Source organism: Streptococcus sp. k-628, assembly GCF_013277475.1.
In the GTDB taxonomy this organism is placed as follows: domain Bacteria; phylum Bacillota; class Bacilli; order Lactobacillales; family Streptococcaceae; genus Streptococcus.
On record NZ_VMMZ01000013.1, the window covers coordinates 1 to 57,671 of the forward strand.

General features: G+C 39.5%; 49 protein-coding genes, 3 tRNA genes, 1 other RNA gene and 1 pseudogene (1 of these 54 running past the window's edge). 4 read left to right on the forward strand and 50 right to left on the reverse strand.

What is annotated here, in order from left to right:
- Positions 1-281: 281 nt before the first annotated feature.
- From HT730_RS02005 to HT730_RS02065, 13 genes and pseudogenes are all read right to left on the reverse strand, one after another.
- Positions 282-3,632 carry a DEAD/DEAH box helicase family protein gene (locus HT730_RS02005; RefSeq protein ID WP_173306655.1) on the reverse strand — a complete coding sequence of 1,117 codons (3,351 nt, stop codon included), beginning with the start codon at positions 3,630-3,632 and terminating at the stop codon, positions 282-284.
- Between the two features lie 29 nt (positions 3,633-3,661).
- Positions 3,662-4,822, reverse strand: a complete 1,161-nt coding sequence (locus tag HT730_RS02010) for a restriction endonuclease subunit S (RefSeq protein ID WP_173306656.1) — start codon at positions 4,820-4,822, stop codon at positions 3,662-3,664.
- 11 nt (positions 4,823-4,833) lie between these two features.
- Positions 4,834-5,358: pseudogene (locus HT730_RS02015) on the reverse strand (restriction endonuclease subunit S); the annotation flags it as partial.
- 33 nt (positions 5,359-5,391) lie between these two features.
- Complete coding sequence (gene xerA / locus HT730_RS02020; protein WP_173306692.1) at positions 5,392-6,357, reverse strand: site-specific tyrosine recombinase/integron integrase; 966 nt, start codon at positions 6,355-6,357, stop codon at positions 5,392-5,394.
- Between the two features lie 117 nt (positions 6,358-6,474).
- Positions 6,475-6,888: a type II toxin-antitoxin system death-on-curing family toxin gene (locus HT730_RS02025; protein ID WP_023941843.1), complete on the reverse strand. Its 414-nt coding sequence runs from the start codon at positions 6,886-6,888 to the stop codon at positions 6,475-6,477.
- Positions 6,885-7,121 carry an AbrB family transcriptional regulator gene (locus HT730_RS02030; RefSeq protein ID WP_000260603.1) on the reverse strand — a complete coding sequence of 79 codons (237 nt, stop codon included), beginning with the start codon at positions 7,119-7,121 and terminating at the stop codon, positions 6,885-6,887. The genes HT730_RS02025 and HT730_RS02030 overlap by 4 nt, the downstream gene beginning before the upstream one ends.
- A gap of 59 nt (positions 7,122-7,180) precedes the next feature.
- Positions 7,181-8,245 carry a restriction endonuclease subunit S gene (locus HT730_RS02035; protein WP_173306657.1) on the reverse strand — a complete coding sequence of 355 codons (1,065 nt, stop codon included), beginning with the start codon at positions 8,243-8,245 and terminating at the stop codon, positions 7,181-7,183.
- Positions 8,246-8,257: 12 nt separating this feature from the next.
- Positions 8,258-9,751 carry a class I SAM-dependent DNA methyltransferase gene (locus HT730_RS02040; RefSeq protein WP_166731812.1) on the reverse strand — a complete coding sequence of 498 codons (1,494 nt, stop codon included), beginning with the start codon at positions 9,749-9,751 and terminating at the stop codon, positions 8,258-8,260.
- Positions 9,752-10,106: 355 nt separating this feature from the next.
- Positions 10,107-11,273 (reverse strand): ATP-grasp domain-containing protein, encoded by a 1,167-nt coding sequence (locus tag HT730_RS02045; protein WP_173306658.1) that lies wholly within the window; start codon positions 11,271-11,273, stop codon positions 10,107-10,109.
- A gap of 12 nt (positions 11,274-11,285) precedes the next feature.
- Positions 11,286-12,026 carry an esterase family protein gene (locus HT730_RS02050; protein ID WP_173306659.1) on the reverse strand — a complete coding sequence of 247 codons (741 nt, stop codon included), beginning with the start codon at positions 12,024-12,026 and terminating at the stop codon, positions 11,286-11,288.
- Between the two features lie 21 nt (positions 12,027-12,047).
- The gene (locus HT730_RS02055; protein ID WP_031233572.1) at positions 12,048-12,872 is read right to left on the reverse strand and encodes an alpha/beta hydrolase; all 825 of its coding nucleotides are present in this window, start codon (positions 12,870-12,872) and stop codon (positions 12,048-12,050) included.
- A gap of 136 nt (positions 12,873-13,008) precedes the next feature.
- The gene (thiI, locus tag HT730_RS02060; RefSeq protein ID WP_173306660.1) at positions 13,009-14,223 is read right to left on the reverse strand and encodes a tRNA uracil 4-sulfurtransferase ThiI; all 1,215 of its coding nucleotides are present in this window, start codon (positions 14,221-14,223) and stop codon (positions 13,009-13,011) included.
- 8 nt (positions 14,224-14,231) lie between these two features.
- Entirely contained in the window at positions 14,232-15,374 is a 1,143-nt protein-coding gene (locus HT730_RS02065) for a cysteine desulfurase family protein (protein ID WP_173306661.1), read from the reverse strand.
- Between the two features lie 137 nt (positions 15,375-15,511).
- Between HT730_RS02065 and HT730_RS02070 the strand changes: the two genes are divergently transcribed.
- The gene (locus HT730_RS02070) at positions 15,512-15,943 is read left to right on the forward strand and encodes a DUF6556 family protein (protein ID WP_173306662.1); all 432 of its coding nucleotides are present in this window, start codon (positions 15,512-15,514) and stop codon (positions 15,941-15,943) included.
- A 42-nt stretch (positions 15,944-15,985) separates the two neighbouring features.
- Here HT730_RS02070 and HT730_RS02075 read toward each other — a convergent pair whose 3' ends face one another.
- The 5 genes from HT730_RS02075 to HT730_RS02095 form a co-directional block, all read right to left on the reverse strand.
- Entirely contained in the window at positions 15,986-18,289 is a 2,304-nt protein-coding gene (locus HT730_RS02075; protein WP_345890420.1) for a DNA translocase FtsK, read from the reverse strand.
- 138 nt (positions 18,290-18,427) lie between these two features.
- Complete coding sequence (locus HT730_RS02080) at positions 18,428-19,207, reverse strand: hypothetical protein (RefSeq protein ID WP_112443554.1); 780 nt, start codon at positions 19,205-19,207, stop codon at positions 18,428-18,430.
- Between the two features lie 131 nt (positions 19,208-19,338).
- Complete coding sequence (locus tag HT730_RS02085; RefSeq protein ID WP_173306663.1) at positions 19,339-21,291, reverse strand: fructose-specific PTS transporter subunit EIIC; 1,953 nt, start codon at positions 21,289-21,291, stop codon at positions 19,339-19,341.
- Complete coding sequence (pfkB, locus tag HT730_RS02090) at positions 21,288-22,199, reverse strand: 1-phosphofructokinase (protein WP_173306664.1); 912 nt, start codon at positions 22,197-22,199, stop codon at positions 21,288-21,290. The genes HT730_RS02085 and pfkB overlap by 4 nt, the downstream gene beginning before the upstream one ends.
- Positions 22,196-22,936: a DeoR/GlpR family DNA-binding transcription regulator gene (locus HT730_RS02095; RefSeq protein WP_004258386.1), complete on the reverse strand. Its 741-nt coding sequence runs from the start codon at positions 22,934-22,936 to the stop codon at positions 22,196-22,198. Before HT730_RS02095 ends, pfkB begins: the two co-directional genes overlap by 4 nt.
- Before the next feature lie 161 nt (positions 22,937-23,097).
- On the opposite strand from HT730_RS02095, the gene HT730_RS02100 reads away from it, so the two are divergent.
- Positions 23,098-23,185: transfer RNA gene (locus tag HT730_RS02100), tRNA-Ser, on the forward strand.
- A 78-nt stretch (positions 23,186-23,263) separates the two neighbouring features.
- On the opposite strand, the gene HT730_RS02105 is transcribed toward HT730_RS02100, so the two are convergent.
- The 3 genes from HT730_RS02105 to cozE all read right to left on the reverse strand — a co-directional run bounded on the left by HT730_RS02105 (position 23,264) and on the right by cozE (position 27,003).
- Positions 23,264-24,598 (reverse strand): Nramp family divalent metal transporter, encoded by a 1,335-nt coding sequence (locus HT730_RS02105; RefSeq protein ID WP_173306665.1) that lies wholly within the window; start codon positions 24,596-24,598, stop codon positions 23,264-23,266.
- A 407-nt stretch (positions 24,599-25,005) separates the two neighbouring features.
- Positions 25,006-25,353, reverse strand: a transfer-messenger RNA (tmRNA) gene (gene ssrA / locus HT730_RS02110).
- A gap of 540 nt (positions 25,354-25,893) precedes the next feature.
- Positions 25,894-27,003, reverse strand: a complete 1,110-nt coding sequence (gene cozE, locus HT730_RS02115; protein WP_050219086.1) for a cell elongation protein CozE — start codon at positions 27,001-27,003, stop codon at positions 25,894-25,896.
- A gap of 102 nt (positions 27,004-27,105) precedes the next feature.
- Here cozE and pbp3 point away from each other — a divergent pair, with 102 nt between their 5' ends.
- Complete coding sequence (gene pbp3, locus HT730_RS02120) at positions 27,106-28,347, forward strand: D-alanyl-D-alanine carboxypeptidase PBP3 (protein ID WP_173306666.1); 1,242 nt, start codon at positions 27,106-27,108, stop codon at positions 28,345-28,347.
- A gap of 83 nt (positions 28,348-28,430) precedes the next feature.
- On the opposite strand, the gene sufB is transcribed toward pbp3, so the two are convergent.
- The 22 genes from sufB to parE form a co-directional block, all read right to left on the reverse strand.
- Positions 28,431-29,843: a Fe-S cluster assembly protein SufB gene (gene sufB, locus HT730_RS02125; RefSeq protein WP_000797046.1), complete on the reverse strand. Its 1,413-nt coding sequence runs from the start codon at positions 29,841-29,843 to the stop codon at positions 28,431-28,433.
- A 57-nt stretch (positions 29,844-29,900) separates the two neighbouring features.
- On the reverse strand, positions 29,901-30,341 hold the full coding sequence (sufU, locus tag HT730_RS02130; RefSeq protein WP_112443549.1) for a Fe-S cluster assembly sulfur transfer protein SufU: 441 nt from the start codon (positions 30,339-30,341) through the stop codon (positions 29,901-29,903).
- A complete protein-coding gene (locus HT730_RS02135) occupies positions 30,328-31,554 on the reverse strand; it encodes a cysteine desulfurase (protein ID WP_173306667.1) in 1,227 nt (408 codons plus the stop codon). The genes sufU and HT730_RS02135 overlap by 14 nt, the downstream gene beginning before the upstream one ends.
- Before the next feature lie 10 nt (positions 31,555-31,564).
- Complete coding sequence (sufD, locus tag HT730_RS02140; protein ID WP_173306668.1) at positions 31,565-32,827, reverse strand: Fe-S cluster assembly protein SufD; 1,263 nt, start codon at positions 32,825-32,827, stop codon at positions 31,565-31,567.
- A gap of 27 nt (positions 32,828-32,854) precedes the next feature.
- Positions 32,855-33,625, reverse strand: a complete 771-nt coding sequence (gene sufC, locus HT730_RS02145; RefSeq protein ID WP_049509813.1) for a Fe-S cluster assembly ATPase SufC — start codon at positions 33,623-33,625, stop codon at positions 32,855-32,857.
- Between the two features lie 149 nt (positions 33,626-33,774).
- Complete coding sequence (locus tag HT730_RS02150; protein WP_001041547.1) at positions 33,775-33,969, reverse strand: DUF3272 domain-containing protein; 195 nt, start codon at positions 33,967-33,969, stop codon at positions 33,775-33,777.
- Between the two features lie 27 nt (positions 33,970-33,996).
- Entirely contained in the window at positions 33,997-35,652 is a 1,656-nt protein-coding gene (gene dnaX, locus HT730_RS02155; RefSeq protein WP_173277422.1) for a DNA polymerase III subunit gamma/tau, read from the reverse strand.
- Positions 35,652-36,149: a GAF domain-containing protein gene (locus HT730_RS02160; protein WP_173277424.1), complete on the reverse strand. Its 498-nt coding sequence runs from the start codon at positions 36,147-36,149 to the stop codon at positions 35,652-35,654. The genes dnaX and HT730_RS02160 overlap by 1 nt, the downstream gene beginning before the upstream one ends.
- An 85-nt stretch (positions 36,150-36,234) precedes the next feature.
- Positions 36,235-37,437: a 30S ribosomal protein S1 gene (rpsA, locus tag HT730_RS02165; protein ID WP_112443543.1), complete on the reverse strand. Its 1,203-nt coding sequence runs from the start codon at positions 37,435-37,437 to the stop codon at positions 36,235-36,237.
- Between the two features lie 161 nt (positions 37,438-37,598).
- A tRNA-Gln gene (locus HT730_RS02170) sits at positions 37,599-37,670 on the reverse strand.
- A 9-nt stretch (positions 37,671-37,679) separates the two neighbouring features.
- Positions 37,680-37,760, reverse strand: a tRNA-Tyr gene (locus tag HT730_RS02175).
- 49 nt (positions 37,761-37,809) lie between these two features.
- Positions 37,810-38,040: a DUF2969 domain-containing protein gene (locus HT730_RS02180; RefSeq protein WP_000037113.1), complete on the reverse strand. Its 231-nt coding sequence runs from the start codon at positions 38,038-38,040 to the stop codon at positions 37,810-37,812.
- A gap of 97 nt (positions 38,041-38,137) precedes the next feature.
- A complete protein-coding gene (locus tag HT730_RS02185) occupies positions 38,138-40,105 on the reverse strand; it encodes a peptide ABC transporter substrate-binding protein (protein ID WP_173306669.1) in 1,968 nt (655 codons plus the stop codon).
- A 22-nt stretch (positions 40,106-40,127) separates the two neighbouring features.
- Complete coding sequence (locus tag HT730_RS02190; protein WP_000218998.1) at positions 40,128-41,150, reverse strand: branched-chain amino acid aminotransferase; 1,023 nt, start codon at positions 41,148-41,150, stop codon at positions 40,128-40,130.
- A gap of 134 nt (positions 41,151-41,284) precedes the next feature.
- Entirely contained in the window at positions 41,285-43,756 is a 2,472-nt protein-coding gene (gene parC, locus HT730_RS02195; RefSeq protein WP_173306670.1) for a DNA topoisomerase IV subunit A, read from the reverse strand.
- Between the two features lie 482 nt (positions 43,757-44,238).
- The gene (locus HT730_RS02200) at positions 44,239-44,799 is read right to left on the reverse strand and encodes a GTP pyrophosphokinase (protein WP_173306671.1); all 561 of its coding nucleotides are present in this window, start codon (positions 44,797-44,799) and stop codon (positions 44,239-44,241) included.
- A 29-nt stretch (positions 44,800-44,828) separates the two neighbouring features.
- A complete protein-coding gene (locus HT730_RS02205; RefSeq protein WP_173306672.1) occupies positions 44,829-45,656 on the reverse strand; it encodes an aminoglycoside 6-adenylyltransferase in 828 nt (275 codons plus the stop codon).
- Positions 45,657-45,803: 147 nt separating this feature from the next.
- Positions 45,804-46,142 (reverse strand): hypothetical protein, encoded by a 339-nt coding sequence (locus HT730_RS02210; RefSeq protein ID WP_173306673.1) that lies wholly within the window; start codon positions 46,140-46,142, stop codon positions 45,804-45,806.
- A gap of 1 nt (position 46,143) precedes the next feature.
- Complete coding sequence (locus HT730_RS02215) at positions 46,144-46,689, reverse strand: hypothetical protein (protein WP_173306674.1); 546 nt, start codon at positions 46,687-46,689, stop codon at positions 46,144-46,146.
- 62 nt (positions 46,690-46,751) lie between these two features.
- Positions 46,752-47,411 (reverse strand): DUF6261 family protein, encoded by a 660-nt coding sequence (locus tag HT730_RS02220; protein ID WP_240151446.1) that lies wholly within the window; start codon positions 47,409-47,411, stop codon positions 46,752-46,754.
- 212 nt (positions 47,412-47,623) lie between these two features.
- The gene (locus tag HT730_RS02225) at positions 47,624-48,823 is read right to left on the reverse strand and encodes an AbiH family protein (RefSeq protein WP_173306675.1); all 1,200 of its coding nucleotides are present in this window, start codon (positions 48,821-48,823) and stop codon (positions 47,624-47,626) included.
- Between the two features lie 18 nt (positions 48,824-48,841).
- Positions 48,842-50,785, reverse strand: coding sequence for a DNA topoisomerase IV subunit B (parE, locus tag HT730_RS02230; RefSeq protein ID WP_173306676.1), 1,944 nt, complete (start codon positions 50,783-50,785; stop codon positions 48,842-48,844).
- 135 nt (positions 50,786-50,920) lie between these two features.
- Here parE and plsY point away from each other — a divergent pair, with 135 nt between their 5' ends.
- Positions 50,921-51,562, forward strand: a complete 642-nt coding sequence (gene plsY, locus HT730_RS02235) for a glycerol-3-phosphate 1-O-acyltransferase PlsY (protein ID WP_173306677.1) — start codon at positions 50,921-50,923, stop codon at positions 51,560-51,562.
- Positions 51,563-51,599: 37 nt separating this feature from the next.
- On the opposite strand, the gene HT730_RS02240 is transcribed toward plsY, so the two are convergent.
- The 7 genes from HT730_RS02240 to HT730_RS02270 form a co-directional block, all read right to left on the reverse strand.
- Complete coding sequence (locus tag HT730_RS02240) at positions 51,600-52,556, reverse strand: ABC transporter permease (RefSeq protein WP_120007870.1); 957 nt, start codon at positions 52,554-52,556, stop codon at positions 51,600-51,602.
- Between the two features lie 2 nt (positions 52,557-52,558).
- Entirely contained in the window at positions 52,559-53,617 is a 1,059-nt protein-coding gene (locus HT730_RS02245; RefSeq protein ID WP_000038657.1) for an ABC transporter permease, read from the reverse strand.
- A complete protein-coding gene (locus HT730_RS02250) occupies positions 53,610-55,145 on the reverse strand; it encodes an ABC transporter ATP-binding protein (RefSeq protein ID WP_173306678.1) in 1,536 nt (511 codons plus the stop codon). Before HT730_RS02250 ends, HT730_RS02245 begins: the two co-directional genes overlap by 8 nt.
- Positions 55,146-55,287: 142 nt before the next feature.
- Positions 55,288-56,340 (reverse strand): BMP family protein, encoded by a 1,053-nt coding sequence (locus HT730_RS02255; RefSeq protein ID WP_049524889.1) that lies wholly within the window; start codon positions 56,338-56,340, stop codon positions 55,288-55,290.
- Between the two features lie 89 nt (positions 56,341-56,429).
- Positions 56,430-56,819 (reverse strand): cytidine deaminase, encoded by a 390-nt coding sequence (locus tag HT730_RS02260; protein WP_000246088.1) that lies wholly within the window; start codon positions 56,817-56,819, stop codon positions 56,430-56,432.
- A complete protein-coding gene (gene deoC, locus HT730_RS02265) occupies positions 56,806-57,468 on the reverse strand; it encodes a deoxyribose-phosphate aldolase (protein ID WP_173306679.1) in 663 nt (220 codons plus the stop codon). Before deoC ends, HT730_RS02260 begins: the two co-directional genes overlap by 14 nt.
- Positions 57,469-57,487: 19 nt before the next feature.
- Positions 57,488-57,671, reverse strand: the 3' end of a protein-coding gene (locus HT730_RS02270) for a pyrimidine-nucleoside phosphorylase (RefSeq protein WP_173306680.1). Its footprint extends 1,094 nt past the window's final position; 184 of the gene's 1,278 nt are visible here — the last part of the coding sequence; the start codon falls outside the window, past its right edge; its stop codon occupies positions 57,488-57,490.

The following is a 57,671-nucleotide window of genomic DNA, read 5'->3' on the forward strand; positions in this document are numbered from 1 at the left end:
TTGATTTTCATTGAGTATTCCTTCATTTTCTCCTGCAATTGAATTCTTGCTCAGCTTTTTGTTTTCTATTTCTTTAAAATCAAAGTAGCTCTTTTGTTAATAACTCGATCAACAAACATCGTGGTACAAGTATCTACTTTGAAATTTATCAGCCACTTAAAAACTGATACTGTATTCTAGGAAAACGATGACATTCTTCCTAATAAAACTTCTCATATATAAGATAAATTTCTACTCTTTTTAATTTTAAATGAGTCTCAGCATGGCAATCACTTTAGAATTTAAGCCACTTCTCCAGCTCGATCATTGATGAGCTCAATGGTTTGAACAATATTACGAAGTACTGGTAGTTGGTATTGAAAGAGTAGTTGAACAGATCCATGAGATTTAAACGGCTCTTGCGTTAACACTTTCATCTCTAAAAAACCATTTTCTACAATGTAGTCTACAATCAATTTTACAAATGAAATCTGCCTGGCATTAAGATTCTCATCCGACAAAAATTTAGAAAAAATACGATTAGCAGACTTTCTATCTAAGCCAATAATCTCACGCACCAATCTCGGAATTGCCTTATTTTCATAATGATGTTGGTAGTCTGCTTTACTACCTAATTTTTCCCAGAGCAATTTTTCAAGTGCAAGCATATCATCAGATGTCAACTTTTTATTATGGTATAGCTTAGAAATGGACTCTTCATCCAGATGAGTTTTCAAATAATGCTCAACTTTTTCATTGTAAGACCGAAGATCGTTGACCTGCAAAAATGCTGTGGTCTCGTGAACAGTGGAGAGTATACGATCTTCAAAGTTAACATAGTAGGGTTTACGGTCTGTCTTATCCAAAAACTGTAATAAATCTCGAATAGCAAGACGAATTTTTTCCAAATCAGACAAGCTAACTTCTTTCCAAAATTCAGGCTCCTGTACTTTCCTGATAATTTCAGCCTGCTCAAAAACCTGCGGGATATTGCCAATAGCAGAAAGAGCTCTAGCCGTCTTCATCACTTGGGAAATATGAACAGTGGAAGATTTAGCTGTCAGTTGCCCCAACTGAATATGAAGCAAGCACAAATCAAATCTCCTCGCCATCTCATCTTCTTTATCTTCATCAAATAAAAGCGGAGAGAGATTTTTTTGAATGGTTTCACTTGTAACAGCAGTTATATTCTGCCAACTTTCCAATTTCCTATAGCTATAAACTGTATCTAAAACCATACGAACCCTGAAGTCCAACTCATTTAAACTCTCTATACGACTTTGAAGTTCCGAGACAAGCTGCTGACGGTATGCTCTCGCAAACTGATCTTCTTGGTATTGGAGTCCCTGAAGTTCTCGAATCAAGTCCACTTTGATATTAAATAAACGCTGAGTCAACGAAACAATGTGACGACCCTCTCCATCTCTTGGATCTGCACGAAAATAATCAAAATTGTCCCCATAATCAAATACCAAGAAGTTTTCCTTATCCTGCTCAGGTCCAAATAAATCTTTACATAGACGGGTTCCTCGACCAATCATCTGCCAAAACTTAGTTTTAGAGCGTACTTTCTTAAAGAAGACTAAATTAACAACCTCTGGTACATCAATACCTGTATCTAACATATCGACAGAAATCGCAATTTGAGGATACTTCTCCTTAATTTTAAAATCATCAATCAAGGTCTGATAATGCTTAATACTATAATCAATCACCTGAGCATAGTCGCTCCCTTTTTCAGGATAACGGTTGTTAAAAATACCTCTGATATATTCCGCATGATCATGATTTTTAGCAAAAATAATAGTTTTACCAATTTCATCACCCGAGGCTGTCTGAATTCCTCTTGTCATGAGTTCATTTAAAACAATTTCTACTGTACTTTTATTGAAAATAAAGGAATTAAACACACTCCCATCAATATCTTTTTCACAGCTATCGTCTTCAAATTTGCTATCAAAATGTTCCTTTTCTTCTTCGGACAAATCATCATAATGTAGACCATCCGTAGGTAGTTTCAGTTTGGTTTCGATAGAATGATAGGCTACTAAATATCCGTCTTTAACAGCCTCTTCCAAATCATATGCATATGTTGGAACACCATTCTCCAAATTAAAGAATCCATAGGTGTTTTTATCTAAATCTTGACGCGGAGTAGCTGTTAAGCCTACAATCCTTGCATCAAAATAATCAAAAATGGACTTGTATTTCTGATAAATAGAACGGTGAGATTCGTCAATTATGATAAGGTCAAAATGCCCAACAGTGAAAGGGCGTTGATTTACTTCTTCTTGACCACTAATCGCTCCAATCATAGTCGGATAAGTTGAAAAGACCATGCGACTTGATTGAGCTCCTTCTTTATCTTCTAAGAAGTTACAAACGGAAAGATCTGGGAGTAATTTTCTAAACGAATCATAGGCTTGCTTAACCAAGGAAGTTCTATCGGCTAAGAAGAGAACGTTTTTTACCCAGTTATGACGTGATAAGATATCAACTAGAGAAACTGCTGTACGAGTTTTCCCCGCCCCAGTTGCCATAACCAAAAGTGCCTGTCTACGATGATTAGAGAAAGCTTCACAAACGCTTGCAATCGCATGTTTTTGGTAGTGACGCCCGGAAATATCGTCCCTAATTTTACTAGAAATATCCTCAAGTGGTTTTTGAAGATGACGTCTATCCATCACTAATTGCAATTCTTCTTGAGAGTAAAAGCCTGCAATCTGGCGTCGGTTCGGACCATCAAGTATATAGTGCTTCAAGCCGTTTGTAATAAAGCAAATTGGCTGATAGCCGATATGTTTCTCCAGAGCTTCAGCATATTCTTTGACCTGTACTTCCCCTACTTCTGGATTGACAGAGGCTTTTTTAGCCTCTACAATCGCTAAAATTTTCCCATTTTTACCATAAAGTACATAGTCACAGTAACCAATTCCTGAACCGTGCTTGAGACCATCAACGGCTATCTCAACACGACAGTTTTCTTCAAATCTCCATCCTGCTAGACGGAGATCAATATCAATAAAGAGCTTTCTTGTCTCTGCCTCAGATAATTGATCAATATGGAAAGGCACATCTTGCCGTTGCGCTGCAGTCTCACGTTTTTCAGTATAAGTCTCTTGAACTTCTACGGACTGAGCAGCCATCTGTTCATGAAAATCAGGCAGTTCTGGTAAACTGTCTTGTAACTTTATCATAGATTGTGGAGTTTCTCGGTATTTGATGTTTGCTGAAAGTGGTAAGCACTTCTCATCAAAATAACGCTCCACAAACTCATTGCTGTAACAATAATCGATAAAATTAACAAACTGATACAAATGATGTAAAGCTAAAATCGCTTCTCGTTCCTTAATTTCACCACCATGAGCAGCATGGTTTCCCCACCGAATCAACAGAACTATCTGCTTGTGGAGTTCAGAATCTACGATATCCCTAAAATCATCATCCCATACTAAAGAAGATAGAGTAGCACGATAGGGAGCTTCTAAATATGAATCGTGACTATATATCCAATGGACAGCCTGCTCTAAAGCACGACGCGCCATAAAGGCGGTAGCCACAGTTGATGTAGCAATCATATTCTCAGCTTCAATGCAAGGTTTTGAAAAAGATTCATATTCGTCATTTTTTAAAAGAAAGCTAAAATTTCCCATTTTTTTCTCACTTTAAACAAATAGTTTAGCTATATTATACTAAATTTCAAGCTATTTCTCCACACTTTTATAGCTATCTCACAAGCAAATTGTGATTTGTCGACCTGGGCTACAAAGTCTGCGAACTCATTTTGGAGGGCTAGAGGGGGGAGGGGGATGGAAATATTTTTGATCATCGATAAGTTAAAATTTTTTTGACGTACGCCTCTTTGTTGATTCAATAGCGTTGATCTTAAATTTTGAATTACATAATAAACATATATAGTATTCGTGATTTTATCATCTAATTTTGCAAAAGCAATAGCTTGATTGCAAGATATTACTTTAGTATTGATCGATGATTTTAACCCCGCAGTATCATACATACCCAGTAATAAACTACCTTTTTCAATTATTTTTGCAGAACTACATTCAATTGCCTTTTCTGTAATTTTTTCAAAAGAATCTTCAATGTATTTATGTTCTAGTTCTCCTGATGTAATCCAAGGAATATTTCCTCTAAAAAATTCTTCTTCATTTCTTTTAGGAGTTCCACCGCTTTTCCATATTCCAAATTCCTTCAAAGCATGTTTATCCCAACCCATTTCATTCAAAACTGGATCCCCAAACATCTCATTAAATCGGGATTTTACAAGATTTGAGAGTTCACTAAGCTGCTTATTTCTATTTATTATTTGATACTCTAACCTATCCAATATATCTACTATTGTATTTTGATTTTCTATAATTTCAATATTAACTTTGGTTTTATTTAAATAGTCAGCTAACTTTAAATTAATAATTCCAGTTGTTTGATTTTGAAATTTTAACACCTTCTTTGTGTCATAAAGATACTTCATTAAATAAAATATATATTTAGAATTATATCCTGGTTTAACTCTTAAAATACTAGTAAAGTTATTTGTGAAATAATCTTGATCTGTAACATCGAAATATACAACACGTCCAACCGGTTGATTTGGACTACCTCCTGATTTTTCAATTATAATATCACCAGTTCGTAGAATTTTGTCGCTGTTTTTATCTTTATCAATTTCACGACATACAATATTATCTAGATTTAGTCTTCCAGAATTTAGAAAATTTGAGGTCCTAATTACTGCTGTCGCCTCTCCTTTGCCTCTATCTTCATTACCCCATTCACCATTTATAGATTTTTCAAATATATTCTGTAAAAAAATGATTGTCATGCAACCACCTCCTCGGAATATCGGGATTTTACAAGTAGATTAAGCTCTTCAAGTTGTTCTTGTCTCCTTAAAATCAGCTTGCTTAACAAATCCAGCTCACTTGCAATTCTTTGTTGCTCTCCCAAATTTGTATATGGAACCATAATATTATCAAAATATTTTTTAGTTAAATGTTTCATTGTGGAACCATGAGTATGTTTTACAGCATCTTGTAAACCTTTTTCAACAACATATTTGAAATATGATTTATCTATCTCTATCTTATCAAAAACCACTTTAAAAATGTGCTGATTTAACACTGCGGATTTTCCACACCACTGAAAAACCCCTAATGTACCCGACCACGAAATAAGAATATCACCATCTTCAACAATATATTTTTGATCAATCGTACCCGAATAATAATTTATCTCTGTTGAAGTTTTAGTCAGATTCTGTATTCTGATAATCTCTTTCCCTTCAGATGACCAATCTTGAGGTTTAAAAGCATAGCCATTGATAAAAGTAGCCACTTCCCCTAATTTCACTTTCTTCATGCAACCATCTCCTCGGAATATCGGGATTTGCTTTTAAGAGATGAATTTTTGGTGTGAATGCTTGACATTATTTTGATTGACCATGGCATAGGCCAAGGTTGTGTCAATCTTGCTATGACCTAGCAGTTTTTGGACTTGCTCGATAGGCATACCTTTATCAATTGCCTTAGTCGCTAAAGTTCTTCTGAACTTATGTGGGTGAACCTTTTGTATACCGAGTTTGTCTCCTAACTTTCTTAAGCGAATCTCTACACCAGCAATTCCAAGCCTCTGGACTTTTCCAACTAACGTTACAAAAAGAGCAGGGTGACTATCTTTTCTGTCGTTAAGATAGTTTCTTAAATGAATTTTCGTACGAGCATCAAAATATACTGGTCTCTCCTTCTTTCCTTTACCAAAGACAACACACTCTCTGTTTTCAAAATCAATATCTGAACGATTCAACTGTACAAGCTCCCCTACACGCATACCTGTCGATGCTAGTAGGTCTATTATTGCCAAATCTCTCAAGTTTTCACAGTTATCGCGCATAACTTCCAAATGTTCATCTGTATAAGTTTCCTTCACATTTTGCTCAGTCTTAATTTTCTTTATCCGTCGAATGGGATTTTTAATGATATATTCCTCTTGCTCAAGCCAAGCAAAAAAAGAAGACAATATACGCCTAATATTGTCTAAATTTGCCTTACTACAATCCTTTTCAGACTGGTAATTTGCTAAATAACTCCTTAAATCATCTGTTGTGAGTTGTGTCACAGACTCCTTAATACCATTAAACAAGTTTTCAATCGTCCTCTGGTAATAACGAATTGTTTTTGAGCTACAGCCCTCTACCTGCTTGGCGGTAATAAATAGTTGCAACAGGTTATTATTCGAATACTTCTGCTGCTTTTTTCCGTCTACTAGATGATGTTCTAAACTCTCTCTCAATGCTAGTAATTGTTCATTATTTAAAAGAGGTAACATTTCTTGCATGATAATTGTAACTTTTGATTCCATCATTTCTCACTTTCTTATTCATCAATAAAAAGAGACAATATCAGTTTCTGCATTACAGAATTCTAATATTGTCTGTTCATTTATTTTCTTGTGCTCATTCAAATCCAGCATAGTAGGTTACTTTTTGACCTTTTCTCTAACAGAATGTTCAGAAACCCATTTGGAGTAGCTTGTCATTTTTTCATCAGTTAAAGCTTCTACTGCGATGGTTACACACATTTTTACTGCTTCTTCTACCGTTACAGAAAAACGATAGCCGTTTAATTGTAAAAATTTGACCAAAACGAAGAAAGCAGTTCTTTTATTAGCATTAGCAAAAACATGCTTCTTTATCAATTGGACAAATAGTATCGTTGCTTTATCAAAAATTGTTGGATAAAGAGGCTTCCCAAAGACAAATTGTTCTGGTAAGTTCACAATCATATTTAAGGCAGAAGGACTAACTGTTTGAATTTTCTCATTTGGAGAATACCGTTGAATTGCTAAAGCATTTATTTTTTCAATTTGCTTTTCTGTTAGATAGATTGTCATTTTTCCACCAAAGCTTTGAAAACATCGTCGTATTCGTCAAATATTTTATCTAAATTTAAGTCAAAGGCATCATCAGATACATAAGAAACCTGCTGATCCAATTCTTCAGGAGTAAAGATAATCTCACCACTTGGTAACAATTTAGCTTCGTATTTTACACCACTTGGAATATTAAATTCACTTGGAATCGTAATGGTGATTGAATTTCCTTGTTTTCTTGTTTTTACTACCATCTGATTTCCTCCTTTGTTGTATTATAACAAATCATTACCGTAATTACAATGGCAGAATATCAGCCAAAATACTCCTGCATCAGAGATTTCTTCAAAGTTTCAAGCTCTTCCAGAGATTTTTGGATTGCCAATTGTGATTTGTCGACCTGGGCTACAAAGTCTGCGAACTCATTTTGGAGGGAAAGAGGGGGGAGAATATATTTCTGATTTTCTAATGGTTTTTGAGTTATCTTTGGTTGACCTGAGAAATCAGCAAATTTACTAAAATCAATTACTTTCATTAATTCTAATAAAAATACAAGATTAAAATCGGAATTCTTAAATTCTTTTATATATATAGCATTATCACTTATCCATACCTTACCGTGGGTAGTTCTTACATTGCCACAATATGCACCTACACGACCAATGATGATAGTAGGATGATCAATTAAATATTTTCGACTTTTCCAAGCAATGCCATTTCCACCATAGGCAGGATAACCTTCAAAAACTCTATCATGTTTATCAAGAAATTTTCCACTTGAAAATTTAAAACACTGTTGTCCCGTTTTTACTGCAAATTTCTTGTTATTATTTAAAGGATCCCCAAACATCTCGTTAAATCGGGATTTGACGAGCAAGTTTAGTTCATCTAACTGCAATTTTCTTTTAGTAATAAGCCTTTTAATCGTATTAAGAATACAGATAATGTTCTCTTGTTCTTCAATACCTAGCAATTCTAATTGTAAATCAAGTAATATATTCTTGTTTAAATGAGGAATTGTTGCACCTGTTGAATGATCTCGTAAATACTGCGATTTACTTTCCAAAAAGACTCCCAAGTAATCTGATATAATTTTTTCTTTGTATCGCTCATTCTTTTTTAAGACCGTAATTGTACTACCAACAGCTCCCGATAACCCATAGCCAACTGTTCCTGCATTAGCACCATCCCATGCTATCAGAATATCATCTGGAAGTGCTTCAGTCATATTTAAACTTTCAGTGAATTTTAAATTATTATTATTTCTTAAATCATCTATTTGAATATAACGTTGGCTTAGAGTTGTTTGTTCAGCAAGTACAGTGGCTTTCTTGCCTTTTTTTAGAGATAAGACTTCCCCCAACTTCACTTTTTTCATACAGCCACCTCCCTACTTGAGTAATTTTTCTAATTCAGCCAAGCCAGCTTGAATTTCTTTTTCTAAATCATTGATTTTCTTTAAGATGACTTCTGTTGGTTCATACTCAACTTTTTCATACTCAATCTCTTTATATTTATTGATAGACAAATCATAATCATTTTCCTTTATCTCATCAACTGGAACAAAGAAAGATTGATCCGTTCTCTGACGTTCTGTTTCTTTTTCAAGATGATGAAAGCGTTCGATAATATCTGGAATATCATTGTCGCTAATCGGTTGTCGCTTATCATCCAAACTTAAACCATCCGCTTTCATATCGTAAAACCAGACCTTGTCAGTACCACCATTGCCAGTTTTTGTAAAGATGAGAATGGCAGTTGAAACTCCAGCATAAGGCTTGAAAACACCACTAGGCATTGAGATTACAGCATCAAGCTTATGGTTCTCTACAATTTCCTGACGAATTCCTTTATGAGCTTTCGACGAACCAAAAAGGACACCATCAGGTACGATAACTGCTGCTCGTCCACCTGGTTTTAAAGTTCGCAAGAAAAGAGAAAGAAAGAGTAATTCTGTTTTTTTGGTTTTTACGGTTGCAAGAAGGTCATTAGAGGTTGAATTGTAGTCAAGTGAGCCTTTAAAAGGAGGATTTGCTAAAACCAAAGTATATTTATCGGCTTCTTCATTATCTTGAGACAGCGAGTCAAGGTAACTGATTTGTGGATTTTCTACTCCATGTAGCATCATGTTCATCGCCCCAAGTCTTAACATAGTCGTATCCGTATCATTTCCATGAAACATCTGATTATGAAAATGGTTGATATTATCTGTATTGGTTTCCCATTCATCTTTCTTACGCTTTAAGTAACGGCTAGCAGATACTAAGAAGCCAGCAGAACCCATAGCGGGATCTGAGATGATATCTTTGATGGTTGGTTGCATCAACTCAACCATCATATCGATGATGTGACGAGGTGTACGGAACTGTCCATTTTTACCTGCGGTCGACAATTTTGATAACAGATATTCATAGATATCTCCGATATCAGTAATACTTTGTTTGTCATTATCAAAATCTACATCTAATCCCCTAGTTGGAAAAACATCTAAGATAGAAATTGCCTTTTGAAGCGTAGCAGGTTTATTTATTTGAAAAATAGCTTCTCGCATATATCGTGAAAAGGCTGTATCATCTGTATCCCCCTTGAGATTTTTAATAAACGGAAAAATCTCCTGAGTCATTAAACGATAAACTTCCTGAGCATCTCCTATATTTTTAAAAGTTGACCAACGGTATTCAGGTTTATCTTTTGGAAAAACTCCCTCATAAGGAATCCCTAAAAATTCAGCATCACTTTCACGTCCAAGCTCGACACTATCCAAATCTTTCATAAATAAGAGATAAGTCAACTGTTCAATATTTGTTAAAGGATTTGCATTTCCTTCTGTCCAAAGAATTTCCCACAACTGATCGATTTTATTTTTTAATTCGCCTGTAATCATATCTTCCCTTTTCTTTAGTTTTTAAAACTTAGTAACATCATTATTTTATCAGATTTCAAACAAAGCTTCAATTAACTATATCTATGCGTCACCTGAATATTTTAATAGACTTGTTTGGTATCTTGAAAACTATATCGTATAGGTGTCGTCATGGATCCTTTTAGCTGATTTAAGGATACGAAAGCACAATACTATGACTCAATTGAAGTATTAAAATTCAATTTCTGACCACCTAATCCTGCTTCAAATAGTTATCGAACAAGTTTTATGATAGCTACCTTATTAGGATGCTCTTACTTTTTATCAGACAAAACAAAAGGATTAAGGGAGTGAATTTCCTTAATCCGATAGTCTCTTAAGCCTGACGCTGACCAAAATCCTTAATCATCTGATCCATTTCTTGTCGACTAGGAGTTGTCAACATATACAGGTAATCTCCTTGAAGTTCCGCAAAGGCCGCTGGCATGATTTTTTTAACCTTGAACTGCTGGCTATATTTGTCAAGCAAATCCTCTTCTGAATAAACATAGTGAGCATTTGCACGGCGAGAAGTAGCCAAACAATACTGAGGTTCAAATTCTGACGCTGGGAACTCTTCTCCTGCTACAATAGCTGCATAGCCACGATAGAGGTCCAAGGAATGAGCAAAATTATAAACATCAATTGTAAAACCACCTGCAGGACGGTTATTGTACTCAATGGCAATGTAGTCGTCCCCGTCACGGAAGAACTCAATATGGAAGAACCGTTCTCTCATACCAAATTCTTTGACAATTGCCTCACCATATTTACGTAATTTAGGATCCATATCCTTGAGAACGTAATAAGAATTGTCCATCTTGTAAATCATGAGATCCAGCGGTGTATAGGCGTAGTCGAAGGTCGTTGAAAAGACAATCTTTCCATCCTTATCCACGAGCCCGTCAAAGGTACAGATTTCGCTGGAAGTGACAAATTTTTCAAAGAAATAAACGGTCGAATGGTCCCATTCTTGCTTGAAGTGATTAATATCGTCTTCTGTCTCAAGCTTAAAGGTTGCGGCTGCTCCCACTCCATTATCAGGTTTGGCAATCATTGGAAGACCAATTTCTTTCACTGCTTGATCTACATCTGCTTCAGTCTTGATAACAGCTCCAGGTACCACAGGAACACCTGCTTTTTTGAAAAGTTTCTTCATTTCAGACTTATATTTCGTCTTTTTGAGATCCTCTGGTTTGGCACCAAAAACATTGAATTGCTCTCTGAGTGCTGCGTCCAGCTCAAGCCAGTATTCATTATGAGACTCGATACGGTCAATTGGACCATGTTTATAGAAAAGAAAAGCAACTGCACGTTTGACTTCGTCTATGTTCTCAAGGTTATCTACACGGAAATACTCGGTTAGGCTATTACGTAAAGGCTCATCCAATTGCTCGTAAGGCTCTTGACCAATTCCCAAGACAGTGATGCCTTTATTAGCTAGTTCAATGGTAAACTGTTGAAAGTTTTGTGGATAGTAGGGAGAAATAACAAGGTAATTCATAGGTAACTCCTTTTATAAATAGAGATGACCGAGGAAATAAGGCATTTGTTTACGCCACCATTCCCAGTCGTGGGCGACATCATGTCCCCATTCAGCAAACCAGGCTGGAATTTGTTTCTGGTCAAAGGCTTCTTTGAGCTTGTAGAAAGATGGTAGACCGTCTTGTTCCCAGGCACCAAGACCCGTACACAGCACAATCTCTGCCTGACGATAACGATCAATAAACCAGCCGTCGTTCTGGTTCCAGATATAATCTACTGGCGAGTTTTGGTAAATAGCATCGTCATTATAGTAATCGCCGACAAAGAAACGTGCGTCGTAAACACCACTAAGAGCTATCACTTTGGTAAAGACATCTGGATGCTGGAGGAAGAAATTGACAGCATGGTAGGCTCCCATGGAGCAACCTGTTGTCATCATACCATCAAACCAGCCTGTCTTGTGCTTAATAAAAGGAATGGCCTCCTCAATCACATAGCGTTCGTAGGTACGGTGCATCTCTGCTTGGTCGTGACCGTTTTTCCAAGTGGCCAACCAGCTCTCACTGTCTACACTGGAGAGGGTAAAGAACTGGACACGGCCTTCCTCGATAAAAGAGGCACAGGCATCAATCATGCCAAAATCATAGTATTCGTTGTGACTACCACCTGATGAAGCAAAGACCACAACTGGAATCCCAGCATGTCCATAACGATTGAGGTACATTTCACGGTTGAGATGGCCACTCCAGTGGCTAAGATGTTCAATATGCATTTCGTTTTTTCCTTTCTTAACTTACCATTTTTCTGCAAAAAATCTCAAACAATCTGGTAGATTTTCTGACCAAGGGATTTCACTATGGATGGCACCAGACTGAACTTTCAGCACAAGATTATCCAGATGTACCCCCCCTGCTATTAAATCATGGTAATAGCGAAGCGATGAGTCAATATAGGCTTGTTTGATATTACCAGCCATCAAGGTCTTGTCTGTATCATCCGCTTCTTCCGTTCCCACATAGATGAAGATGCGCTGGTCAGGCGATAGTTGCTGACGCTCGATATAGCGGTTAAAGGCTTCTTGGTGGAGCCAGTTGGCAGATGAAAAGACGCCCAAGCAACCAATTTGGTCTTGGTATTCTAAACCGATAAACTGGGTAATATTGCCTCCTAGTGAGGAACCAATCATAGCTGTATGCTGGCGGTCTGCTTTTGTACGATAAGTTTCATCGATAAAAGGCTTGACCACCTCCATGACAAACTCGGCATACTCCACACCCTTACCGCCAAACTGCTGGCCTGGGATGGGAGATTCTTGGAACTTCCATGCCGCATACTCATTCATCCGCCCCATGCCATCATTGTCAATAGCAACTACAATCATGCGACTGATATCGGGATTTCGTTTGATAGCTGGGATAATCTTCCATGAGTGACCAATGAAAGACTCCTTGCTATAAAAAACATTTTGCCCGTCATGAAAGTATACAACAGGATAGGAACGATTCGTGTCTTTCTCATAATCTTTAGGCAGAAGAACACGCACACGGCGCTCCTTACCTGTATAAGGAACCTTGAGTTTGTGTTCTTTCATTTTTAGATAAAAGTAGGATTGATTCATTGTCAGAAAACTCTCTATATTCAAAATTTATTCTTATTATATCACAGTTTAAGAAAAAAAGTCAGTTTTTCTTCCATTTTTGGATTAAAAACTAACTTTTTCATTTAATTTTCTAAATTCTTTTGGATTTTCTAAATTAGAGCAGATTATCAATCAAGTCATCAACTTCATCTTTTTCAGCCTGCGGTGTGATCTCAGTAATCATGATTCCAGCCACAGCTCGCTCAACTAAACCTTCAACATCCATACGTGCTTCATACTGCTCCGCATTCTTAATCTTAGGATTTGTTTTTGGACGATCTGGTGCAAAAATCGTACAACAGTCTTCAAACGGCTGGATAGAAATGTCAAAGGTATCAATTTCTTGTGCAATATCGATGATTTCCAACTTATCCATGGTCACAACTGGACGGATGATGGGAGTGTTGGTAACAGCATTGATAGCCTGCATACTTTCAAGGGTTTGGCTGGCTACTTGACCTAGACTTTCCCCATTGATAATGACCAAACCATTTCGTACCTCACGAATACGATCGGTAATCCGCATCATAAAACGACGGGTCAAGGTCATAAGGTAGGCTTCTGGCGCTTTGGCTTTGATTTCCTCTTGAATCTCTGTGAAAGGTACTTCGATAAACTGGATATTGCCTCCAAACTTGGTCAATTTACGAGTCAAATCTTGGGCTTTTTTAAGGGCACCAGGACTCGTGTAAGGTGGACTGGCAAAATGAACAGCCTCAATATCCACTCCACGTTTCAAAGCAAGATAACCTGCTACAGGGGAATCAATTCCTCCTGACAACATGAGCATCCCTTTACCTGAAGTTCCAACTGGCAAACCACCAGCCCCACGAATAGTTTCAAAAGAAAGATAGGCTGCTTCTTCACGAATCTCCACCTGAAGATTGATGTCAGGACTTTTCATTTGAGCTTGCACATTTGGAATGGCTTCGAATACAGCTCCTCCAAGGGTTTGGTTGAGTTCACGACTATCCAACTCAAAGTTATGGTCGCTACGTTTGCTAGAGATTTTAAAGGTCATGCCTTCCTTGTAGATGTCCTGCATAATCTCTTGCACAGAAGACTTCAGAACTTCTACAGATTTTTCAACCTTATATACTGGAGAAAAATTTTGAATCCCAAAGACTTGCTTAAGCGATTCTGCAACTGCTGTGTAATCAGCTCCATTGAGGAAAGCGTGAGCACGGTCGCGATCTGCCGTTACCTTAACTTGGGGATAGATAGACAAAACGTCTGAAATATTATTGCGAAGTTTATTGATGAAACGCATACGGTTTTTACCCTTGGTTGACAGCTCACCGTAGCGAATCATAATTTCTGAATACTGCATGAATGCTCCTATCTTACTTTTCTAGTTTGATTGTAAATTAATTTTAACTTGGTCAAAAACTGCTCGACCTGACTCATATCATTTTCAAGGTCTAAACTAAGACGCACAGCTGACTGGGCCTTATCCTTGTCCACTCCCATTGCAATCAAGGTACCTGCAGGTTTTCCAGCCTTGGACGAACAAGCCGAAGTCGTTGAGATGAAAATATCATAGTCTTCAAAGGCGTGAACGATGACTTCACCACGAACACCCTTGATTCCAAAAGTCAGAATATGAGGGGCAAAGTCTTCCTCATCTGAAAAGATAAATATATCTGGATAATCTAAAATAGCTTGGCGAATCACTGCCTTCATCTGCCCTGTCTTACTAGTAAAGAAATCTAGCTTTTCCATAGACAAACGCAGAGCCTTGGCTGTCGCTGCAATCCCTGCCACATTTTCAGTTGTCGAACGATAATCACGTTCCTGACCACCACCAGTCAACAGTGGCGTAATCTTCTTGCCAGACTTGATATAGACAAAACCAACACCACGAACTCCGTGGAACTTGTGACCAGAGAAAGTCGCAAAATCCACTCTATCAGTCAGATATTTTTCAGTTGGAATCTTAGCAAGTGCTTGAACCGCATCAACGTGGAAGGAAATAGTCGGCTTATCTGCCAACAGTTCTGAAATAGCCTCAATGGGCTGAACAGAGCCGATTTCATTGTTAACTGCCATGATGGAAACGAGGGTCGTCTCTGGTCGTATCAAATCTGCTAGCGCCTCAACATCGACAAATCCTTTCTCATCTACTGGAGCCAAATCCACTTCAAATCCTTGACTTTTCAGCCAGAGGGCTGATTCCTTAACTGCTGGATGTTCAACGGCTGATACAATGATGTGCTTGCCAAACCGAACTTTTTCAAAGGCCACACCCTTGATAACCCAGTTATCACCTTCTGTTCCACCAGATGTAAAGAAGATTTCATCACTTTTCTTACCGATTAAATCTGCAATCTGTTGACGGGAAGCATCTAAAATTCGTGTTGCCTGGTCTCCCAAACGATGGAGACTAGATGGATTTCCTAAAATTTTTGAAGCCACCTGCATATAGGTTTCAAGGGCTTCAGGATAGGGCTTGGTCGTCGCCGAATTATCAAAGTAAATCATGTTTCTCACGCTTTCTAAAATCACTCCCTCTATTGTATCATGAAACGGAGCTTGCGACAAGAAAGGACAATTCCTCTTTTTTTAAGATTTTTTTAAAGAAATGCGGTATAATAAATTTTAATCAAAGGAGAGAATGCATGTCTAATTATCGTAGAACCTCAAAACCAAAAACAGAACACATCAAAAAAGGCTTTACGGTCTTTCAAAAAACCGTTGCTACTATCGCTAGTATCCTTGGCTTGATTACCGCAAGTATCACTATCATGAACGCTCTAGATAATAATAAAGATACTAAAAAAGAACCTACGACAAGCCAGACGACAACCATTGTCAAAGAAATTCAAAAGGAATCCCCTCAGGAAAACACTAGTCCCAATAAGGAAAATAATACTAGTCAAGAAAAAACACAACAAGAAGAAACACCAAAATCTAGCGTCAAGGAAGAGAAAAAAGAAGAGCAGAAAGCATCAACTCAGGATTCTTCTACTTCTACTCCAAGTAAACCTAGCACTGAAAATGAAAAACAGTCCAATAATACACCAACTTCGGAAAATAAAACTAATCAATAATCACTAAATAGCTTCCTTCCAAATTTGGAAAGAAGCTATTTTTTATTGCTGCAATACTTTTCTTGGTTTGGTACCTTCAGCTGGACCGATGACACCTGCCATCTCAAGTTCTTCCATGAGGCGGGTCGCACGGTTAAATCCAACTGATAAACGACGCTGAATCATAGATGCGCTGGCTTTCTGCGTCTCGATGACTAAAGCTTTGGCTTCTTCAAAAAGCGGATCTCCACCAGATTCACCATCTGAAAATTCACCTTCATTTTCAGAAACTTCACCTGGATCAAAACTCTCATCGTAGTCCGCATCTGCCTGAGCCTTGATAAAGTTTACGATACGTTCGACATCGTCATCCGAGATAAAGGAGCCTTGAAGACGAACTGGATGATTTTCATCAATCGGTTTAAAGAGCATGTCTCCTCGACCAAGCAGTTTTTCTGCTCCATTCTCATCCAAGATAGTACGGGAGTCTGTCCCTGATGAAACCGCAAATGCGACACGAGATGGGACATTGGCCTTGATCAAACCAGATATGACATCAACGGATGGACGCTGGGTTGCAAGAATCATGTGGATACCGGCAGCACGTGCCTTCTGTCCAAGACGAATGATAGCGTCTTCCACTTCCTTGCTGGCAACCATCATGAGGTCAGCCAACTCATCCACAATCACGACAATAAGCGGTAGGGGAACCTGCTTGTACTCAGACTGGGCATTGAACTCTTCTACCTTGGCATTAAAGCCTGCAATATTACGGACTCCTACCTTGGCAAAGAGTTCATAACGATTTTCCATTTCATCCACAACCTTTTGCAAAGCCTTGCTGGCCTTGCGTGGATTGGTCACAACTGGAATCAAGAGGTGGGGAATATCATTGTAAACAGATAACTCAACCATCTTGGGATCGACCATCATAAATTTAACTTGGTCAGGTCTCGCCTTCATGAGAATGCTGGCGATAATGCCGTTAACAGCTACTGACTTCCCTGAACCCGTTGAACCTGCAACTAGCAAGTGGGGCATTTTAGAAAGGTCAAAAGCTCTTGCGGTGCCATTAACTGCCTTTCCTAGAGGAATTTCTAAGAGATTTTCTGCTTTCGTTTGAGATTGTTCCCATAGTTCGCGGAAGGATACCGTCGCAATCTCAGAGTTAGGAACCTCAATCCCGACTAAGGATTTACCAGGTATTGGAGCCTCAATCCGAACATCCTTGGCCGCCAAGGCTAGAGCGAGGTCATCTGCTAGATTGGAAATGCGGTTAACCCTTACACCTACTGCTGGCTTGACTTCATACTTGGTCACTGATGGCCCAATTTCAGCCCGTTCAACTGTTACCTTGATACCAAAGCTAGCAAAGGTTTCTTCTAAGATTTTGATATTTTCTCGAACGATTTTCTTCTCTTTAGACTGGTCTTTTGGTTTATCTGGGGCAAAGAGTTGTAAACTTGGAAGTTTATATTCAAGGGCTTCCTTGGCTGAAAAATCAACCTGTACATCTTCATCATCAGAGCCATCTTCCTGTTCAGGGAATTCAAGCTCTGGTTGAGGCAGGATGATTTCTGGTTCCACCCAATCTTCTTCTGGAAAAGGTGGAGCGTCAAGTACAACATCTGCTGTCAGAATTTCACCCGTTTCCATATCAACAGGAGGCAAATCGAGTAAGGCTTTTTCAGTAGCTTCTTGTTCTAATCTAGCCTCTTCCTCAGCCTTTTGACGAGCTTTTTCTTCTTGTTTGACAAAGCGTTCCTCTTTTCGACGCTCATGACCTTCCCGCCATTTGACAAATCCTCTACTGAAAAATTCAGCAATATCATAAACAGACCAAGGACTGACTAGGAGAGCACCCACTAAAATCAAGATAGAACCAATAAAGTAAGTGCCGATATTTGAAAAGAGAAAGGCGGTTGGAATATAAAGAGCGACCCCAATCAGGCCCCCTCCAGCAAAACTGGTCGTTCGAAAACCAGTCAAATCCGTCACAACCTGAGCCATGGTCCCTTTTAGAACGGACTTGTCCAAACCATATTTCCAAACCAAGTAGGCCTCAAAAATCAGGAGCAAACCTGCAAATATGGTGAAAAAGCCAGATAAGAGCCCTTCCTGTTTTCGTATCCACTTGAAGAAGAAGAGATAGAGCAGGATACCAAATATTGCCAAATAGGCTAGGCTACCCACCAACAAGCGTATTAAATTGTAAAGGGTGATACCTGCAGCCCCTAATTTGAAGGCTGCGAAAATCAATAAAAGGGCGATTCCCAACGAAATCAACATCCGTTGAATCGCTTCTTTTCTTTCGAGTTCTGCTTTAGACGGTCTCCGTCTTGTTTTACTTGTATTCTTGTTTGCCATTCTTCTATTATACCATATTTCACAGGCATTTCGGAAAGAGAAAAAGACTGCACCAAACGGTCCAATCTTCTTTATCATGATTATATTCAAAGTAATTGTTATTATATTTAAATAAGCAAAGTCTCAAAGTTTAGATTTTTAAGATTTCACTTCGAAATTTGTATTTTTTATTTCTTGTTTTCTATCTATTTCCCTATCCGCAACTTCCCAAACACAATCGAAATGTTTTTCCATCATAGAAATGAAATCTATTTCATCATTATTAGTTTTAAAAAAGTCATCTTTTTTAGTAGTTTTACGTTCACCTATCAACACAAAATTGGTCTCCCAATTATATGGAGGCAGAGTAACTCTTAAAAAAGCCTTTGTCATCTTCATATTTTTCTTTTTTTTATAAACCAACATAAACGGCAAACGATATTGTGTTGAATAATAGCGAATTTCCATTTGTCCACTTTCTATATATTTACTATATTTTTTAGTCACATCTTCAATTTCGATACTAATATTTGTGTCAGACTTTCGCAACCCTTCTTTATCCTCAAGTTTCTCTAAATCTGATAAAAAATTGGTATAGATCTGAGAACACAAAAAACGAATTTTCATTCCATTATTCATAGCATTCTCTAATACAGTTCTATTTTCCGAAAAAAAATCAATACCTGATATAAAAAGTAAATCCAATCTTTTAGTATTTTTACATAACTTTTTAATCTCTCTAGTCGAATGCTTTTTCTTTGCCACTACACCTTTAAATCCATACGATTTCATTTCTTCTGCAATACGAAAATCTCTTGTAATTTTTTTCGTCACTAAGTAACCAAAACCACCGATTATTCCAGAAGCTAATAGAGCTGATAAAATTGATTCTACTATCTTCTTCCAATCCAAATCCAGAATAAATTCAATTATATTCATTTAAAATACTCTCATTATGTTTTTTCATTTCTATGAGTTTTATTTTAGAATATCATTCAAAAACTTGTTTGTCAAATTCTTTAAAAAAGACTGCACCAAACGGTCCAATCTTTTTATTTTCTATCTAATTTTTATGCTTGTGGTTTGCGTAGGTAACCATAAACCACACCACTTACGATTGCTCCTACCAAGACAGAAACGAGGTAAAGAAGAGCATTTGAAGTAAGCGCGATAACGAAGATTCCTCCGTGTGGCGCCATGAGTTTGATACCAGTAAGACCAACGAGTCCACCTGCTACTGCTGAACCAAGGATGAAGCTTGGGATAGCACGAGCTGGGTCAGCGGCACCAAATGGAATCGCTCCCTCAGTGATAAATGACAAGCCCATGATGATGTTTGTCAAACCTGAGTTGCGTTCTTCCTTAGTAAATTTATCTTTGAAAAGAAGAGTTGCGACAAAGATTGCAAGTGGTGGCACCATTCCTCCAGCCATAACTGCTGCCATAGCCACAGAACCACCTGAAGAAACAGACGCTGCAAGCGTACCTGTACCAAAGACATAAGCCGCTTTGTTAACTGGTCCACCCATGTCAACAGCCATCATTCCACCAAGGACGATACCAAGAAGGACAGCTGAACCTCCTCCAAGACCACCTAGGAAGTCATTCATAGCAGTGTTGATTGCTGCCATTGGGATATTAACAGCTAGCATGACAAATCCAGTCAAGATTGTTCCAAGAAGTGGCAAAAGAAGGATTGATTTAGCACCTTCAAGTGAACGTGGAACTTTGACATATTTCTTGATAGCAAGAACTAAAGCACCTGCGATAAATCCACCAACAAGGGCACCTAGGAAACCAGATGAGACACCTGCAAGAGTTGAAGTTGCTTCACCACCTGCGGCATAAGGAATTTTACCAAAGGCAAAACCTTCTTTGGCAATAGCACCAGCCACGAAACCTGCTACCAAGCCTGGTTTTTCAGCGATAGAGTAGGCAACATAACCTGCAAAGACTGGAAGCATCAAACCAAAGGCCGCTCCACCAATTTTCATAAACATAGAAGCTAGTTCATGGTAGGAACCAAGATTGCCAAGATTTTCATTTGGAACACCCAAAGCACCGTCAATCAAGAAGGCAAGGGCAATCATGATACCACCACCGATAACGAATGGCAACATTTGCGATACACCACTCATCAAGTGTTTGTAGAAGGCACCACCAAGGCTTTGTTTTTCGTTAGAGGCTGTTGCAGCTTTTGCACCATTAGCAGCACAGTAGACTTCAGCATCTCCAGAAAGAGCCAAGTTGATCAACTCTTCTGTCTTACGGATACCGTCAGCAACCGGACGATTGATCAATGGTTTACCATCAAAACGATCCATCTCAACTGCCTTGTCTGCAGCGATGATAACAGCTTTAGCCTTGCGGATGTCCTCAGCAGTTAGTTGGTTTCCAACACCGCTAGCACCGTTGGTTTCGACCTTAATTCCAATACCCATTTCAGCAGCCACTTTTTGAAGGGCTTCTTGGGCCATGTAAGTGTGGGCAATACCTGTCGTACAAGCTGTAACAGCTACGATAAAGTCACCAGAGTCATTAGCAGGTGCTTGAACAGGTTCCTCAGTTTTTTCTGAAGCTTGGTCAAAAAGTTCAATGACTTGGTCAGCTGATGTTACTTGACGAAGTTTATCAGCAAAGCCATCTTTCATCAAGTATTGAGACAATTCTGCCAAGGCTGCCAAGTGAGTGTCATTGGCTCCTTCTGGAGCTGCAATCATAAAGAAAAGGTCAGTTGGTTGCCTATCCAAGCTCTCATAGTCGACACCCTTGTTTGACTTGGCAAAGAGAACTGTCGCTTCTTTGACAGCGGCATTTTTGCTGTGAGGCATTGCGATTCCGTCACCCAAACCAGTAGAAGTCAAAGCTTCACGCGCCAAAATGCCTTCTTTAAAGGTTTCAAAATCTGTCACATAACCGTGGTCTGTCAAGCTTTTAATCATCTCTTCGATGACAGCTGTTTTTTCAGTTGCTTGCAAATCCAGCAACATGACATCTTTTCTCAATAGGTCTTGAATTTTCATCGTTTTTCTACCTCAACTTTTTCATATGTTTCTTTAATAAATTCTGCCGTTGCCAAGTCATCCGAGAAGGTGGTTGCCGTTCCGCAAGCTACTCCCCATTTGAAGGCTTCTACTGCGTCTTTTGATTTGACAAATTCACCTGTAAATCCAGCGACCATAGAATCGCCAGCTCCGACAGAATTTTTGACTGTTCCTTTGATTGGTTTAGCGAAATAAGCTCCCTCAGATGTGACAAGAAGGGCACCATCACCAGCCATAGAGATAATGACGTTTTGAGCACCCTTAACCAGTAACTCTCGAGCATATTTCTCAATTTGGTCCAAACTGTCGAGTTTAACCCCAAAAATCGCTCCAAGCTCGTGATTATTTGGTTTGACCAAAAGCGGCTGGTAGTCCAAACTATCAATCAAGGTCTGTCCTTCAAAGTCACAAACCACTTGCGCACCCGTCTGACGCGTCAAAGCAATCAAATCCTTATAGATGACATTGCCTAGGTTTTTAGCACTTGAACCAGCAAAGACAACTGTATCTTCTGTAGTCAAACTAGATAAAATAGCTTTCAATTCTTCTAGCTGTGCCGGCTCAACAGTTGGACCAGTCCCATTGATTTCTGTTTCTTGGTCTGCTTTGATTTTAACATTGATACGAGTATCTTCTGCCACTTGGACAAAACGTGTCTCGATTTCTTCATCAGCCAAAGTATTTGTGATAAATTTACCAGTAAAACCTCCGATAAATCCAGTTGCTGTATTGGGAATATCCAAGCGCTTCAAGACACGACTGACATTGATTCCTTTCCCACCAGCAAACTTATCATCACTGTCCATACGATTGACACTACCGACTTGGACTTGGTCCAAACGAACGATATAGTCAATGGATGGATTGAGTGTGACTGTATAAATCATACTTCTATTACCTCCGTTTTCTCCTTAATAGTCTGCAAGAGCTCATGCCCTTGACTTGTGATAACAATAGCTCGTTTGAGTGGTGCTACCTTGGCAAAGCAAGTTTGTCCAATTTTAGACGAATCCACCAAGACATAGGTCTGTTTGGCATTCTCCAAAATAGCACGCTTCACAGCACCCTCCTCCATATCAGGAGTCGTATAATAGCCATCATCCACACCATTCATCCCGATAAAGGCACGATCAAAGTGCAATTGGTTAATCTGGTTAAGAGCAACGCCTCCGATGCTAGCATCTGTCGCCATCTTGACACTCCCTCCAACCATGACAGTTGGAATCTGCTTTTCAACCAACTGAGCAGCATGGTGAATGGAGTTGGTCACGACTGTGACATTTTTATTAACCAATTCATGAATCAAAAAGGCTGTCGTTGTTCCAGCATCGATAAAGATGACATCTTGTTCCTTGATGAGAGAGGCTGCTTTCTGAGCCAACAACTTCTTCTCTTGAAGGTTTTTGACAGATTTTTCTTGAATGGTTTCTTCTTCCTGCAAGGAATGGGGCAATTCTGCTCCACCATGCACGCGACGAAGCTTGTTTTCCGCTTCCAACTCATCCAAATCTCTTCGAACCGTTGATTCTGACGTTTCTAGCAAACTAACTAATTTTTCTAGAGAAACTACATGATGTTGATTTAACTCCTCTAGAATCAGTTGCTTCCGCTCTGTTTTTAACACTGAATCACCTCCTGTTATCGTTTACACTATTCATTCTATCATACTTTCTTTCAAAGTCAAGCATTTTTTATCATTTTCTTTCAGAATCTATCATTTCTCTTATTTCTAGAATTTTTATTGCAAGATGAGAGCCTTTATGGTAGACTATTTGAGTAAGTATTGGAAGATTACTCAAGAGGCTTAAGAGGCCGTGTTGGAAACGCGGTAGGCGTGTAACAGCGTGCGTGGGTTCGAATCCCATGTCTTCCGTTTATTTTAAAAAAGATACCCAAGAAATCTTGGGTATCTTTTTTCTTATATGCTTGTTTTATAACTCGGGTGAATTTCTTAGAAAATATCAAATAACAATTTCACATTGAGAATTGTTAAGATAATGGAAACAATATAACCAAGGATGGTATTCCATTTAGCATTGGTAAATTCGCCCATCAGTGATTTCTTAGAAGTTAAATAAATCAAAGGGAAGATTGAAAACGGAAGAGCGATTGAAAGAAAGACCTGTGAATATACCAATAACTGATCCAAGGTTTTTTCCTGATGACCAAACAGAACTGCAACTATCATGACAGGTAGCAAGGCAAAGAGGCGAGTCGCCAAACGAATGAACCATTGAGGCAATCTCATATGCAAGAAACCTTCCATAACGATTTGTCCAGTCAAGGTACCCGTAATTGTCGAATTCTGACCACTGGCTAATAAAGCCAAGGCAAACAAGGTTGATAAGGTCGAGCTAGCTATAGCTCCTGCAATAGTAGAATCCTGCAAGGCATTATACATTTGAGAGAAGGCAGAAATCTCGGATGCATGGCCGAAAAAGAGAGCCGCTCCTAAGATCAAAAGAAGGGAGTTAACGACAAAGGCCAAGGATAACTCGAGATTAGAATCCCAGGTCATAAAGCGTACGGCTTTTCGAACATCATTTTTGTCCTTGTGATTGATTTTACGAGTCTGTGACAAGGATGAATGCAAATAGAGGTTATGAGGCATAACAGTTGCTCCCACGATCCCTAGTGCCAAGGTTAATTGACTTTCATGCCCTGGCAAAGGACTTTCAAATAAGGTTGCATTCGGTAGATAACCCTCAACGATTCCTTGGAAGCTTGGATGTGACAAGGCTACAAGATAGGTAAAAATTGCTAGAATGGTTAAAATCAGTGTTGTCACAATAGCTTCAATCTTCTTAAAGCCAAATTTCATCAGAAGCAATAAGAGAAAAACATCCAACACGGTCAAGAGGATGGCTATCATAATCGGAATCTTAAAGAGAAGATTGAGAGCAATCGCTGAACCTAGAACTTCTGCCAGATCTGTCGCCATCAAGGCTAATTCTAAAATCACCCATAGACTATAACGAAGCCATTTAGGTGAATGATGAGCCGTTGCTTGAGCCAGGTCCATCTGGGTTACAATACCAAGCTTTCCTGCCATCTGCTGAAGTTGCATGGCAATGAGAGATGAAATCAAGATAACAAACAAGAGACTATACTTATAGGAAGCACCACCGACTACACTGGTAATCCAGTTTCCTGGATCCATATAACCAACTGCGACAAGAGCACCCGGACCTAAAAAGGCATTTAAATTTTGCCAGAAATGATTGTTATTTGGAGTATCGATAGATTGATTAATCTCAGAGAGTGACACTTTTTTATGAGAAGACATAGATACTTACCTCTTTCTAAACCTACTTTTTCATTATTTTCTATTAGAGAAAAATAAGATTGACTTTAAACTATTAAAACAATGAAAACTATATGAAAAACATTTAGTTTTTTCATTATTTTTCTTAAGGCACCTTAATATTTTTCTTAAGGCACCTTAATTATAACACAAAAATGAAAACTATATGAAAAACATTTAGTTTTTTCATTATTTTTCTTAAGGCACCTTAATTATAACAGAAAATATGATAAAAACTTAAGAAAATTCAGGACTTGATTTAATATTTAGGATACAACAAAATGTTGTATTCTTTTTTTGCAAAAGAATACCAAAGAATAAAATAAAAAACGTTGATTTAACAACGTTTTACCAAGGAATGCAAAAGAATGCAAAAGAATGCAAAGGAATAATGGAGCCGGTGGGAGTCGAACCCACGTCCAAACACCTGCCAACATATTTGTCTACAACCATAGGTTATGTATTAGTTTAACAGTTCCTCGACACATAACTCAAGCCTAGAAACTGCGAGTCTATCAATCTCTTATCAAGCCGCTAGACAAGACTTGATCGTATCTCGCTAATAATAAGACCTGTCATTGAACACGAGCAATCCAAATCGGGTCACGCCTGCTGTTTTTTAGGCAGCTAGAGCGTAAGAAGTGTTATTTTTTGCAGTTATATTTAACTGAGCGTTTACGTCGCCACACGAGTCGCAAAATATGCCTCATAATGCCTGTCGAATCCGTAACGACCCCAAAAGACAATAAAACCATTATACCTTATCTAACACAAAAATGCAAAAAGGAAATCACGTACCTAAAAAAGATACTATTCGAGAAATTTAGCAAACTGGGAGACTAACTACAACTTTCTCAGTGCATAACTTTACGATTGTGAATAGAACTTACGAAATCCAATTAACACATACCTAAGATAAAGCTATCTGTTTTGAAGAAATTCACTAAGAAAATTATTCTAAAATACTTTCAGATGAGAATTTTCCTACTCTCTTTATTTCAATTCATTTGAGTTTAAAAACTATAAAATCAATCCTTATATTATTCGGACTACTTTTCACTTGTTATGCTAAAATAAATAAGTTTCATTCGAACTTTAATAGACTATGAAAAGTAGTGGAACTTACCCTGACACGAAATCCACTGGTTTTTTCGATTTTTATCAGATTAACTTCTACTATTTTTAGCTGTGACAATTAGTTTAGGACTTTAACTTATCTTCAATCTTCTAATCTAAAGGCCACTTCCAGTAAAGAAAAATCAGGGTTCTCCTGACTTTTACTTAGCTAATTCTCTTTCTCGTTCTTTCATGATTTTATGATTTTCATACAAACGGGATAAGAACTTAGAAATTTCTTTCAAGATAGAATAGGTTGGCACTGCGACAATCATTCCAACTACACCATAGATATTGCTTGACAACAAAAGTAAAACCAAAATCGTGATTGGATGAACCTTCATAACACTTCCTACGATTCGAGGATATAAGATATTGCCATCTACCTGCTGAACAACAAGCATATAAATCACTGCAATCAGCATTCTATGTGGATCAGTGAATATATTTGCGATGATCATAGGAATCAAGCCAATACTTGGCCCCACATAAGGAATTAAATTGGCTACACCAGAAAAAATAGCAAAAACTAAAGCATATTTTAAACCAATAATACTATAGCCAATATAAGCCAAACAACCTATAATGATTGCGTCAATCGAAACTCCACTAATATAGCGAGCAATCGTCGCATTTAAATTCTTTAAGAGACCTGCAATATGCAAGCGATCCCTCTTTAGAATCGTTCTTTCAAGCATGGGCAAGAATTTATGTCCATCTAATAAGAAATAAACCAAAAAAACCGGAGTCATAATCAAAATCAAAACAGTACTGATAAGAGCTGACAAGACGCTCCCCACACTATTTGATACGCTATTTAGGATCTTTTGAAGAATATCAACATAGGATAAGTTTAACTGCTGAATTGTAGCTTCTACATCTAAATTCTGGAGCGCAGGGTAATTAGATAAGTCTATGATTAAGTCTTGTACTCGACTATAAATAGTTTGACTAGATATAATCAAGCTAGATAACTGATTAATCAAAATAGGTAAGAGATAGACAACACCTATGACCATTCCCCAGACCAAAGCACACAAGGTAATTAAAATACCAAGTAAACGATTGAGTTTACAGACTTTATTTAAGAAAGTAACAATAGGGTTTGTCAAGTAATAAAGAAAGCCCCCTAATAAAAATGGAATCATAATTGTATTAAGCACGCTAACAAAAGGGTTAATCAAAGACCCCATCTGTCTCCATAGGTAAAAGATGATTGTTAAGAGTAAAATTTCTGTGGTCCAAAAAAATAATTTATTTCTACGAAACATGAGTTACCTCCCTCACTCTATTTTACCATATTTTCAAAAAGCTTAACGGATGAATTATTAAAGCAAGAATATTTTTTTTCTTTATGATAGAATAAGACTACTATGAAAAAAATATTTTTAACTTTATTAACTGTCTCCCTTTTAGGAGGTGCTTCTACTGTTGCTGCTCAAGATTTTACCGTTGCCGCTAAACATGCCATTGCTGTTGAGGCAAATACTGGTAAAATTCTCTATGAGAAGGATGCAACGCAACCTGTCGAAATTGCTTCCATAACAAAATTGATTACTGTTTATCTAGTCTATGAAGCTCTGGAAAAGGGAAGTATCACACTATCCACCCCAGTAGATATTTCTGATTATCCTTATCAATTGACGACAAATTCTGAAGCCAGTAATGTTCCTATGGAGGCCCGTAATTATACTGTCGAAGAGTTACTTGAAGCAACTCTGGTATCTAGTGCCAACAGCGCCGCTATTGCCCTAGCTGAGAAAATTGCTGGCTCAGAGAAAGACTTCGTTGATATGATGCGGGCCAAACTCCTGGAATGGGGAATCAAAGATGCCACGGTTGTCAATACAACTGGTCTGAACAACGAGACTCTAGGAGATAATATTTACCCAGGATCTAATAAAGATGATGAAAATAAGCTCAGTGCTTATGATGTTGCCATCGTTGCCCGCAACCTCATCAAAAAATACCCACAAGTCTTAGAAATCACCAAAAAACCTTCTTCTACTTTTGCTGGGATGACAATCACTTCTACCAACTACATGTTAGAAGGTATGCCTGCTTATCGCGGTGGTTTTGATGGACTGAAAACAGGAACAACAGATAAGGCTGGAGAGTCTTTTGTTGGTACTACTGTGGAAAAAGGGATGAGGGTTATCACAGTTGTTTTAAATGCAGATCATCAAGACAATAATCCTTACGCTCGATTTACAGCTACATCTTCCCTAATGGATTATATTTCTTCTACATTTACACTTCGCAAAATCGTTCAGCAAGGCGATGCCTATCAAGATAGCAAAGCCCCTGTACAAGATGGAAAAGAAGATACGGTCACTGCAGTGGCCCCAGAGGATATCTATCTAATTGAACGTGTTGGGAACCAATCTTCCCAATCTATTCAATTCACACCTGATTCTAAAGCAATCCCAGCACCACTTGAAGCCGGAACAGTAGTTGGCCATCTGACTTACGAAGACAAGGACTTGATCGGTCAAGGTTACATCACCACAGAGCGCCCTAGTTTCGAAATGGTTGCAGACAAGAAAATTGAAAAAGCCTTCTTCTTAAAAGTTTGGTGGAATCAGTTTATCCGATTTGTTAATGAGAAATTATAAAAAAATCGCGGTTTAAAATCGCGATTTTTTATTACAAGTTCATCTTCACAGTCCTTGATTTTTAGTAAATCTAAAATCAAATTTTATCCGACTGACCCTTCCATTTCATAGCTAATCAAGCGGTTCAGCTCAACAGCATACTCCATTGGAAGTTCTTTTGTGAAGGGCTCCACAAATCCCATGACAATCATCTCTGTTGCCTCAGATTCTGACAATCCACGGCTCATGAGGTAATAGAGTTGCTCTTCTGAAATCTTAGAAACCTTTGCTTCGTGTTCCAAAGCAACTTGCGAGTTGTGGATTTCATTAAATGGAATGGTATCTGATGCTGACAAGTCATCCATGATAATGGTATCACACTCGATGTGAGAGACAGATTTCTTAGAGTTTTTATTAAAGGTTACTTGACCACGGTAGTCAACCTTTCCTCCACCTTTAGCGATAGATTTAGACACGATAGACGAGCTTGTATGTGGAGCATTGTGGATCATCTTAGCACCCGTGTCTTGGTGTTGCCCTGCATTAGCAAAGGCAATAGAAAGCATAGTACCACGCGCACCTTCTCCATCAAGGTAAACAGATGGGTATTTCATAGTTGTCTTGGCACCCAAGTTTCCATCAATCCACTCAACAGTCGCATCTTTCAAGGCTTTAGCACGTTTGGTTACCAAGTTATAGACGTTATCAGACCAGTTTTGGATGGTTGTATAACGCATATAAGCACCATCCAAGGCAAAAATTTCTACGATGGCAGCATGCAAGCTGTTACTTGAATAAGTTGGCGCTGTACATCCTTCTACATAATGGACACTTGCTCCCTCATCAACGATAATCAAGGTACGTTCAAACTGACCAGTATTTTCGTTGTTGATACGGAAGTAAGTTTGAAGAGGAATATCTACCTTGACCCCTTTTGGTACGTAGATAAAGGTTCCACCTGACCATACTGCCGAATTGAGAGCAGCCAACTTATTATCTGTCGGCGGTACCAACTTAGCAAAGTATTGTTTAAACAAGTCTGGGTACTCTTTGAGAGCAGAATCCGTATCTGTAAAGATGATACCTAACTTCTCAAATTCTTCCTTCATGTTATGGTAAACTACTTCTGACTCGTACTGGGCAGAGGCACCGGCTAGATAGGCACGCTCAGCTTCTGGAATTCCGATACGTTCAAAGGTTTCTTTAATTTTTTCAGGCACATCATCCCAAGAACGAGCTGGCTTATCAGATGGTTTTTGGTAGTAGATCAAGTCATCAAAATCAATCTCTGACAAGTCTGCTCCCCAAGTTTGCATGGGCATTTTTTTAAAGGTTTCATAAGACTTCAAACGGAACTCTAACATCCACTCAGGTTCTCCCTTTGCAGCTGATAGTTCACGAATGACATCTTCATTCAATCCTTTTCCTGTCGATAGGACAGGCTCTACATCATCATGGAAACCAAATTTATATTCACCAAGATCAATTGGTTTTGGTTCTACTCTTTCTTCAGCCATAATATCCTTTCTTTCATTCTTCATTTCTACTGATTCATAAGACAAAAGAAACTTGTCTTATTGTTTTTCTTGATTTTCAATTGTTTTCTTAAGGGCAGTCCAAGCCAAGGTCGCACACTTAATCCGTTGTGGAAATTTTGCAACACCTGACAAGAAGGCTGCATCACCTAGTTGGTCTTGGCGGTCATCTTTTTGTCCTTGAACCATTTCAGAAAAAATTGTCGCAAGTTCTAAGATTTCTTTCTTGGTCTTTCCCAAAACTGCATCTGTCATCATACTTGCAGAGGCAGTTGAGATAGTACAACCTGAGTTTAGAAAAGCGATATCTTCCAAGTGGTCTTCTGCATCAAACTTGACAGAGAGATTGATAACATCGCCACAGGTCGGATTGTTGAGACTGATTTGTTCAGCGTCTTCTAACTTCCCTTGGTGATGTGGATTTTTCGAATGGTCCGCTACCACTGCCATATAGAGGCTATCTAGTTTAGAAAGTGCCATTGAAAAACTCCTTTGTCTTTTGTAAGGCATCAACTAGCTTGTCGCAATCTGCCTTGGTATTGTAGATATAAAAACTTGCACGTGCTGTTGCTGGAACATCCAAATACTGGAGCAAGGGTTGCGCACAGTGGTGACCCGCACGAACTGCCACACCTTCATAATCCAAAGCCGTTGCAAGGTCGTGAGGATGAAGGTCGCCTAGGTTAAAAGCAATGACACCTGAACGTTGAGCCAAGTCCTGTGAACCATAAATAGTCAGTCCTTCAATCTCCTGCAGTTTTGGATAGACGTATGCGATCAATTCCTGTTCATGGGCTTCAATGGCATCCATACCAATCGTTTCCAGATAATCAACTGCAGCAGCAAGTCCGATTGCACCAGCCATGTTAGGAGTTCCAGCCTCGAATTTCCAAGGCAATTCCTTCCAACTAGCCGATTGTTCATAAACGAAATCAATCATCTCACCGCCAAATTCAAGGGGTGACATTTGTTCCAAATACTTCTCTTTGCCGTAAAGGACACCTATCCCAGTCGGACCAGCCATCTTGTGACCTGAAAAAGCAAAGAAGTCCACATCCAAGTCCTGAATATCAATCTTCATATGAGGCGTAGATTGAGCACCATCCACCACCATGATGGCACCAACTTGGTGGGCCATTTGAGTGATTTCCTTGATAGGATTAACCACTCCAAGAACATTTGAGGCATGAGCTAGGGAGACAAATTTCACCTTATCAGTCAATTTAACTCGCAAGTCATCCATATCCAAGGCACCGTCCCTGAGATAAATATAGACCAGCTCAGCCCCAGTCTTACGACAGGCTTCCTGCCAAGGTATGATATTAGAATGGTGTTCCATGATGGAAATCAAGACCTGGTCTCCCTCAGTCAGAACTTCCTCAGCAAAGCGTGCTACCCAGTTGAGACTGGTTGTCGTTCCTCTGGTAAAGAGAACTTCCTTTGTCGAACCTGCATTGATAAACTTAGCAATGGTTTCACGAGCGGCTTCATAGGATGCTGTCGCCCTTTCTGCCAAGGTATGAACACCACGGTGAACATTGGCATTGTCGTTCTCATAGTAGCGGTTAATCGTTTCAAGAACAGCTAGTGGTTTTTGTGTCGTCGCAGCATTGTCCAGATAAACCAACGGTTCATCGTTGACAATCTGGTCTAAAATTGGAAAATCCTTGCGAATCGTTTCTACATCTAACATCGGCTTCCCCTTAGCGTTTTGACAATTTCTCTTCGATAGTCGCAATCATTTCATCACGAACCTCCTTGACTGGAATCTCAACGATAACGGATCCAAGGAAACCACGAACAACCAAACGCTCTGCAGTTGCCTTGTCCAAGCCACGGCTCATGAGGTAGTACATGTCTTCTGGATCTACCTGACCGATAGAAGCTGCATGTCCTGCAGTTACGTCATTTTCATCAATCAAAAGAATTGGATTGGCATCTGAACGCGCTTGGTCTGAAAGCATGAGAACACGACTTTCTTGTTGCGCATCTGCTCCCTTGGCACCCTTGATAATGTGGCCAATACCATTGAAGGTCAAGGTTGCTTTTTCAAGAATAACCCCATGTTGAAGGATATTTCCGATTGAGTTGCAACCATAGTTAGTCACTCGGGTATCAATCCCTTGTACCTGACGGCCACTTGAAAGAGCTACAACTTTCAGGTCAGCATGGCTACCATTTCCAATCAAGTCGCTATCAAAGTCCGCAACGACGTTCCCTTCGTTCATGACACCGATTGCCCAGTCAATGCTTGCATCATTGCCTAATTTACCACGACGGCTAATGTAGGCAGTAACGTTTTCACCTAGACGGTCGATGGCAGCAAACTTGACTTGAGCACCAGAACGTGCAATCACTTCTACTGTGATATTGGCAGTTGCTTTGACACTTCCCTCACCGCGTGACTCTAAACGCTCCAGATAACTAATTTTAGAATTTTTACCAGCGATAATCATAATATGCTTGTTAAACGGCACATTGCTATCGCTATCTTGGTAGAAAATCCCTTCGATTGGTTCAGCAATTTCCACGTTATCAGGAATGTAGAGAACAGCACCACTGTTAAAGTAAGCTGTGTGGTAGGCCGCCAACTTGTCATCGTCATACTTAACAGATGACATGAAGAATTCCTCAATAAGCTCTGGAATCTCTTCTAAAGCTGAGTGGAAGTCTGTAAAGACAACACCCTGTTCAGCTAACTCAACTGGAGTTTGCTCAAAAACAGTTTGAGTTCCTACTTGCACCAACTTCAAGTGATTATCTAGAGCTGTGAAATCTGGAACATTTGCTGATGGCTCGCTTTCTGTAATCGTTCCATCCCCCAGATTCCAACGGTGGAATTTGACACGCTCAATAACTGGTAATTCTAGGCTCTCAATCTTATCAAAAGCTTTTTGACGGAGGTCAGCCAACCAGCTTGGTTCAGCGTGCATTTCTGAAAAAAGTTTAATATTTTCTTTAGTCATTTACTTCTCCTAAAAGATACGAGGGAATTACAATTCTTCCTTGTAGTCGTAGCCAAGTTCTTCAGCTAGTTTTGCGTATCCTTCACGTTCCAAACGCGCAGCCAATTCTGGACCACCAGAAAGGACAACACTACCTTCCATCATCACGTGTACCACATCAGGTGTGATGTAGTTCAAAAGACGTTGATAGTGAGTGATAATCATAGCACCAAAGCCTTCACCACGCATGGCATTCACACCTTTAGACACAACTTTAAGGGCATCAATATCAAGACCTGAGTCAATCTCATCCAAAAGGGCAAAAGTTGGTTCCAACATCAAAAGTTGAAGAATCTCATTACGTTTTTTCTCACCACCAGAGAAACCTTCGTTGAGGTAACGCTCTGCCATTTCTTCTTTCATGTTGAGCAATTCCATTTTTTCATCTAGCTTAGTGATGAACTCGCGAACTGAAATCTTCTCATCGTCTTCTTTACCAGCATTCATGGCTGCACGAAGAAACTCAGCATTGGTAATTCCAGGAATTTCTGATGGGTATTGCATAGCAAGGAAAAGTCCCATACGCGCACGCTCATCTACTTCCAACTCAAGGATGTTTACGCCATCAAACAAAACTTCACCTTTGGTAACTTCATAGTTTGGATTTCCCATGATAGCCGCAGAAAGAGTCGATTTACCTGTACCATTTGGTCCCATGATAGCGGCAATTTCACCTGTTTTCAGGGTCAGGTTAACCCCTTTTAAAATTTCTTTTCCTTCAATCTCAACGTGAAGATCTTTGATCTCTAATACTGACATGATAGTTCCTTTCTTTTTCAAGACTTTTACAGTACTTACTAGAAAAACGTCTGATTTCCCCAGAAATAGAGTAAAAGGTCTATAAATATACTTTTATAGTATAACAAAAAAAAGCCTAAAAGGCTTTGATTTTGTCTGGAAGCTGAGGGCTAGTCTTTCCTATTAAAATGCTGATCGATGACATCAACGATTTTGCCCATCACATAACTGACTCGGAAATTTCTAAAGAGCAAAATAGCCCAAAAGGCTGCCATAATATAGCGGCCAGTCATCCAGGCTTCATTGAAAAAATAGGTCTCAGCAGCTGTAAACAGCGCCATAATAATAAATTGTTGTTTATTCATAAACTTATTGTATCATGAATTCTTTCTTTAGTCTTCCTCTACCTTCACTTTATCAGCCAAAAATTCAAATCCTTCTGGAATCAGGCTTTCTTCTGCTTCTTTTTCAGTTTGAGAAGATTTGGCTTTGGCTGAAAAGGCTGCGCGAACTTCTTTCCATTCCTCCATGGAAATAGCTAAAATCTCAGGTGAAAAACCTGCTGCTTGACTGAGGATGTTGCCAAACATGGTGTTGAGATTGTCTCGTTTCATGGTTTGACCAGCATTGAAGTTAGATTCAAAAGCAAGAATGGCATGGTGTTCATTGGCTGCAACTGGTTGAGATCCGACTAGAAGGGCCTTGTCCGGCCCACCTAGACTTTCGATCACCTCTCCCCAGGCATTCTGCAAACGAATCAGATTTTGACGTGCTAAATCAGGATTTTCAACGGCCTCTTGTAAGATAGATTGAACTTTATTGCGATCCACACGATAGACGGTCTTGCCTGCCGCTGGGCGACTAGGAGCTGGACTTGTTGGCTTGGGCACAGTTCCCACATTGGCGAGTTCTTGTTTGAGACGTGTCACTTCCTGTCTCAGCGAAGCAATTTCATTTTCAACCGCTCCTGAAAGAAATGGCTCAGGCTTAATCTCCGCTAAACGAATGGTCATCATCTCAGCATAAATCTTGGGCTGCAAACTAGACTTAATATCTGCTAAACTCACTGTTGCTAAGCGAATCATTTCAAACAGATTTTCTTGAGGAAGTGCCAAGTTTTCCACAAAGACTGGACTATGATGAGTGTTTTCTCCACCTGTTTGAACAATTAACAAGTCTCTTAAATAGTACAAAAGGTCGGTCACAAAACGGGTCATGCTCTTACCATTGTCAAAGAGAAGATTTAAGCAAGCTAATGCTTTGGGAACATCCTGTTGAGACAAGGCAGCCACATAATCATCCAAGGCTGATAGGCTAATGGTGCCAGTAATTTCTTCAGAGATGGCAGTCGTCAATTCATTTCCCTGTGTTAGACTCAGGGCTTGATCCAAAATAGACAAGGCGTCCCGCATTCCACCTTCCGCCCGTCTGGCAATGATTTCCACAGCCTCTGGTTCAGAACTAATATTTTCTTTTTCTAAGATATAGTGGATATGTTCCTTAATATCCTGTGTCTTAATTGATTTAAATTCAAAACGTTGCACACGGGATAGAATAGTCGCAGGAATCTTGTGCAATTCAGTAGTAGCCAAAATAAAGACCACATTCTGTGTTGGCTCTTCCAGCGTTTTTAGAAGAGCATTAAAAGCCCCTGTAGACAGCATGTGAACCTCGTCTATGATATAAACCTTATAACGGGCAAGACTAGGGGCATAGGTAGATTTATCACGAATTTCACGGATTTCATCGACTCCATTATTAGAGGCCGCATCCATTTCGATGACATCTTCTAAACTACCGTCCGTCACTGCCTGACAAATATAGCAGTTATTACAAGGTTCACCACCCACTTGATTTGGGCAGTTCATAGCCTTGGCAAAGATCTTAGCTACACTGGTTTTTCCTGTTCCACGTGGACCAGAAAAAAGATAGGCATGACTTATTTTCTCTTGCTCCACTGCCTGTTTAAGAGTCTTAGCAACAACTTCTTGACCAACTAACTGGGAGAAGTTTTGACTTCTATATTTTCGATAAAGTGCTTGATACATTAAGATTTTTCCCCAAACATTGTAAAGTCCCATTTCGTATTTTCAAGCAAAATCGCGACAAATTGTTCCAAATAATCTCGATCCGTTGCATCGTAATCCTCAATCTCTGAAGAATCCAGATCCAAAACTCCAAGTAACTGACCATTCTTCATCATCGGCACCACAATTTCACTTTTAGCTAGACTGTCACAAGAAATATAGTTGGGATAGGTCCTTACATCACCAACCAGGACTGTTTCCTGAAACTCAGCAGCTTCACCACATACGCCCTTGCCTAGTGCAATACGGATACAGGAAACACCTCCTTGGAAGGGACCTAAAACCAATTCCTTTCCATCGAACAAATAAAAGCCTGCAAATACAGTATTAGGAAAGCGTGATTTTATGAGAGCACTGGCGTTGGAAAGATTAGCCAAAACATTGGTCTCGCCTTCCAATAGGAAGGACAATTCTTCATTTAACATTTGATAACGTGATTGTTTTTCTGATTTTAACATAGAACTATTATATCAAAAAAGGAGCAGAGACAAAAGAAAAATCCCTTGTTTAGTAAACAAAGGATTTTGTGAATTTTCAATTTGATTAAAGTTCGATATCACCAAACAAATCAGCCATTGAGAATCCTGTTTGTGTTTCTGGAAGTTCGAAATCACGTTTTTCTTGACGTTTTGGACGACGTGGACGAGCAGCACGTTTTTCTTCTTTTTGTCCTTCTTCTTGAGCTGGACGCTCTTCAAGAGCTTTGATAGAAAGTGATACGCGCTCTGCATCTGCGTTAACGTCAAGAACTTTAACTTGAACTTCTTGACCAACTTTAAGAGCTTCTTTTGGATTTTCAATACGTTTGTGTGAAATTTGTGATACGTGAACAAGTCCATCGATACCTGGCAATACTTCAACAAATGCACCGAAGTCAGTCAAACGTTTAACTGTTCCTTCTACTACATCACCTTTAGCCAATTTTTGCTCAACACCATCCCATGGTCCAGGTGTTGTTGCTTTAAGTGAAAGTGATACGCGTCCTTCTTCTTCGTTAAGATCAAGAATTTTCACTTCAATTTCTTCACCAACAGTTACAACTGATTTTGGTGATACGTTACGTTCATGTGACAATTCAGTCAAGTGAACCAATCCGTCAACACCACCAAGGTCGATGAAAGCACCGAAGCTTGTGATACGTGCAACTTTACCAGTTACTACATCACCAACAGCCAATTTACCGAATACTTCAGCGCGAGCTGCTGCTGTAGCTGCTTCAACAACTTCACGACGTGAAAGGATGAAGCGGTTTTCTTTAGCGTCAACTTCTTTGATTTTAGCATCAAATTCTTGACCTACAAAACGCTCAGTGTTACGTACGAAACGAGTATCCAACATTGAAGCTGGGATAAATCCACGAACACCTTCAAATTCTACTGAAAGTCCACCTTTAACGGCACGAGTTCCTTTAACAGTAACAACTTCTTCTTCGCGACCAACAAGTTTGTCCCATGCTTTGCGAGCTTCAAGGCGTTTTTTAGATACAAGGTATGTAACTGTATCAGTATCTTTACCAACTACTTGACGAAGTACAAGAACATCCAATACTTCTCCTACTTTAACAAAGTCATTGATATCTGCATCGCGATCGTTTGTCAATTCGCGAAGAGTCAAGACACCTTCAACACCAGTTCCAGAGATTGCAACGTTAGCTTGAGTCGCATCAACTGTCAATACTTCAGCACTAACAACATCACCAGTCTCAACTTGGCTAACGCTATTTAGCAAATCTTCAAATTCGTTCATCTAAAAAATCCTCCAACAATCAAGTTTTTCTTAAACTTGACATACTTATAATTTTTTTCCTAAGCACCCGCAAGGACATGTTCATATCATTCACGTCTTTCAATTATAAAAATAAAATACCCTAAGATATTTTGCTTTTTATCTTGATTATTACCTAAGAACTGGGGTAGCTGGATTCGAACCAACGCATGAGGGAGTCAAAGTCCCTTGCCTTACCGCTTGGCTATACCCCATTGATGAAATGGAGAGAGAGGGATTCGAACCCCCGAACCCGAAGGAGCGGATTTACAGTCCGCCGCGTTTAGCCTCTTCGCTATCTCTCCTACAATCAACATGGACTATTATATCATGAAAATTTCAAAAAAACAAGACTTATTTTGCTAAATTATAATTTTCAATCAAAATTTCCACAGCTTTTTCCAATTTTTTATAAAAACTATCGACATTCCCATTCTTTATGATGGCAAATTGTCCGTCTAATTCGGCAATTTCTCCGATAACTTTTTTACCAATGGTCAAGGTATAGCCTTCAAAACTGTCTTTTCCTACATTAACTTTGGCATCTGCTACTTGAATTTCGATTTTTTTATCTTTCTTACTCATTTCATACCTCTCTTCACTTTTTCTATTTTACAAGAAAATCCTAAAACTAGCAAGAAAAAACTCTATATCAGGCTTGTCTGATATAGAGTTTTCTGCTTTATTTAATATGTTTTTCTAGTTCTTTTTGGTATTTGCTATTGGATTCCAATTTTTCTTTTTGCCATTTTTTAAGAGCTTCGTCATATTCTTTTGTTGTAACAATATCTTTTTGCAATTTCATTCCTTTAAAGATATATGGATCCCCCTTAATACCAACTTGTGAGTATGGTTTTGAGAATGGCACTACGTTACTTACAACTGGAGAACCACCAGATGAAGCTGTTGGCATCAATAATGAACTATCTGTCAACCAAGCTTGAGCTTTGGCATATTTTTCATATCTCTTCTCTAGGTCAGTGGTCTCAGAAACAGCATCTTCTAACAATTTCTTATATTGATCCAAACCAAGTTTAGCGACAACATCCTTATCTTTTCCTTTCGTAATACCAAGGTGTTTCATGGCAGAACCAGATTTTGGATCCATAATATTCAAGTAAGACGCTGGATCTTGATAGCTTGGAGCCCATCCTGTACTGTTCAAATCATAGTCTTTTTGAGAAGGAACACGCGCTTGTGATGTAATCGTTTCTTTTTCATTATCTGTCATTTGAAGTACATCGATGATAACATTTTCAGCACCAAGAGTTGATTCAATAGACTGTTTGAAAGAGTTGCTTTGTTGAACGGCGATGGTATCTGTTTGTTCAACTGGGACATCCAAGTGAATTGGGAAAGTGACCCCTTTAGATTCCAAGTCTTTCTTAGCCTTTTCAAATGCTGCTTTAGCCTTGTCAGGGTTGTAAATAGAGTCCTTACCGTCAACTAGCTCAACACCTTTCCATTGGTCACCGTAGTTCACCAACTCTGCTTGAGCGATTTGACCAAAGTTCTTACCCCCTGCTTGTACAAAGTTGTCAGGAACGAGGCTGTTACGAATAATCTTGTCCGCACCATCTTCACCGTTTAGCTGGGCAGCATACGAATGACGGTTGAAGGCAAAGTTGATAGCCTGACGGAAGTCCTTATTAAGCATAGCTTCTTTTGTAGAAGTCTTTTGCTCTTCGCTTGTTTTCGCAGTTTTATTGTATGACTGACGATTTACGTTAAAAGTAAAGTAATAACTACTTGAGTCCTGTGGGCTATAAGTGATTTTATCTCCGTATTCTTTCAAAGTCGAAGCAAAGTTTGAGCTGCTTGGGAAGAGACGGGCTGTCGTATAAGCACCAGAGGAGAAGCTACGGATCAAAGATTCCTGATCTGAACCATCGTAGTAGGTCAATTTAATCTTCTCAATTTTAACATTTTCTTTATCCCAGTAATTTGGATTTTTTTCATATTCAATCAACGATTTAGAAGTCAATGTTTTTAAGAAATAAGGACCATTGTAGAGAATACCTGCTGGGCTAACCTCTCCGTAATTCTTTCCTGATGCCTTTAAAAACTCTTCATTTACAGGCAACATCGTCGCTGTAGTCACTTTTGAATTCCAGAAACTTTCTGGCGCATTCAATGTATACTCAACTGTGTAGTCATCCAAAGCTTTAACACCAACTGTAGAGAAATCATTGGTTTCACCAGTCATATAGGCGTCCAAGCCTTTGATTGAATTTTGGATGAGAGAGACACCGTCTGACTTACCATCAGCCACGTGTTTTAGTCCTGTCACAAAGTCATGGGCTGTTACTTCTGCGTATTCTTCACCTTCTGAAGTGTACCATTTCACTCCCTTACGAAGTTTATAGGTATAAGTCAATCCATCTTTTGAGACAGACCAATCCTCAGCCAAAGAAGGAATAACATTACCATATTTATCATTTTCCATCAAACCATCAACGACATTCCCGATAATATCTGTTGTGGATGTACGCGTTGCTATGCTATAGTCCAAGGATGCTGGATCCACTGCATAGACATACGAGAATGTTGTCGGTGCATCTGCTTCTTTATCAGCTTTTCCACAAGCTACTAAAAAAGCTGTTGTACTCAGGACTAGTCCTGCTGTTAAGAGCCACTTTTTCGATTTCATAAAAAATCTCCTTTAGTTTATTTTAATCTACTTTTACAATCCAACCTTCTGGCGCTTCAATATCACCAAACTGAATTCCTGTCAATTCATCATAGAGTTTACGAGTCACAGGACCTACTTCTGTTTCACTATAGAATACATGGAAATCATCACCGTGCTGAATTCCACCAATTGGCGAAATAACTGCTGCCGTACCACAGGCACCTGCCTCTACAAAACGGTCAAGGTTATCAATTGGGACATCCCCCTCAATAGGAGTTAAGCCCAAGCGGTGTTCTGCCAAATAAAGCAAAGAATACTTGGTAATAGATGGCAAGATAGAAGGACTCAATGGTGTTACAAATTCATTATCAGCTGTAATTCCAAAGAAGTTAGCTGATCCGACTTCTTCAATCTTTGTATGAGTTGATGGGTCTAGATAGATGACATCTGAGAAATGACGTGACTTGGCCAATTTCCCTGGCAAGAGACTGGCAGCATAGTTCCCACCAACCTTAGCCGCACCTGTACCATTTGGAGCCGCACGGTCGTATTCATCCTGAATCAAGAAGTTGGTTGGAACCAATCCACCCTTAAAGTAATTTCCAACTGGCATAGCAAAGATGGTGAAAATGTATTCCTCTGCTGGTTTAACCCCGATAATATCTCCAACACCAATCAAAAGTGGACGAAGATAAAGGGTTCCACCTGTTCCATATGGTGGTACGTATTCTTCATTCGCGCGGACAACTGCCTTACAAGCTTCTACAAACATGTCTGTCGGAACTTGTGGCATCAAGAGACGATCACAAGTACGTTGCAGACGTTTAGCATTTTCGTCAGGACGGAAAAGTTGAACACTACCATCCTTAGTACGGTAAGCTTTCAAACCTTCAAATGCTTGTTGTCCATAGTGAAGACTTGGAGAAGACTCTGAAATATGCAAGGTTGCATCCTCTGTAAGCTCTCCTTGATCCCATTGTCCATTTTTGAAATGAGCAATATAGCGATAAGGTAATTTCATATAGGAGAAACCAAGGTTTTCCCAATCAATCGTTACTGTCATATTCCACTCCTTATTCTAAAAACCTATTTCTTATATTCTACACTATTTTTCTAAAATAGCAAGTATATTTTGTAATTTTCAGAAAATTTCTTCAATAAAAAGAACCAGCTCTTAGAACTGATTCTTCATTTCACTTATTTAGCTTCAGTAAATACTTCTTTAAGATAAGCGTCAAAAACTTCTTCATCTGAAATCGTGTCAGAAATGAAGCTTCCGTTGCTAGTGCGTTCTGACAAGTTCAAGTCTTGCAATCGGCTTTCATAGATTGTTCCTTTATTGGATTGGACAAGCAGAATCTGGTCGTTTTCTTCTACTTCTGTACTGAAGAGATCACCTACAAATCCTTGTTCTGCAACTGCTCCTGCTAAGAAGACACGATGCGGTTTGTTTTTCAACTCACGCAAGACTTGTAGTCCTCGTTTGGCACGGCTGGTTGCTGGAATTTCGTCAATAGAAACACGTTTCAAGCTTCCACGTTGGGTCAAGAGGTAGAAGGACGGGGTGTTACAGATAAAGGCGGATTGGAGAATATCATCTTCTTTCAAATTCATAGCCTTGACACCTGCAGCCTTGGCACCGACAACAGGAACCTCTTCGATATTGAAGCGCAGGGCATAACCATTTTGGCTAATTAAAAGAACATCATCTAGTTTAATCGGAGCCACTGCTACAATCTGGTCTGTCTCTTCTTTTAGCTTAGCATACTTGACAGACTTAGACTTGTAGGTCCTCCATGGGGTGAATTCTTTTCGTTCTACACGCTTGATTTGACCGAGACGGGTCGCTGCAAAGTAGGTTGTGCCATCATCAAACTGATCCACGACTTCCACATAAAGGATTTCTTCATTCGTTTCGAAGTTTGTAATGGTCTGGCTCAGATGCTCGCCGATGTCCTTCCAACGAATATCTGCCAATTCATGGATTGGTCTGTAGATGACATTTCCAAGACTTGTGAACATCAAGAGGTGCTGGGTTGTCTTGGCAGATTGAACAAAAATCAAACGGTCATCATCACGTTTGCCAATTTCTTCCAGCGTTGAAGCCGCAAAGGAACGTGGACTGGTACGTTTGATGTAACCAGCCTTGGTCACGCTGACGTAGGTATCTTCCTCGGCGATAAGACTAGCTGTATCAATCTCAATTGCTTTCGCAGTGTCTTCTAAAGAACTCAAACGAGGAGTTGCAAATTTCTTCTTGACCTCACGAAGTTCTTTCTTCATAAGATTGTACATGGTCCGTTCATCACCGATAATCGCAGCAAGCATAGCAATCTTCTCACGAAGTTCTGCTTCTTCTTCCTGCAAGACAACCACGTCTGTATTGGTCAAACGGTACAGTTGCAAGGTCACGATGGCCTCAGCCTGCTCTTCTGTAAAATCATAGCTGACCTTGAGGTTTTCCTTGGCGTCAGCCTTATTCTCAGAAGCACGGATAAGAGCAATGACTTCGTCCAAAATTGAAATCACACGAATCAAACCTTCAACGATATGAAGACGCTTCTCAGCCTTTTCCTTGTCAAAGCGGGAACGCGCCAAAATGACCTCACGACGGTGGGCGATATAGCTAGACAAGATTGGGACGATCCCAACCTGACGAGGCGTGAAATTGTCAATCGCCACCATATTAAAGTTATAGTTGATTTGTAGGTCGGTGTATTTGAAGAGATAGTTAAGAACGAGCTCCGTATTGGCGTCTTTTTTGAGCTCAATAGCGATACGAAGACCGTCACGGTCAGACTCATCGCGAACCTCAGCAATGCCTGACACCTTGTTATTGACACGAACATCGTCGATTTTCTTGACCAGATTGGCCTTATTGATTTCATAAGGAATCTCAGTGATAACGATTTGTTCCTTACCACCTTTTAGCTTTTCAATCTCCGTCTTGGAACGAACAACCACGCGCCCTTTCCCAGTTTCATAGGCCTTTTTAATTTCATCACGGCCTTGGATGATAGATCCTGTAGGAAAATCTGGTCCAGGCAAGAATTCCATCAACTTGTCAACCTTGGCTGTTGGGTGGTCAATCATATAAACCGCGGCATCAATAACCTCAGCTAAATTATGTGGTGGAATGTCTGTGGCATAACCAGCCGAAATACCAGTAGAACCATTGACCAAAAGATTTGGAAAGGCTGCTGGCAGAACAGTCGGCTCTTTTTCAGTGTCATCAAAGTTCCAAGCAAAAGGAACGGTCTTTTTCTCGATGTCCTGAAGAAGATATCCTGCAATCTCAGACAAACGTGCCTCTGTATAACGCATTGCCGCAGGCGGATCTCCGTCCATAGAACCGTTATTACCGTGCATTACAACTAGAATCTCACGATTTTTCCAGTCCTGTGACATACGAACCATGGCATCATAGATAGAACTGTCACCGTGTGGGTGAAAATTCCCCATGATATTCCCGACAGACTTGGCCGACTTGCGGTAACTCTTATCAAAGGTATTGCCATCCTTATTCATAGAGTAAAGAATACGACGCTGAACCGGCTTCAAGCCATCACGAATATCTGGCAAAGCCCGGTCTTGAATAATATACTTGGAGTAGCGACCAAAGCGCTCTCCCATGATGTCCTCCAGGGACATGTTTTGAATGTTAGACATAGGATACTAAGCCCGTAAAATGCAAAGTGAAAATAGAAAATTCTTGCAGTTAGCGATACTCACAAGAGAATTTATCTTTTTCACACAGCATTTAGGGCGTGTTCAACTCCTTTCAAAGAATGTAGAGTAGGTTTTTACAGAAAAGGTGTTCAGTTAAGATATAAAAGGACGATTTGGCTTGCCAAAAATGTCTGTAGAAAAATAGAAAATCGATGTAGGGCTCGATGAAGTCAAGACGATTTGACTTTTTTCCGAATAAAATTAGTCCCGTGTTCAGTTACTACAAATAACCAAACTATCCTTTCTGTAATTTAATGTGTTTAAAATTTGTTGCATCAGTTAGTAATAAGGAGTTTTCACTCAGCATTTAGGGCGTGTTCAACTCCTTTCAAAGAATGTAGAGTAGGTTTTATGGAAAAGGAAAAAATATATGGTAAGTGAGTCTCACCCAATTCCTGTATCCTCATTTCCACTTGAAATATCTACTCCACAAATCCTCGTTTATACTTGATATGGCTAGCGATATTACTATCTACATCTTTCTTATCCCAAAGTTGGAGTTCCCATGGGTAATAAAAATTACTTTTATTTTTAAAATAGATATGAATACCGACATAGCCATCTTTATCACGTAAATACCAGTTTTTTAGTCCGTACAGATTTTGCCAATCATCTAGCTTCTCCATAACTTGAGCTATCTCTTTGGAACTTAAAATCATACGAGCACCAAAAATATCATTAAGAATCGAATTCACAGGATAGCCCTCTTGACGCTCAGAAAAACGTGTAATTTTATCTAAAATAGACTCAGAAGTTTTGACACGATAAACATAGGCAATATCTTGGACATCCGCTTTCATCAGATAATCATTAATTGACTCATGTAAATTCAGACGGTAGGACAAAATCGCTTTCGTCGGAACTTTTGAAAAGGTATGCTTGAGATTAATTTTTTTCACCTTACCCGTTTCAAAATAATCTTTAGAATATTCTCGATGAATACGATTAATCTCTGTAATGAGGCGTTCCACTTTTTCAATCATGAGTCTTCTCCTCTCGCTTTTTCATTTTTCTAGTTATTCCCAAACTTCTTCACTCTTTCCTCAGCATACTGAATCATTTTCTCAGCCACTTCTTTATCGTAGTCAAAGTCCAGCTTTTGAGCAAGTCTTTGAGCTTCTTTGTGGAAAAGTTGCATCGTAACAAACAAAGACTTAGTAAGTTTCTCTACACTTGAAAAATCAAGCAGATTCGAGAATTCCTTTTCTTTCTCAGCAGGTAAATTGTTAAAGAGGTACTTGTAGTTCTTGCCGACGTCTACTGTTCCCTTATTACTTGCTACCTGCCAAGCTAAGATTTTTAAGAGTTCTTGTTGGCAAATACTGTAGAGATGGTCAGTCGCGTAGATGAGCTGATTACGACAAATTCCTTTAACCACGTAAGCTGACACCCACCAAAATTCATTGCAGGCTTTTTCAAAATCAATCGGGCTAGCTGGATTCGTACAGTAACGTTGAGGACTTGCAGTATAAGACTCAAACAAGCCTTTCTCATCTTTCAATACTGTATAATCAGCTTCACTATCCACCCACTCTTGGATATGGTCTTTGGGGCAGAGTGTCAAATCAATCCGATTGCCATCTTCAAAAAGCATGAGATATAGGCGACGGTGATCAAGGGTGACTTCTTGCTCAATAATGCGTTTGCCAAACCGGTCCAACCAAGAAAGGTCTCTCGTCAGATTATCTAAATCGTCCACGACATAGACCACATCATAGTCTTGAAACTCATCTTTTGGTGCTGTTGTATCAGTTCGTGAACCAGACATGGCGACAGCGTCGACTTGTAGCACTTTTGCAGTTTGTAAAATTAAATCTAGCATTTCGGGTTCAGTTCTCATAGGAATACCTACCTTTTTAGTGAAAACTCTCGATTCTGTAGAGGGTATGTCTATAAAGCGGACTATCAGCTGAAACTTTTTCGTTATCAAATTCTTTGAAAAATCCCATGACTAGTTTTTTCATGACTTTGACAGCCATCTTTGTTTTTATTTCTTCTTTTTAAACAGATTATTAATAATAAGAAAAACTACTAACAAAACAGCTAATACATTTGTTTGATGTTTAATTTCCTTCAACCCTAGCCAGCCTTGATCACTTGCAAAATTAACCCCTACAATTACATATAAGAAAATCAAATACATGCTAAATATATTAGTCAATAGCCATCCTCCAATTTTCTTGTAGCATGATTCATCTGCCGAGCCAAACGAATCGGGATTAGGCGTATCAAGCTTTACATATTTATCCAAATAATCTTGAGCAGAAAATTTATTTATCTTATCTTCACCATTTTTATTAATTTTAACATCTAGTTCAAGTTTCATTTCATACACTTCCCATCATCTTTTTATTGATTTTTTCAATCAGATCGTATTCTTCATCGTCATTCTCTAAGGTCCTACTTATTGCCTTTACTTTATCATACGTTTCACGAATAAATTCTGGTTGTTTTGAAGTTTTGTAATGAATCTTCAAGAATTTCAACGAAGATACCATAGAAGCATTGTATTCCCAATGGTTCTTCAACAGACACCTGATAAACACTCTAATGATTTCCTGTTCTTGATACAAAAGACTTGTTTCATGATGTTCAAAATACTTTAACGAAATATAATCACAATAGTAAATCATGATATTAGATATCCAAGCAAAAGTGTATTCTTGGACCTCCCTAGTTGGTTCATAGCGTAGAGCTGTCCTTAACGCCTGAACTTCTTTAAGCGTAATTTCTTTAGCAGAAGCTGCATCAAAAAGCTTTGAGCGCCAGCCTGAAATGCTATCTAAAGAACTTCTATAATTGGTATATAAAGTAAAGATTGACACAATTGCACCTAACAAAGCAGCAAATAATCCAATCACTAATTCATTCATCTTCATATCCTATATTCACTTTCTAAGATTTATTTTGACTGGCATAAATTAACCAGAACAACCTACTTGGCTTCTTCTGGTTGTGTTGGGGTAATTTTTTTGCTTGGTTTGCGTTTTTTATAGCGACTACGGATAGCGTTGAGATGGTCACGGAGATCGGCATACTGCTTCTTATCTGGATAAGCATAGGCGTTGATTGCAGTAAAGTCCACAAGGAAGTCATAGATTTCTTGTAGTTTCGCACGGACTTCCTTGTTTTGACTAGGTGCCTTGCCTTTTTGCTCAGCCAAACGCTCCTTATAGGCTTTTTCAAACTGAGCCTGCGCTTTTGTCAAGGTTTCTACATGAGTTGTCAAATGCAGGGTTGAAAGGGCAGTTTGGTAGTCAGTATCTTTTAGCTCCTTGAGCAAATGGTTAATAGCTTCTGTCTCTTTTTCGTAGCTCATACTCGTTAGCCCAGCATAATTTTTGAAAAGTTTGCTGAGTTTGTCGTAAGCTTCCTTGCTACCTGCCTCTTTGACACGAGAGAAGGCCTTGACCAAACCAATCAAGATAGAAAGCGCATCATCACGCTCACGATCAGACGCTTCCAGTCTAGCCACCGTTTGACTGGCCTTGGAACGGTGCAAACCAGCTTGCAAGGTCTCAAGAAGTTTCTCCATATCCCCAAGCTTCGTTGCATAAAACTGCTCAGACTTATTGGCTTTTGTAAAAGCCTCCAACTCGTCCCTGCTCTCAGATAGAAGTTGGAAGAATTCGTTGTTTTCTAAAGCTTTTGTATCTAAACTGCTAATTCCATAAATTTTTTCATCTGGATAATCTCCTAATTTTTTATTTTAATGTACTTTTTACTTCGTCCGATTTTAGAACTGGTGAGCTTGTCAGAAAATCTGGCGAGAAAATTGTCATTTCATTATATGGGATAATCATGGATTCAATCCAATTTGAATGCAAATAGTCTTGTTTTAGAATTATACTGAACTATAGCAATTTTCTTATGAAGCTTATCTAGTTTACCATTATCCAGTTTCTCGTTGGCTGCTACATTAATAAATCTATTAATTGTGTCACTATCGGATTCATTATTTCTATTGTAATTATAAATAATCAATTCAGAATCTGTCTCCAAAAGTGAGTTAAGAATATTATTCCACCACCAAAAGTCACTATCACCGAGTGATAAACCGTATAATATAAACAAATCAGTATTATTGAAATATGATTTATATTTTTTATCATTCTGAGCCCAATAAGGTTTTAGAAAATTTTTAGCCAAAAACTTTTTCTTTTTACCTTCTATTTGTTCTTCATTATCAAACCCGAATAACATTGATTTAGGGATATTCTGATAACCATGAGGATGAGTGATATTTGTTATTAAATAGCTAGAGTAACAAGTGTCTTTATTAAAATCCAAATTGGATAAGCGTCCCCAAGAACCATCAACAGATATAGCTGAATAACCAGGAGCAGGAATATCTTTAGGATTGGGATAGAATTGAATCTGCCTATCTGCAAGCTTATGAGGATGCGGATCAAATTGTCCTTTATCTAGGAATAAAATATTATCTAACATCGAAGTATAGTTGAAATTTAAAATTTCCCAATTAAATAAAGAATAATGTTTAGTTTTACGAGGAAAAGCCAATTTATTGAAATTCTCCGTATCTAAATCACCTAAAAAACGGGTAAAAGAATTAAGAGCGATTCCTTTTTCAGTGCTATCGTTCCCTAACTTAGCAATCATATTAGGAGTAATTATTTCATTTAAAAAATTTGAGAACTCGATTTGAAATTGAGTGAAATCGTTAGCCAATTTCTCTGCGTTCAGGTAGCTAGGTTGATTAAAAATCTCAATTAAACTATTCTCAAAGTCACTCCAGTTTTTCTTAATATTAGGATCTTTTTCATTATCTTTCTTATCCTCAGTCATTTTTTGAAAGATCATATTATCTTTATCAAAATTCTTATAGCAAAGATAATTATAGAAATTTTGATAAGAAGTCCGATACGGAGAACCTAGATATTCCATTAACTGAATATCTATTCCATTACCAAACAAAGCCATAATATTAATTTGGCCATCATCAGCAAGTTTTTCAAATTCTTGATTTGTATATTTGGTATAACTCATATTCTCTTTTTTATCCTTTCAAAACGCCCCACTCTCCTCCAGCGTAAACTTGACATTATCCTCAATCCACTTACGTCGTGGTTCGACCTTGTCTCCCATGAGGACATTGACACGACGTTCTGCGCGTGCTAGGTCTTCGATCGTGACACGGATAAGAGTACGCGTTTCTGGGTTCATGGTTGTTTCCCAAAGCTGGTCCGCATTCATCTCACCAAGACCTTTATAGCGTTGGAGGGTAGCACCTTTACCAAATTGTTTGCGGAGTTCTTCTAATTCACCGTCCGTCCAAGCGTAAGCCACTTCTTCTTTCTTGCCTTTGCCTTTGGACATCTTGTAAAGAGGTGGAAGGGCGATATAAACGTGTCCTGCCTCAACTAGGGGACGCATGTAACGATAAAAGAATGTTAAAAGAAGTGTTTGAATGTGGGCACCGTCTGTATCCGCATCGGTCATGATAATGATCTTGTCATAGTTGGCATCTTCAAGAGAGAAGTCTGCTCCCACATCTGCACCAATAGTATAAATCATGGTGTTGATTTCTTCATTTTTGAGAATATCCGCCATCTTGGCCTTGGCTGTATTAATAACCTTACCACGAAGGGGCAAGATTGCCTGGAACTTGCGGTCACGGCCTTGCTTGGCAGAGCCACCGGCAGAGTCCCCCTCGACTAGATAGAGTTCATTCTTAGCTGGATTCTTAGACTGGGCTGGGGTCAATTTTCCAGACAACAAGCCCTTATCTTTCTTATTTTTCTTCCCATTTCGGCTCTCATCACGCGCCTTACGTGCTGCTTCACGAGCATCACGGGCCTTAATAGCCTTGCGGATGAGATTAGAAGCCAATTCTCCATTTTCCATAAGGAAGAAGGTCAACTTATCAGCTACAATTCCATCCACAACGGGACGAGCAAGAGGGCTTCCTAGCTTGTCCTTGGTCTGACCTTCAAACTGGAGGTGTTCTTCAGGAACAAGGATAGAAAGAACAGCCGCTAGTCCCTCACGATAGTCGGAACCTTCAAGATTTTTATCTTTTTCCTTGAGAAGCCCCGTCTTACGCGCATAGTCGTTCATAACCTTGGTAATGGCAGACTTAAGTCCAGTCTCATGTGTTCCACCGTCCTTGGTGCGAACGTTATTGACAAAGGACAAGATGTTATCTGAAAATCCGTCATTGTACTGGAGAGCCACTTCAACTTGGAAACCGTTGTCTTCCCCTTCAAAGTAAAGAACCGGCGTCAAGGTCTCCCTGTCTTCGTTCAGATAAGAAACAAAGTCCTGCACCCCATTTTCATAATGAAACTCAATCGCTTCATCTGTACGCTTATCCGTCAAAGACAAGGTCACATTTTTCAAGAGAAAGGCTGACTCATTGAGGCGTTCTGAGATGGTATTGTACTTGAAATCTGTCGTAGAGAAGATGGTCGCATCAGGCATAAACGTAACCTTGGTACCTGTTTTAGACTTGGGCGCTGTACCGATTTTCTTCAAGGTCGTAACAGGTTTCCCACCATTTTCAAAACGTTGCTTATAGATTGCACCATCACGGGTGATTTCAACTTCCAGCCAACTTGAAAGAGCGTTAACAACGGAAGAACCAACCCCGTGGAGACCACCAGATGTCTTGTAGCCCCCCTGACCGAATTTCCCTCCGGCATGAAGAATGGTAAAGATAACCTCAACAGTTGGAATTCCCATAGCGTGCATACCAGTCGGCATCCCACGTCCATGGTCTTGAACCGTTAAACTGCCATCTTTATTGATGGTCACATCAATACGGTCACCAAATCCAGACAAGGCCTCATCGACAGCATTGTCGACGATTTCCCAGACGAGGTGGTGGAGACCTGCCCCATCAGTCGATCCGATATACATCCCTGGACGTTTACGGACCGCATCCAACCCTTCTAGCACCTGAATGGCATCATCATTATAATTGTTAATATTGATTTCCTTTTTTGACACAAGGAACCTCCTATTCGTTCATCTTTACTATTCTACAAGTTTTCCAAGGATTTTGCAAAATTTTTCTTTCTCCGGTGTGACAATTTCAGAAGAGATTCTATGCCTTTCTTCTCCATTTCATGATATAATAGGAGTATGATTACAATAGTTTTATTAATCCTAGCCTATCTGCTGGGTTCGATTCCGTCTGGTCTATGGATTGGACAAGTATTCTTTCAAATCAATCTGCGCGAGCATGGTTCTGGTAACACTGGAACGACCAATACTTTCCGCATTTTAGGCAAGAAAGCTGGTATGGCAACCTTTGTGATTGACTTTTTCAAAGGAACTCTAGCAACGCTTCTTCCAATTATTTTTCATTTACAAGGCGTTTCGCCTCTCGTCTTTGGACTTTTAGCTGTCATTGGACATACCTTCCCTATCTTTGCAGGATTTAAGGGTGGTAAGGCTGTCGCAACCAGTGCTGGAGTGATTTTCGGATTTGCGCCTGTCTTCTGTCTCTACCTTGCAGTTGTTTTCTTTGGAACCCTCTATCTTGGTAGTATGATTTCACTATCTAGTGTCACAGCATCTATCGCGGCTGTCATCGGAGTTCTACTCTTTCCACTTTTTGGTTTTATCCTGAGTCACTATGATCCTCTCTTCATCGCTATTATCCTAGCACTTGCTAGCTTGATTATCATTCGGCATAAGGATAATATCACACGTATCAAAAATAAAACTGAAAATCTTGTCCCTTGGGGACTGAACTTAACCCATCAAAATCCTAAAAAATAAAACGCCAGTTTGAACAGAACTGACGTTTTTTGTATGCTTATTTCGATTTGATATAGTTGATACCATCTGCTTTTGGTGCAACTGCTTTTCCAAAGAAGGCTGCCAAGACAAGAATTGTCAAAACATAAGGTGCGATTTGAAGATAAACCGCAGGCACTCCTTGTAGGAATGGCAATTGAGATCCGATAACAGCCAAACTTTGTGAAAGTCCAAAGAAAAGACTAGAAAGCATGGCTCCGATTGGATTCCATTTTCCAAAAATCATCGCAGCAAGGGCGATAAATCCAGGTCCAACAATAGTTGTTACTGAAAAGTTAACTGAGATGGATTGAGCATAAATCGCTCCACCAATTCCACCTAGGAAACCTGAAATAATAACCCCTAAATATCTCATCTTGTAGACATTGATTCCCAAAGTGTCCGCTGCTTGAGGGTGTTCACCGACAGAGCGAAGACGAAGACCAAAGCGAGTCTTGAAGAGGATAAACCAAGCAAGGAACGAGAAGGCAATCGCCAGATAACCAAGAAGGCTAGTTGACTTGAAGAAAATATCACCGATAACTGGAATATTTGCCAAGACTGGGAAATCAAAGCGTCCAAAAGTCTGACTTAGGTTGTCAGTTTGTCCTTTGTTATAAAGAACTTTCACCAAGAAAACAGCCAAGGCTGGCGCCATCAAGTTCAATACCGTACCGCTGACAACATGGTCTGCACGGAAATGAACCGTTGCTGCTGCGTGGATGATAGAGAAGACACCACCAACCAATCCTGCAACTATCAAAGATAGCCATGGAGTTGCTGCTCCAAATTGTTCTGCAAATTCAAGGTTGAAGACAACTCCAGAAAAGGCACCCATAACCATAATTCCTTCAAGCCCGACGTTTACGACACCACCACGTTCAGAGAAAACGCCACCGATACTTGTAAAGATGAGGGGAGCTGAGTAAATCAGCATAGAAGACACCAAGAGGGTGAGCAAGGTTGTAATAGACATCTTTACTTACCTCCTTTAACTTGTTTTTTCGATTTGACAAAGCGTTCGATAAGATAATGAACACTGACAAAGAAGATAATAGAAGCTGTTACAATGCTGACAAGTTCAGACGGTACCTGCGCCGCATTCATACCAGGGGCTCCAACTTGGAGAACACCAAACAGGAAGGCTGCAAAGAGAATACCAATTGGTGAGTTGGCCGCAAGCAGACTAACCGCCATACCATTAAATCCGACAGCTAAAGATGCCCCTTGAACATAGACGTTCTGGAAGGTCCCAAGCCCTTCAACAGCTCCACCAAGACCTGCCAAAGCACCTGAAATAATCATTGAGAGGATAATCGTTCGTTTGGCAGAAATACCAGCGTATTCTGAAGCATGTGGATTGAGACCAACCGCACGGATTTCAAAACCAAGGGTTGTTTTCTTGAGCATGAACCAAATAACTGCAACCGCAATGATGGCAAAGAAAATACCAATATTCATCCGCGAATTCCCAGTCAACTCAGCCAACCAAGGGGTCTGGTAGGTTGCATTAGCCCCGACACGAATGGTCGAATCTGTACTTTGCATGAAATCTTTAGGGAAGGCATGGATAAAAGCATTTCCTACATACAGGACAATGTAGTTCATCATGATGGTTACAATAACCTCTGACGTCCCTAGATAGGCTCTAAGAATACCCGGAATCGCTCCGACAATCCCTCCAGCAATCAGGGCAATCACGATAGTTGCTAGAATCATCAAGGGACGGGGCATATCTGGATGCGACAGGGCAAACCAACCACTGAGAATCCAACCAGCCAAAGCCTGACCAGGAAGTCCGACGTTAAAGAAACCTGCACGACTGGCAACAGCAAAACCAAGACCGATCAAGACCAAAGGCCCCATAGCACGGAAGATTTCCCCAATCCCACGCAGGCTACCAAAGGCTGTATAGAACAATTCTTCGTAGCCCCAAATAGCATCATAACCAAAGATCCACATGACAATGGCCCCGAGTAAAATTCCTAGGAAAACAGAAATCAAGGGAACCGAAATTTGTTGTAATTTTTTAGACATCACTCTTCTCCTTTCCCAAGTTTCCACCAGCCATCAAGACACCAAGTTCTTGTTTATTGGTTGTTTCTGGTGATACAATACCTTGAATCTTACCATCATGGATAACGGCAATACGGTCTGAGACGTTTAAAATCTCATCCAATTCAAAGCTGACAACAAGGACAGCCTTACCATTATCACGCTCTTCAATCAAGCGTTTGTGGATATATTCAATAGCACCGACATCCAAACCACGAGTTGGCTGGCTGACGATAAGAAGATCAGGATCTCGATCAATTTCACGAGCAATAATTGCTTTTTGTTGATTTCCTCCCGAGAGTGCAGCTGCAGGCACAATTTCGCTGGCAGCACGAACATCAAACTCTTCCATTAGCTTTTTAGCATAAGAAGTAATATTTGAATAGTTCAAAATTCCATTTTTACTATGTGGTTCTTTATAGTAGGTTTGAAGGGCAATATTTTCAGAAATCATCATTTCCAAAATCAAGCCATCACGGTGGCGGTCTTCTGGAACGTGCCCAACACTTAGTTCTGTAATTTGTCGTGGGTGCAAGCCTACAATTGAATCTCCTTTTAGCTCAATGCTTCCAGATTCAACCTTGCGAAGACCTGTGATGGCTTGAATCAGTTCAGACTGACCATTTCCATCAATCCCTGCAATACCAACAATCTCTCCAGCACGAACATCCAAGGATAGATTTTTCACAGCTGGGACACCACGGTTTTCATTGACCACCAAATCTTTGATAGACAAGACCACTTCTTTTGGTTGAGAGGCTTGTTTCTCTGTTTTAAAGGAAACAGAACGTCCTACCATCATTTCTGCCAAATCAGCATTAGTAGCCCCTGCAATTTTGACGGTTTCAATTGATTTCCCACGACGGATAACTGTAACGCGGTCAGAAACTGCGCGAATCTCGTCCAACTTGTGGGTAATCAAGATAATTGATTTTCCTTCTTTGACAAGATTTTTCATAATAGCCATCAACTCCTCAATTTCTGATGGAGTCAAAACAGCCGTTGGTTCGTCAAAAATAAGAATATCAGCTCCCCGATAAAGGGTTTTTAAAATTTCTACACGTTGTTGGGCTCCAACTGAGATGTCTGCCACCTTGGCAGAAGGGTCCACAGCTAAGCCATAACGTTCAGAAAGAGCCTTGATTTCTTTGCTAGCTCCAGCGATATCTAGCACACCATTTTTAGTCAATTCACTTCCTAAAATAATGTTTTCAGCCACCGTGAAAGCCTCTACCAACATAAAGTGCTGGTGAACCATTCCGATTCCCAAGCCAGCTGCTTTAGATGGGGAGTCAAGGTTGACAACTTGACCGTTGACCGCGATTTCACCACTAGTTGGTTCAAGAAGCCCTGCTAACATGTTCATGAGCGTGGACTTACCAGCCCCATTTTCTCCTAAAAGTGCATGAATTTCACCTTTTCGTAGGTGCAGGTTGATTTTGTCGTTGGCAACAAATTCACCAAACACCTTGGTAATATCACGCATCTCAATGACATTTTCGTGTGCCATGTGCTCTTCCTTTCAGAGTCTTATTTTATTTCAATAAAACTTGCTAGTTTCTCTAGTAGCAAGCTTTACTGAGACAAAATGACTTTGTCTCAACTCTTAAAAAGCGGCCGATGGCCGCTTCCTAAGAAATAACTTCCATCCATTATTTTGCAGGAACTTTTACGCTTCCATCAAGGATTTTAGCTTTAGCATCTTCGACAGCTTTTTTACCTTCTTCTGAAAGGTTTGTTACTGCCAAGTCAACCCCTTTATCTTTCAATGAGTAAACGATCACTTGACCGCCAGGGAATTCACCTTTTTCTGCCTTGTTAGAAATATCTTTTACAGTTGTACCAACTTGTTTCAAAGTAGATGCAAGAACAAAGTTTGATTCTTTGCCATCTTTAGAAGTGTATTTACCTTCTGCTTCTTGGTCACGGTCAACACCGATAACCCAAACTTTTTCATTTTCAGGACGGCTTTCGTTGAGTGATTTTGCTTCTGCAAAGACACCAGCACCTGTACCACCAGCTACTTGGTAAACAATATCTGCACCAGCTGCGTATTGTGCTGCTGCAATTGTTTTACCTTTAGCAGCATCACCAAATGAACCAGCATAGTCAACTTGTACTTTGATAGATGGGTCTACTGAGGCAACACCTGCCTTGAAACCAGCTTCAAAACGAGAGATAACTTCTGACTCCTGCCCACCTACAAAACCAACTTGTTTTGTTTTAGTTGTTTTTGCTGCAGCTACACCTGCAAGGTAACCTGACTCATTATCAGCGAAAGTTACGCTCGCAACATTCTTTTGATCTTTAATCACATCATCAATCAAGACATAGTTCAAGTCAGAATGTTCTTTAGCTGCTTCTTCAACCGCATTGTGAAGGGCAAAACCAACACCGAAGATTAGGTTGTAACTTCCAGCCGCTTGTTGCAAGTTGTTAGCGTAGTCAGCTTCACTTGTTGATTGGAAGTAAGTGAAACCGTTATCTTTTGAAAGATTGTGTTCTTTACCCCAAGCCTGCAAACCTTCCCAAGCTGATTGGTTGAATGATTTATCATCAACACCACCAGTATCAGTGACGATTGCTGCTTTTGTCTTCACATCAGAAGATGAATCTGCCTTACGAGAAGAGCGGTTACCACATGCAGCAAGTCCAACTGCTGCCACTGCTACTAGGCCAAGACCTAGCCATTGTTTCTTGTTCATTACTGAACCTCCTAAATAAGATGTGCAACGATGTTGCAAGTATGGATTGGTTGGCCACAAGGACCGTGCCACTCAAAGAGCGACTCAGACTAATTTAAGTCTGTAAAAGAATATGGAAGTAATTCCCCGACCGTCATCTCGACCGTCGATTTATCTTTTGCGACTAAGGTCACTTTTAGATCTTGTTCAAAAAATTCAACCATTACTTGGCGACAAGCACCACATGGTGAAATCGGTTTTTCAGTTTGTCCATAGACAATCAATTCTGAAAATTCTCTTTGTCCTTCAGATATAGCCTTAAAAATGGCTGTTCTCTCACCGCAATTGGTCAAAGGATAGCTAGCATTTTCAATATTCACTCCCGTGTAAACACTTCCGTCTTTTGCCACTAAAACTGCTCCGATAGGAAAGTGAGAATAAGGGACATAGGCATGTTTGCTGGTTTCAATTGCCAGTTCAATCAACTCAGTAGTCGCCATCAGCCAATTCTCCTTTTAGAATTGCTACCCCAGCTGACGTTCCGATACGGGTCGCACCTGCTTCAACAAAGGCAAGAGCATCTGCATAAGAACGAGCTCCACCAGCAGCCTTGACTCCCATATCAGGTCCAACTGTTTCACGCATCAATTTGACATCTGCTATCGTAGCACCACCAGTTGAAAAGCCAGTAGATGTTTTGACAAAGTCAGCCCCAGCTTTTTGGGCTAATTGGCAGGCTACAACTTTTTCTTGGTCTGTCAGAAGGCACGCTTCAATAATGACTTTCACTAACTTGTCACCACTTGCTTCCACTACTGCGCGAATATCTGACTCTACCAAGGCCAAATCAGCTGATTTGAGAGCCCCAACATTGATCACCATATCAATCTCGTCTGCACCATTTTGGATAGCTTCTTTTGTCTCAAAAGCTTTCACAGTTGAAGTTGTTGCTCCCAAAGGGAAACCTACTACTGTGCAGACCTTGACATCTGTGTCTTCAAGCCCTTTTTTGGCATGTTCAACCCAGGTCGGATTAACGCAAACACTGGCAAAATCATACTCCCTAGCCTCAGACAACAAACAATCAATTTGATTTTCTGTTGCATCTTGTTTTAAAAGCGTATGATCGATATATTTATTTAATTTCATATTCGGATTCTCCTACGATTTATGAGATAATTTCTATAATTTCTCGTAAACTTTGCACCCTATCATTTATTTTAACATATTTTTGAAAATCTGTAACTAGCTGAGGAGAAATTTTTCCATTTGTGTATACTTTTGCAACAATTTCTCCCTTTTGAACGGAATCTCCAACTTTCTTTTCAAAAACAATTCCTGTTTCATAGTCC

Coding starts and splice junctions, on each gene's coding strand:
- HT730_RS02250 (WP_173306678.1), bottom strand. CDS start 55,145: ATGGCACACGAAAATGTCATTGAGATGCGTGATATTACCAAGGTGTTT.
- HT730_RS02240 (WP_120007870.1), bottom strand. CDS start 52,556: ATGTCTATTACAACCTTGCTCACCCTCTTGGTGTCTTCTATGCTGATT.
- HT730_RS02135 (WP_173306667.1), bottom strand. CDS start 31,554: ATGTTAGATGTAGAAACGATTCGCAAGGATTTTCCAATTTTAGACCAG.
- HT730_RS02080 (WP_112443554.1), bottom strand. CDS start 19,207: ATGAATATAATTGAATTTATTCTGGATTTGGATTGGAAGAAGATAGTA.
- plsY (WP_173306677.1), top strand. CDS start 50,921: ATGATTACAATAGTTTTATTAATCCTAGCCTATCTGCTGGGTTCGATT.
- thiI (WP_173306660.1), bottom strand. CDS start 14,223: ATGCAGTATTCAGAAATTATGATTCGCTACGGTGAGCTGTCAACCAAG.
- HT730_RS02150 (WP_001041547.1), bottom strand. CDS start 33,969: ATGAATAAACAACAATTTATTATTATGGCGCTGTTTACAGCTGCTGAG.
- deoC (WP_173306679.1), bottom strand. CDS start 57,468: ATGAAATTAAATAAATATATCGATCATACGCTTTTAAAACAAGATGCA.
- HT730_RS02010 (WP_173306656.1), bottom strand. CDS start 4,822: ATGACAATCATTTTTTTACAGAATATATTTGAAAAATCTATAAATGGT.
- HT730_RS02255 (WP_049524889.1), bottom strand. CDS start 56,340: ATGAACAAGAAACAATGGCTAGGTCTTGGCCTAGTAGCAGTGGCAGCA.
- rpsA (WP_112443543.1), bottom strand. CDS start 37,437: ATGAACGAATTTGAAGATTTGCTAAATAGCGTTAGCCAAGTTGAGACT.
- sufD (WP_173306668.1), bottom strand. CDS start 32,827: ATGACTAAAGAAAATATTAAACTTTTTTCAGAAATGCACGCTGAACCA.
- HT730_RS02260 (WP_000246088.1), bottom strand. CDS start 56,819: ATGGCGACTACTGAGTTGATTGAACTGGCAATTGAAACCAGCAAACAT.
- sufB (WP_000797046.1), bottom strand. CDS start 29,843: ATGGCTGAAGAAAGAGTAGAACCAAAACCAATTGATCTTGGTGAATAT.
- HT730_RS02035 (WP_173306657.1), bottom strand. CDS start 8,245: ATGAAAAAAGTGAAGTTGGGGGAAGTCTTATCTCTAAAAAAAGGCAAG.
- parC (WP_173306670.1), bottom strand. CDS start 43,756: ATGTCTAACATTCAAAACATGTCCCTGGAGGACATCATGGGAGAGCGC.
- HT730_RS02050 (WP_173306659.1), bottom strand. CDS start 12,026: ATGCATATTGAACATCTTAGCCACTGGAGTGGCCATCTCAACCGTGAA.
- HT730_RS02245 (WP_000038657.1), bottom strand. CDS start 53,617: ATGTCTAAAAAATTACAACAAATTTCGGTTCCCTTGATTTCTGTTTTC.
- pfkB (WP_173306664.1), bottom strand. CDS start 22,199: ATGATTTATACAGTCACACTCAATCCATCCATTGACTATATCGTTCGT.
- pbp3 (WP_173306666.1), top strand. CDS start 27,106: ATGAAAAAAATATTTTTAACTTTATTAACTGTCTCCCTTTTAGGAGGT.
- HT730_RS02065 (WP_173306661.1), bottom strand. CDS start 15,374: ATGATTTACTTTGATAATTCGGCGACGACCAAGCCCTATCCTGAAGCC.
- HT730_RS02055 (WP_031233572.1), bottom strand. CDS start 12,872: ATGAATCAATCCTACTTTTATCTAAAAATGAAAGAACACAAACTCAAG.
- HT730_RS02030 (WP_000260603.1), bottom strand. CDS start 7,121: ATGGTAGTAAAAACAAGAAAACAAGGAAATTCAATCACCATTACGATT.
- HT730_RS02225 (WP_173306675.1), bottom strand. CDS start 48,823: ATGAGTTATACCAAATATACAAATCAAGAATTTGAAAAACTTGCTGAT.
- HT730_RS02045 (WP_173306658.1), bottom strand. CDS start 11,273: ATGAATTACCTTGTTATTTCTCCCTACTATCCACAAAACTTTCAACAG.
- dnaX (WP_173277422.1), bottom strand. CDS start 35,652: ATGTATCAAGCACTTTATCGAAAATATAGAAGTCAAAACTTCTCCCAG.
- cozE (WP_050219086.1), bottom strand. CDS start 27,003: ATGTTTCGTAGAAATAAATTATTTTTTTGGACCACAGAAATTTTACTC.
- HT730_RS02190 (WP_000218998.1), bottom strand. CDS start 41,150: ATGACAGTAACGATTGATTGGGAAAACCTTGGTTTCTCCTATATGAAA.
- HT730_RS02160 (WP_173277424.1), bottom strand. CDS start 36,149: ATGTTAAAATCAGAAAAACAATCACGTTATCAAATGTTAAATGAAGAA.
- HT730_RS02185 (WP_173306669.1), bottom strand. CDS start 40,105: ATGAAATCGAAAAAGTGGCTCTTAACAGCAGGACTAGTCCTGAGTACA.
- HT730_RS02200 (WP_173306671.1), bottom strand. CDS start 44,799: ATGATTGAAAAAGTGGAACGCCTCATTACAGAGATTAATCGTATTCAT.
- HT730_RS02040 (WP_166731812.1), bottom strand. CDS start 9,751: ATGATTACAGGCGAATTAAAAAATAAAATCGATCAGTTGTGGGAAATT.
- HT730_RS02070 (WP_173306662.1), top strand. CDS start 15,512: ATGTCTAATTATCGTAGAACCTCAAAACCAAAAACAGAACACATCAAA.
- HT730_RS02210 (WP_173306673.1), bottom strand. CDS start 46,142: ATGAAACTTGAACTAGATGTTAAAATTAATAAAAATGGTGAAGATAAG.
- HT730_RS02205 (WP_173306672.1), bottom strand. CDS start 45,656: ATGAGAACTGAACCCGAAATGCTAGATTTAATTTTACAAACTGCAAAA.
- HT730_RS02215 (WP_173306674.1), bottom strand. CDS start 46,689: ATGAATGAATTAGTGATTGGATTATTTGCTGCTTTGTTAGGTGCAATT.
- sufU (WP_112443549.1), bottom strand. CDS start 30,341: ATGGCACTTTCTAAACTAGATAGCCTCTATATGGCAGTGGTAGCGGAC.
- HT730_RS02005 (WP_173306655.1), bottom strand. CDS start 3,632: ATGGGAAATTTTAGCTTTCTTTTAAAAAATGACGAATATGAATCTTTT.
- HT730_RS02085 (WP_173306663.1), bottom strand. CDS start 21,291: ATGAAAATTCAAGACCTATTGAGAAAAGATGTCATGTTGCTGGATTTG.
- HT730_RS02105 (WP_173306665.1), bottom strand. CDS start 24,598: ATGTCTTCTCATAAAAAAGTGTCACTCTCTGAGATTAATCAATCTATC.
- sufC (WP_049509813.1), bottom strand. CDS start 33,625: ATGTCAGTATTAGAGATCAAAGATCTTCACGTTGAGATTGAAGGAAAA.
- HT730_RS02180 (WP_000037113.1), bottom strand. CDS start 38,040: ATGAGTAAGAAAGATAAAAAAATCGAAATTCAAGTAGCAGATGCCAAA.
- HT730_RS02075 (WP_345890420.1), bottom strand. CDS start 18,289: ATGGCAAACAAGAATACAAGTAAAACAAGACGGAGACCGTCTAAAGCA.
- xerA (WP_173306692.1), bottom strand. CDS start 6,357: ATGGAATCAAAAGTTACAATTATCATGCAAGAAATGTTACCTCTTTTA.
- HT730_RS02025 (WP_023941843.1), bottom strand. CDS start 6,888: ATGACAATCTATCTAACAGAAAAGCAAATTGAAAAAATAAATGCTTTA.